This is a genomic window from Vibrio sp. NC2 (genome assembly GCF_025195005.1).
Lineage (GTDB): Bacteria > Pseudomonadota > Gammaproteobacteria > Enterobacterales > Vibrionaceae > Vibrio > Vibrio splendidus.
The window spans coordinates 149,972-207,642 of the sequence record NZ_JANVFC010000001.1 but is presented as its reverse complement, the minus strand read 5'-3'; the positions used below and the strand labels follow the sequence as shown (position 1 = coordinate 207,642).

General features: G+C 43.9%; 61 protein-coding genes and 1 pseudogene (1 of these 62 cut by a window edge). 24 read left to right on the top strand and 38 right to left on the bottom strand.

The genetic code is table 11. The annotated features are described in order from the left end of the window. Positions 1-158, bottom strand: the start of a protein-coding gene (locus NX845_RS00985) for a nucleotidyltransferase domain-containing protein (RefSeq protein ID WP_102446918.1). 604 nt of this gene lie to the left of the window's left edge; only the first 158 of its 762 coding nucleotides appear in the window; it begins with the start codon at positions 156-158; the stop codon falls past the left edge of the window. Positions 159-229: 71 nt separating this feature from the next. After that, the gene (locus tag NX845_RS00980) at positions 230-892 is read right to left on the bottom strand and encodes a DNA alkylation repair protein (RefSeq protein WP_017095882.1); all 663 of its coding nucleotides are present in this window, start codon (positions 890-892) and stop codon (positions 230-232) included. A gap of 204 nt (positions 893-1,096) precedes the next feature. Here NX845_RS00980 and NX845_RS00975 point away from each other — a divergent pair, with 204 nt between their 5' ends. Beyond that, positions 1,097-1,618, top strand: a complete 522-nt coding sequence (locus NX845_RS00975; protein ID WP_102446920.1) for a type II secretion system protein — start codon at positions 1,097-1,099, stop codon at positions 1,616-1,618. Positions 1,619-1,705: 87 nt separating this feature from the next. Here NX845_RS00975 and NX845_RS00970 read toward each other — a convergent pair whose 3' ends face one another. From NX845_RS00970 to NX845_RS00940, 7 genes are all read right to left on the bottom strand, one after another. After that, the gene (locus NX845_RS00970) at positions 1,706-2,239 is read right to left on the bottom strand and encodes a GNAT family N-acetyltransferase (protein WP_102446921.1); all 534 of its coding nucleotides are present in this window, start codon (positions 2,237-2,239) and stop codon (positions 1,706-1,708) included. 2 nt (positions 2,240-2,241) lie between these two features. After that, positions 2,242-2,778 (bottom strand): GNAT family N-acetyltransferase, encoded by a 537-nt coding sequence (locus NX845_RS00965; RefSeq protein WP_102446922.1) that lies wholly within the window; start codon positions 2,776-2,778, stop codon positions 2,242-2,244. A 50-nt stretch (positions 2,779-2,828) separates the two neighbouring features. Next, entirely contained in the window at positions 2,829-3,224 is a 396-nt protein-coding gene (locus NX845_RS00960) for a DUF3465 domain-containing protein (RefSeq protein WP_102446923.1), read from the bottom strand. Positions 3,225-3,282: 58 nt separating this feature from the next. Continuing rightward, complete coding sequence (locus NX845_RS00955) at positions 3,283-3,534, bottom strand: TIGR03643 family protein (RefSeq protein WP_017067224.1); 252 nt, start codon at positions 3,532-3,534, stop codon at positions 3,283-3,285. Between the two features lie 124 nt (positions 3,535-3,658). Further along, positions 3,659-4,180, bottom strand: a complete 522-nt coding sequence (locus NX845_RS00950) for a GNAT family N-acetyltransferase (protein ID WP_102446924.1) — start codon at positions 4,178-4,180, stop codon at positions 3,659-3,661. Positions 4,181-4,326: 146 nt separating this feature from the next. After that, entirely contained in the window at positions 4,327-5,139 is an 813-nt protein-coding gene (locus NX845_RS00945; protein ID WP_260256408.1) for a hypothetical protein, read from the bottom strand. Between the two features lie 203 nt (positions 5,140-5,342). Further along, positions 5,343-5,768: a hypothetical protein gene (locus NX845_RS00940; RefSeq protein WP_260256407.1), complete on the bottom strand. Its 426-nt coding sequence runs from the start codon at positions 5,766-5,768 to the stop codon at positions 5,343-5,345. Between the two features lie 527 nt (positions 5,769-6,295). Here NX845_RS00940 and NX845_RS00935 point away from each other — a divergent pair. Together NX845_RS00935 and NX845_RS00930 are read left to right on the top strand one after the other, a co-directional pair. Continuing rightward, on the top strand, positions 6,296-6,487 hold the full coding sequence (locus tag NX845_RS00935; protein WP_004734640.1) for a hypothetical protein: 192 nt from the start codon (positions 6,296-6,298) through the stop codon (positions 6,485-6,487). A gap of 205 nt (positions 6,488-6,692) precedes the next feature. Continuing rightward, positions 6,693-7,112, top strand: coding sequence for a BLUF domain-containing protein (locus tag NX845_RS00930; RefSeq protein ID WP_017079037.1), 420 nt, complete (start codon positions 6,693-6,695; stop codon positions 7,110-7,112). 192 nt (positions 7,113-7,304) lie between these two features. Here NX845_RS00930 and NX845_RS00925 read toward each other — a convergent pair. From NX845_RS00925 to NX845_RS00900, 6 genes and pseudogenes are all read right to left on the bottom strand, one after another. After that, positions 7,305-7,540 (bottom strand): annotated as a pseudogene (locus tag NX845_RS00925) (hypothetical protein). A gap of 120 nt (positions 7,541-7,660) precedes the next feature. Then, complete coding sequence (locus NX845_RS00920) at positions 7,661-8,164, bottom strand: membrane integrity-associated transporter subunit PqiC (protein WP_108214282.1); 504 nt, start codon at positions 8,162-8,164, stop codon at positions 7,661-7,663. Beyond that, positions 8,164-9,789: an intermembrane transport protein PqiB gene (gene pqiB, locus NX845_RS00915; protein WP_260256406.1), complete on the bottom strand. Its 1,626-nt coding sequence runs from the start codon at positions 9,787-9,789 to the stop codon at positions 8,164-8,166. The genes NX845_RS00920 and pqiB overlap by 1 nt, the downstream gene beginning before the upstream one ends. A gap of 24 nt (positions 9,790-9,813) precedes the next feature. Then, positions 9,814-11,061 (bottom strand): paraquat-inducible protein A, encoded by a 1,248-nt coding sequence (locus NX845_RS00910; RefSeq protein ID WP_240513388.1) that lies wholly within the window; start codon positions 11,059-11,061, stop codon positions 9,814-9,816. A gap of 231 nt (positions 11,062-11,292) precedes the next feature. Further along, complete coding sequence (locus tag NX845_RS00905; protein ID WP_065681228.1) at positions 11,293-12,687, bottom strand: polysaccharide lyase family 7 protein; 1,395 nt, start codon at positions 12,685-12,687, stop codon at positions 11,293-11,295. A 215-nt stretch (positions 12,688-12,902) separates the two neighbouring features. Then, positions 12,903-13,769 carry a LysR family transcriptional regulator gene (locus NX845_RS00900; RefSeq protein ID WP_102446929.1) on the bottom strand — a complete coding sequence of 289 codons (867 nt, stop codon included), beginning with the start codon at positions 13,767-13,769 and terminating at the stop codon, positions 12,903-12,905. A 141-nt stretch (positions 13,770-13,910) separates the two neighbouring features. On the opposite strand from NX845_RS00900, the gene NX845_RS00895 reads away from it, so the two are divergent. After that, on the top strand, positions 13,911-14,285 hold the full coding sequence (locus NX845_RS00895) for a nuclear transport factor 2 family protein (RefSeq protein ID WP_065681226.1): 375 nt from the start codon (positions 13,911-13,913) through the stop codon (positions 14,283-14,285). A gap of 211 nt (positions 14,286-14,496) precedes the next feature. Here the strand turns inward: NX845_RS00895 and proX are convergent, their stop codons facing one another. From proX to proV, 3 genes are read right to left on the bottom strand one after another with little or no spacing between them, the layout of a single operon-like run. Next, entirely contained in the window at positions 14,497-15,504 is a 1,008-nt protein-coding gene (proX, locus tag NX845_RS00890) for a glycine betaine/L-proline ABC transporter substrate-binding protein ProX (protein WP_004734648.1), read from the bottom strand. Next, entirely contained in the window at positions 15,497-16,591 is a 1,095-nt protein-coding gene (gene proW / locus NX845_RS00885; protein ID WP_004734649.1) for a glycine betaine/L-proline ABC transporter permease ProW, read from the bottom strand. Before proW ends, proX begins: the two co-directional genes overlap by 8 nt. A gap of 3 nt (positions 16,592-16,594) precedes the next feature. Continuing rightward, entirely contained in the window at positions 16,595-17,782 is a 1,188-nt protein-coding gene (gene proV, locus NX845_RS00880) for a glycine betaine/L-proline ABC transporter ATP-binding protein ProV (RefSeq protein ID WP_215515335.1), read from the bottom strand. Positions 17,783-18,525: 743 nt separating this feature from the next. Between proV and NX845_RS00875 the strand changes: the two genes are divergently transcribed. Beyond that, entirely contained in the window at positions 18,526-19,263 is a 738-nt protein-coding gene (locus NX845_RS00875; RefSeq protein WP_102575543.1) for an HAD-IIB family hydrolase, read from the top strand. Between the two features lie 39 nt (positions 19,264-19,302). Here the strand turns inward: NX845_RS00875 and NX845_RS00870 are convergent, their stop codons facing one another. Further along, positions 19,303-19,515 (bottom strand): TIGR02450 family Trp-rich protein, encoded by a 213-nt coding sequence (locus tag NX845_RS00870; protein ID WP_004734653.1) that lies wholly within the window; start codon positions 19,513-19,515, stop codon positions 19,303-19,305. 173 nt (positions 19,516-19,688) lie between these two features. Here NX845_RS00870 and NX845_RS00865 point away from each other — a divergent pair, with 173 nt between their 5' ends. Continuing rightward, positions 19,689-19,964: a nitrogenase-stabilizing/protective protein NifW gene (locus NX845_RS00865; protein WP_004734654.1), complete on the top strand. Its 276-nt coding sequence runs from the start codon at positions 19,689-19,691 to the stop codon at positions 19,962-19,964. Between the two features lie 137 nt (positions 19,965-20,101). Beyond that, complete coding sequence (locus NX845_RS00860; protein WP_004734655.1) at positions 20,102-21,226, top strand: M14-type cytosolic carboxypeptidase; 1,125 nt, start codon at positions 20,102-20,104, stop codon at positions 21,224-21,226. A 155-nt stretch (positions 21,227-21,381) separates the two neighbouring features. Here NX845_RS00860 and NX845_RS00855 read toward each other — a convergent pair whose 3' ends face one another. Together NX845_RS00855 and NX845_RS00850 are read right to left on the bottom strand one after the other, a co-directional pair. Continuing rightward, entirely contained in the window at positions 21,382-21,738 is a 357-nt protein-coding gene (locus tag NX845_RS00855; RefSeq protein ID WP_004734656.1) for a hypothetical protein, read from the bottom strand. A 218-nt stretch (positions 21,739-21,956) separates the two neighbouring features. After that, the gene (locus NX845_RS00850; protein WP_102567471.1) at positions 21,957-22,583 is read right to left on the bottom strand and encodes a LysE family translocator; all 627 of its coding nucleotides are present in this window, start codon (positions 22,581-22,583) and stop codon (positions 21,957-21,959) included. 258 nt (positions 22,584-22,841) lie between these two features. Between NX845_RS00850 and NX845_RS00845 the strand changes: the two genes are divergently transcribed. The 3 genes from NX845_RS00845 to NX845_RS00835 all read left to right on the top strand — a co-directional run bounded on the left by NX845_RS00845 (position 22,842) and on the right by NX845_RS00835 (position 25,014). Next, complete coding sequence (locus NX845_RS00845; RefSeq protein ID WP_102575542.1) at positions 22,842-24,080, top strand: DEAD/DEAH box helicase; 1,239 nt, start codon at positions 22,842-22,844, stop codon at positions 24,078-24,080. 267 nt (positions 24,081-24,347) lie between these two features. Then, positions 24,348-24,569, top strand: a complete 222-nt coding sequence (locus NX845_RS00840) for a hypothetical protein (RefSeq protein WP_004734659.1) — start codon at positions 24,348-24,350, stop codon at positions 24,567-24,569. A gap of 142 nt (positions 24,570-24,711) precedes the next feature. Beyond that, the gene (locus NX845_RS00835; protein WP_017065764.1) at positions 24,712-25,014 is read left to right on the top strand and encodes a thiamine-binding protein; all 303 of its coding nucleotides are present in this window, start codon (positions 24,712-24,714) and stop codon (positions 25,012-25,014) included. Between the two features lie 74 nt (positions 25,015-25,088). On the opposite strand, the gene NX845_RS00830 is transcribed toward NX845_RS00835, so the two are convergent. After that, a complete protein-coding gene (locus tag NX845_RS00830) occupies positions 25,089-25,256 on the bottom strand; it encodes a hypothetical protein (protein ID WP_198594775.1) in 168 nt (55 codons plus the stop codon). Between the two features lie 109 nt (positions 25,257-25,365). After that, the gene (locus tag NX845_RS00825; RefSeq protein ID WP_017079017.1) at positions 25,366-25,629 is read right to left on the bottom strand and encodes a DUF1289 domain-containing protein; all 264 of its coding nucleotides are present in this window, start codon (positions 25,627-25,629) and stop codon (positions 25,366-25,368) included. 187 nt (positions 25,630-25,816) lie between these two features. Between NX845_RS00825 and NX845_RS00820 the strand changes: the two genes are divergently transcribed. From NX845_RS00820 to NX845_RS00800, 5 genes are all read left to right on the top strand, one after another. Continuing rightward, entirely contained in the window at positions 25,817-26,263 is a 447-nt protein-coding gene (locus tag NX845_RS00820; protein WP_004734625.1) for an META domain-containing protein, read from the top strand. A 657-nt stretch (positions 26,264-26,920) separates the two neighbouring features. Beyond that, positions 26,921-28,087 (top strand): ABC transporter substrate-binding protein, encoded by a 1,167-nt coding sequence (locus NX845_RS00815; protein WP_065681222.1) that lies wholly within the window; start codon positions 26,921-26,923, stop codon positions 28,085-28,087. Positions 28,088-28,092: 5 nt separating this feature from the next. Beyond that, entirely contained in the window at positions 28,093-29,793 is a 1,701-nt protein-coding gene (locus tag NX845_RS00810; RefSeq protein WP_065681221.1) for an ABC transporter permease, read from the top strand. After that, complete coding sequence (locus NX845_RS00805) at positions 29,759-30,409, top strand: ATP-binding cassette domain-containing protein (protein ID WP_054541029.1); 651 nt, start codon at positions 29,759-29,761, stop codon at positions 30,407-30,409. The genes NX845_RS00810 and NX845_RS00805 overlap by 35 nt, the downstream gene beginning before the upstream one ends. Continuing rightward, on the top strand, positions 30,399-31,016 hold the full coding sequence (locus NX845_RS00800; protein WP_215515334.1) for a CDP-alcohol phosphatidyltransferase family protein: 618 nt from the start codon (positions 30,399-30,401) through the stop codon (positions 31,014-31,016). The genes NX845_RS00805 and NX845_RS00800 overlap by 11 nt, the downstream gene beginning before the upstream one ends. Positions 31,017-31,099: 83 nt before the next feature. Here NX845_RS00800 and NX845_RS00795 read toward each other — a convergent pair whose 3' ends face one another. From NX845_RS00795 to NX845_RS00780, 4 genes are all read right to left on the bottom strand, one after another. Next, positions 31,100-32,053: a class I SAM-dependent methyltransferase gene (locus NX845_RS00795; protein WP_029224502.1), complete on the bottom strand. Its 954-nt coding sequence runs from the start codon at positions 32,051-32,053 to the stop codon at positions 31,100-31,102. 8 nt (positions 32,054-32,061) lie between these two features. Further along, on the bottom strand, positions 32,062-32,760 hold the full coding sequence (locus NX845_RS00790) for a TIGR01621 family pseudouridine synthase (protein WP_065681218.1): 699 nt from the start codon (positions 32,758-32,760) through the stop codon (positions 32,062-32,064). A 179-nt stretch (positions 32,761-32,939) separates the two neighbouring features. Next, a complete protein-coding gene (locus NX845_RS00785; RefSeq protein WP_017094404.1) occupies positions 32,940-34,556 on the bottom strand; it encodes a methyl-accepting chemotaxis protein in 1,617 nt (538 codons plus the stop codon). A gap of 214 nt (positions 34,557-34,770) precedes the next feature. Then, complete coding sequence (locus NX845_RS00780; protein ID WP_012604350.1) at positions 34,771-36,204, bottom strand: sodium-dependent transporter; 1,434 nt, start codon at positions 36,202-36,204, stop codon at positions 34,771-34,773. Between the two features lie 367 nt (positions 36,205-36,571). Between NX845_RS00780 and cls the strand changes: the two genes are divergently transcribed. Together cls and NX845_RS00770 are read left to right on the top strand one after the other, a co-directional pair. After that, complete coding sequence (cls, locus tag NX845_RS00775; RefSeq protein WP_004734615.1) at positions 36,572-38,026, top strand: cardiolipin synthase; 1,455 nt, start codon at positions 36,572-36,574, stop codon at positions 38,024-38,026. A 183-nt stretch (positions 38,027-38,209) separates the two neighbouring features. Next, positions 38,210-39,394 carry a cystathionine beta-lyase gene (locus NX845_RS00770; protein ID WP_215515333.1) on the top strand — a complete coding sequence of 395 codons (1,185 nt, stop codon included), beginning with the start codon at positions 38,210-38,212 and terminating at the stop codon, positions 39,392-39,394. 86 nt (positions 39,395-39,480) lie between these two features. Here the strand turns inward: NX845_RS00770 and NX845_RS00765 are convergent, their stop codons facing one another. The 9 genes from NX845_RS00765 to pspA all read right to left on the bottom strand — a co-directional run bounded on the left by NX845_RS00765 (position 39,481) and on the right by pspA (position 48,355). Beyond that, positions 39,481-39,951, bottom strand: coding sequence for a hypothetical protein (locus tag NX845_RS00765; protein WP_017079009.1), 471 nt, complete (start codon positions 39,949-39,951; stop codon positions 39,481-39,483). Beyond that, positions 39,942-40,922, bottom strand: coding sequence for a winged helix-turn-helix domain-containing protein (locus NX845_RS00760; protein WP_215515332.1), 981 nt, complete (start codon positions 40,920-40,922; stop codon positions 39,942-39,944). The genes NX845_RS00765 and NX845_RS00760 overlap by 10 nt, the downstream gene beginning before the upstream one ends. Positions 40,923-41,031: 109 nt before the next feature. Continuing rightward, complete coding sequence (locus NX845_RS00755) at positions 41,032-41,598, bottom strand: DNA-3-methyladenine glycosylase I (protein WP_102488209.1); 567 nt, start codon at positions 41,596-41,598, stop codon at positions 41,032-41,034. A 76-nt stretch (positions 41,599-41,674) separates the two neighbouring features. Further along, positions 41,675-44,785, bottom strand: a complete 3,111-nt coding sequence (locus NX845_RS00750; RefSeq protein WP_017079006.1) for an efflux RND transporter permease subunit — start codon at positions 44,783-44,785, stop codon at positions 41,675-41,677. Continuing rightward, positions 44,778-45,863: an efflux RND transporter periplasmic adaptor subunit gene (locus NX845_RS00745; protein WP_215515331.1), complete on the bottom strand. Its 1,086-nt coding sequence runs from the start codon at positions 45,861-45,863 to the stop codon at positions 44,778-44,780. The genes NX845_RS00750 and NX845_RS00745 overlap by 8 nt, the downstream gene beginning before the upstream one ends. A 1-nt stretch (position 45,864) precedes the next feature. Beyond that, a complete protein-coding gene (locus NX845_RS00740; RefSeq protein ID WP_017086192.1) occupies positions 45,865-46,899 on the bottom strand; it encodes an efflux RND transporter periplasmic adaptor subunit in 1,035 nt (344 codons plus the stop codon). A gap of 157 nt (positions 46,900-47,056) precedes the next feature. Continuing rightward, complete coding sequence (gene pspC, locus NX845_RS00735) at positions 47,057-47,443, bottom strand: envelope stress response membrane protein PspC (RefSeq protein ID WP_102456047.1); 387 nt, start codon at positions 47,441-47,443, stop codon at positions 47,057-47,059. Further along, on the bottom strand, positions 47,436-47,669 hold the full coding sequence (pspB, locus tag NX845_RS00730; RefSeq protein WP_029222098.1) for an envelope stress response membrane protein PspB: 234 nt from the start codon (positions 47,667-47,669) through the stop codon (positions 47,436-47,438). Before pspB ends, pspC begins: the two co-directional genes overlap by 8 nt. A 14-nt stretch (positions 47,670-47,683) precedes the next feature. Continuing rightward, positions 47,684-48,355 (bottom strand): phage shock protein PspA, encoded by a 672-nt coding sequence (gene pspA / locus NX845_RS00725; protein ID WP_065605561.1) that lies wholly within the window; start codon positions 48,353-48,355, stop codon positions 47,684-47,686. A 316-nt stretch (positions 48,356-48,671) separates the two neighbouring features. Between pspA and pspF the strand changes: the two genes are divergently transcribed. The 7 genes from pspF (at position 48,672) to NX845_RS00690 (ending at position 55,851) form a co-directional block, all read left to right on the top strand. Continuing rightward, complete coding sequence (pspF, locus tag NX845_RS00720; RefSeq protein WP_004734603.1) at positions 48,672-49,694, top strand: phage shock protein operon transcriptional activator; 1,023 nt, start codon at positions 48,672-48,674, stop codon at positions 49,692-49,694. A gap of 102 nt (positions 49,695-49,796) precedes the next feature. After that, the gene (gene sapA, locus NX845_RS00715; protein WP_017083274.1) at positions 49,797-51,419 is read left to right on the top strand and encodes an ABC transporter substrate-binding protein SapA; all 1,623 of its coding nucleotides are present in this window, start codon (positions 49,797-49,799) and stop codon (positions 51,417-51,419) included. Then, positions 51,419-52,381 (top strand): ABC transporter permease subunit, encoded by a 963-nt coding sequence (locus NX845_RS00710; protein ID WP_004734601.1) that lies wholly within the window; start codon positions 51,419-51,421, stop codon positions 52,379-52,381. Before sapA ends, NX845_RS00710 begins: the two co-directional genes overlap by 1 nt. Continuing rightward, entirely contained in the window at positions 52,368-53,255 is an 888-nt protein-coding gene (sapC, locus tag NX845_RS00705; protein ID WP_017078998.1) for a putrescine export ABC transporter permease SapC, read from the top strand. Before NX845_RS00710 ends, sapC begins: the two co-directional genes overlap by 14 nt. Further along, the gene (locus NX845_RS00700; RefSeq protein WP_017078997.1) at positions 53,255-54,256 is read left to right on the top strand and encodes an oligopeptide/dipeptide ABC transporter ATP-binding protein; all 1,002 of its coding nucleotides are present in this window, start codon (positions 53,255-53,257) and stop codon (positions 54,254-54,256) included. Before sapC ends, NX845_RS00700 begins: the two co-directional genes overlap by 1 nt. Beyond that, positions 54,253-55,035 carry an ATP-binding cassette domain-containing protein gene (locus NX845_RS00695; protein WP_017086198.1) on the top strand — a complete coding sequence of 261 codons (783 nt, stop codon included), beginning with the start codon at positions 54,253-54,255 and terminating at the stop codon, positions 55,033-55,035. Before NX845_RS00700 ends, NX845_RS00695 begins: the two co-directional genes overlap by 4 nt. Before the next feature lie 36 nt (positions 55,036-55,071). Next, positions 55,072-55,851 (top strand): DUF2927 domain-containing protein, encoded by a 780-nt coding sequence (locus NX845_RS00690; protein WP_260256404.1) that lies wholly within the window; start codon positions 55,072-55,074, stop codon positions 55,849-55,851. A 240-nt stretch (positions 55,852-56,091) separates the two neighbouring features. Here NX845_RS00690 and NX845_RS00685 read toward each other — a convergent pair whose 3' ends face one another. Both NX845_RS00685 and NX845_RS00680 read right to left on the bottom strand, forming a co-directional pair. Continuing rightward, positions 56,092-56,481, bottom strand: coding sequence for a DUF2750 domain-containing protein (locus tag NX845_RS00685; protein ID WP_004734596.1), 390 nt, complete (start codon positions 56,479-56,481; stop codon positions 56,092-56,094). A gap of 148 nt (positions 56,482-56,629) precedes the next feature. Next, complete coding sequence (locus tag NX845_RS00680) at positions 56,630-57,535, bottom strand: manganese-dependent inorganic pyrophosphatase (RefSeq protein WP_065681213.1); 906 nt, start codon at positions 57,533-57,535, stop codon at positions 56,630-56,632. Positions 57,536-57,671 lie beyond the last annotated feature (136 nt).

The window sequence follows — 57,671 nt, the reverse complement described above, 5'->3', positions numbered from 1 at the left end:
CCATACAAGTAGATACCATCAACTTGACCTGGAAGTTCTCTTAGCAGCGAATCAACGACTGCTGACACCACGTCTTGAAATTCAGGCGCAATGTTCTTTGGCGAATAAAAATTTTGAATGAACCCTTCTCGATCGAGTCCTCTAGTTTGTTCTTGCACCTTGGGTTCCTATTTTAATCGTTATAATTAATCGCACCGGATTCTGATGATGATTTGAGGAGTGCCAGTGGTTAAAGTAACATTAACTCTCGCTTAGTTTTATCGTCCAACTTTTCAATCGCGTAGCGAAAAGCAACTCTCGGTATTGCGGTATGCTTAGCGTTTAAATAACCAGTAACCTGTTGAGGTTCCTTTTTACTGAGGACTTTAAGCATCCAACCATATCCTTTCTGCACGAGGTCATGTCCATCTTCTAGCAATAGGTCTGCTACACAAAGCGGAGCCAACGCTGAGTATCGATTCTGATTGATCGGATAAATTAAGATGACAGCAGCAGCTCTACGTACAGCAAAATTCGAATGTTCGACCCATTTGGTTGTGAGTTCGAACAACTCATTGTATTGAGACAGTAACTCACCAAACGCATGAGTGCAGAAGTCATCACAATCATTCCAGTCAGTGACATACTCCATTAACCAATGCTCAAAGATTGGAAACGTTTCTTTCGAATATTGTTTTCTTACTCTAAAAGCCCAGTCGTAAGCAATAACACCTAACGCCCAATCCCTTTCTTCAAGCAATTGAGTACACAGGGACAAAACATTTGAGATATCTTTGTTTTTGATGGTTTTAAAAACGAGCGCCGATATAGATCGAACCTGCCCTGTTTTAACACTAGCCTCTGGATAACCAACGTCTGAAAGATGAAGCTTTACCGTTTCAACGATATTCATTAATTGCCAAACCTTCATAGAACTAAAATTAATATCAAAGTGAGATACACAGCACTTAAACCATACGCATTGAATTTATAAAATATAAGTTACCTTAATCACAACATTCATTATTGAGCATTTAAATTACCACTAAAACAAGGATATTCCCTTTGGTAAGAGTAACTTATAATGCATACTAGCGGCCTTAAAAAGAGGTGCTAAATGAAAAAGAACGGTTTTACACTTATTGAGCTTGTTGTCGTTATTGTGATCCTTGGAATACTCGCCGTAACTGCTGCTCCAAGGTTCCTCAACGTAAGTACTGATTCTCATATTGCAGTTGTGAAAGGCACTGGCGCTTCTTTTAAAACAGGTGTCGATTTTGCCTATTCAAAAAATTTAACCTCAAACGGTGGCGGTGCATCTACGAATGTACCTATCTATGATGAATCTGCAACAGGTCAGCTCGATTTCAATGAATGGGGATATCCAGCCCAGCAATGGTACGCAGAAGAAGACTTTCCAAGACTGGACAATACCGAAGATTGCATTTCGGTGTGGGGCGCTCTACTTCTTGATCCCCCTAGTGTTTCTAGCTTTAATTCGCCTACAGATACAGACTACATCGCTGAATATATACAGACGGATCAGTGTATCTATCATTATCGAGTCGTACCGGGAATTTCCATTGACTACAACTCAATGAATGGTGACGTCACTGTAGACGATGAGCCAGATAACTAAGCGCTAAATGTTGGTCTTTCAGAGTACTTGGGAATTTACGGTTTCTCTCAATAAAAGTGCCACACATTAAGAATCAACAGCACACATTTAAGACTGGCTTATTTTGGCGTAAACGAGCGTGCTGTCCATATCTCCTGATGGCAAACGTCGATCATTGGCTAAGCGATCTTCAAGTTGATAGCCACATCGTTTGGCCACGGCCTGACTTTTAAGATTCGAGCCTGCCATCCTAATTTCGACTCTTTTCGCACCTTTTTGAGTGAATGCATATTCTTCGATAATTCGGACAGCTTCACTCACGTAACCCAAGCCCGTTTTTGATGTTTGCAACCAGTAGCCGATTTCAAAGTAAGGGACAGTATCGTCTCTGATCATAAAGCCAATAGCCCCGATAAATGCCCCTGTTTGCTTTTCAATAATATTGAACCAGAACTCGCCAGTAAAGTTGGCGAAATTATTGGTAGCATCTTGAATGTTAAGTTCTAGCTGCTCTTTAGTTAGAGAATCAGAAACCCAAGGTAAGAATGGGGAAAACTCGGCCTTGCACTCATTTATCACCTCACACATCTCTTCGCTGTATTTTAATGATGGAGGGGTTAATTTGAGCCTTTCACTTTCCATCACTAAGCCTTTCCCCAATCAGATCGAACAACCGCCAATACAACTGTATCCCACCATTGACCTTTGAAGAATCGATGATCTTTAAAACACGCTTCTTGTTTCATTCCCAGTGACTTACATAATTTAATCGCAGCCAAGTTCTTGCTGATGGTTTCAGCGTAGATACGGTGTATGCCTAACTCTGAGAAACCAAAATCAGCGAGGGCTTCAGAAGCTTCTATAGAAAGCCCTTTTCCCTGAATTTCCCTTGAGAAAGCACAGCCCATCGAAGCTTGTTTATCGCCCCCAAGGCGCAAACAAACGGTTCCAATAAACTTCCCCGAGTCTTTGCTTTCAACCGCTAGCTGATAGGACTGGCGAGGCACTTCCAAAGCCTGCGCAACAAACAACTGAGTTAGCTCTCGATATTTGTTAGGTTCGCAATCACTTTCATCATAGAAACGCTGATACTTTGCGTCTTGAGAGATCGCAACAAAGGCACACTCGTCTTCGATACTCATATCTCGAAGAATCAACCTGTCAGTTTCCAGCTTAAACATCAAAATTCCTTTTTATCTTATAGCCTTGAAGGGAAAAGTCTCGGAGGTGTTTACTCGTATACTTTCCCGTTATGCTTCAACCAACCATGAGTGTGATGATTACGAGGGTCTTTGTGCGTCCAGTGCATTACGCCACCTTTCTTGTTCCATTCATATTCACCATAAAATTCAACTCGATCGCCCTTTGCCAGTCCCTGAACACGAGGCGCTAAATCAATATTATGTGCGACTAACAAGGTTTGTCCGCTATCGAGTTGCAAAATGAATTTCTGATGTCGAGAGCCTTTATTATCATCTGGCAGTACTCGATACACCGTACCTGAGCCACGTACTTGAACATCACTTTGATGGTTTTCGTAAGCTTGCTTAAGCCGCGTATCATTCGCTTGAACATGACTGATGCCGAAACTAAGCAGCACTATAAGTAGAGCGAAAAATTGTTTCATTCCTTTCATTTCCCATATCTGTGTGTTGATTTGGGATACTGGTTGGGCATCCCCTCTTTTAACGATGCTTGTACTGAGTTGGACAATAACCTCTCGAAACGTCCGAACTGCGTAGTTTTACATGCTTGGTCGAGCGCCCAGAAACACGTGAGCGCCACAGCTTAAAACTGCCAAGCTTGAGATGGCTACGCATAAAACGAATCACTTGCGATTCATTTAAACCAAATTGGTGCTCTATTGCCTCAAATGGCGTTCGGTCTTCCCACGCCATTTCAATAATTCTTGATTCATTCTCTTTGGATAACATCATACATACTCTTCCTTAATAAACTGGGAGAAATACGCTCGTCTTAGATTTAAAGATCACAGGGTTACCACTTTGAACTCCACGCCTTATAAAGTTCAATAAAACAACAAACTAACTCGAATTATGGCTATTTGCTTTCCAGCCACTCAGAACGTAATAGGCCATACTTAATCGAGTCATAGTACTCGCCTTGGTAATAACGCACTTTTCTTAGCCTAGCTTCTTGCTGGAAGCCTAATTTGAGGGCTAGTGACATCATCCGCGGATTACCCGACCAAGTGGTTAAACCGACACGCTCTACCTGCTTGTTATCGAATAGGTAAGAGACCCAAAGAGGAAGAGCTAACGCAGCAATACTCTTCCCCCAATAGTCGGAGTTATAAATGACCACTCCGGCTTCAAGCCAACGTGTCTCTTCACACTCCCAATAACAACTGACAGTTCCTACAGGCACATCGTCTACAACCACCAACTGTAAGTCGGATCCATTGAGTAACCGTTGAAACGAACGGCTTTCAAACTCTTCTAGTGATGGGGGTGAGTATGGAAAATAAGGGCCGTTAAACTTCGTCCACTCATCATTTGAGATAACCAAAGCATAAATAGCGGCCAATTCGCTGGGCATGGCGGGCCTAATACTTACCTGCATTTTCTCTCCTTGGTTTGCTGCTTAGGTTTGGTTCTTGGTCTAATTTCTAGAGGGATTAGTCGCGACCACAGCAGTCATTAATCTCATAATAACCATTAATAATAAAGTAACTAAATCAGATGACTACCAATCTAGCAGCGAGGCAATCATGGGGTTAAATAAGCTTGTGCGAACTCTCTAAGCACTCTCGCATTATTGTGGTATTTGCTATCCCCGCACTTTATGTCATCCACTCTGATGTCCGGGCTGGAATAAGCAGGTATAACATCTCTCTCATAAGACATCACTGTCCCTCTGTCAGCACAAATTGCACCGAAGGAATATTGAGGAGCTCTTGGATACGTTCCAGAAATGTAACTTTCGATACTATCAAAATCTTTCAATAACGTTTTATAGTCATGATTAGCAGCACTTAAATGGCCAATTTCATGCTCCATTAAGTAATCAGGACAGTTTATCGCTAAAGAAAAAAAGTAGGATACCGAAGATGACATACCACAATAATCAGACTCAAAGCTAAAATTATAATTAGAAAATACTATCCCAGTAAAAATGGGGACGCCGTCTTCTGTTGTTTCTGGAATCGGTTCTTCCATCGATAATTTTAATAACCTCTCTGCTGCCCCCAAATCTTGAAACCAAAGGCTGTCGATTTCAGACGTATAAATCACCTTGGTGACTTTTCGCGTCATAGGAATGCAGGAGTTTTTCAACACCAGATTCGAATAGCTTTCCCATGTCGCTATTTTAGAGGCAACAAATGCTTTGGAATATTCGGCTAATACAGATTCATCAACATAAAGATGGATCTCTGTATTCAAAGCCTCGCTCTGTGCACAAGTAGGAAACTCTATGGTTTGAGCATTGGAAAATCGGCTAAAGCTCAACACCATAATCAGAACATAACCAACGACCCGGATGAGCCTTTTGAAGAAACTCTTATTTACTTGTGTATTCACCGCCACCGTCTCCCTAAGTTCAAAGTCCTAAAGACCATTATAAATGCCGTGACTTAAGATTCATAAAGATCACCATTACCAACATCGTCGTTGGCGTACAAAAGTAACCTGTTCTATCTATGTTTTTCAGAAAATAAAAAGCTCGCCAACGAGTGACGAGCCTTGTTTATTATTAAACCTAACTTATTACGACACCCTGCTTACTAAGAAACTTGGTCTCGTAACGTCAATTCAACGTTTTTCAACACTTTGAACTCTTCTCGAGTACAACCGCGCGCCACGGAAACCCAATGGTCGCCAGTTTCATCGGCTCCTTTAAACTCTGCACGCAACTCATATCTTCGCCATGTAACAAACGCCAAAATAAAGGTCAGTGCGAGCATCGGTAAACCGAACTGAGGCACGAATGCCCAAGTCGCAGCCGATAGGACTAAAGCCAACGAAACAATATTGATTGCGTTTTCTTTAAGACCCAATTGACGAATTTCTAACTGTTTGATTTTACGTAAGCTATACACATCTTTCTTAACTTGGAGTTCGTTAGAGCTCACCAGAAAATCTGATGCTTTGTATGACCTACGAAGTCGCACTAAATTCGCTAACCTGTTGCGTGTTTGATTCTTTTTCATCGCCTTTCTCCATGTTATTAGAGGTTAGTAAAAACTAATATAATCATGAAGTTAATGAACGAGAGCTTATTTTATAAATCAAACTAATATTAAAATCAAGCTTATGCAATTAATAACACTTATAACAACACCGTCTTACATTTTAAATTTCAATATAAAGAAGGCTCATTAAGGAATCTACTCATCATAAATCGGTGTACTTTAGTTAAGTTAGATATAGGCCGATAGTGATTCCGATAATCGACCGAACATACTAAACGGCGGGCATGGTTCACCTTGCTTTGTAACTACTTATTTCAAAGAGATTTTTGCAATGAATCTCACGCTCTAGGAATGCTGAACCACGGTCACATAACGCTCCATATTTCATAATCAGAACAACCACCACCCGCCTTGATCATTGATTTTCTGAATACCAAAATCATTCAATTGAACATATCATCATAGCTTATCAATTAAGCAATTGATCTCATAACAAAGAGACTGTACGCTTACGTTATGCACACGGTTACCTAATGGAGATCACGATGAATGAACTACTGACATGCGCTATGGAACAGAAACAACGAACAACAGTGACGAGTTTATTCGCAAGAAATGGATTCAAGATCGCGGCTACTGACTTTGATGATGTGACTTTCGAACGAGAGAGTGTGTTGGTCAATGTTCGTTTTGATGCGTCTTCAAACGTTGAATCGATTTCAATTCTAAACAACTAACGAGCTCACAAGCAGGTCGCTAAAATAATGAATGGCCAACATTCGAGTCATTTTAGCGTATCTTGCGACCTGCCCTTTTCTACTTCATCCCCATCCTCTTCTCTTCCAAAAGCCACCGAGTGACAATTAAATCAATAACTCGCAATTCCATGAGCTTGGCTTATATTTATCAATACCCTTTGAACAAAAATTCGAAATGATGCCTATGTTCCTAACTCGGTTAATTTATGTCAGTACGCTTTCCGAATGTTGTGATTCCAAAGCATTGGAGGAGATACTCGCTATCTCGCGAGATCATAATCGGCAGAGCCATTTAACGGGGCTTCTCAGCCATAATCAAAAGTACTTTCTTCAATGCATTGAAGGGTCTAGAGAGGCCGTTAACCACACGTACAATCATATTCTTAACGACGAGAGACACAATCACGTCGCAATACTTTATTTTAAAGAGATTGATAGCAGAGAATTTGGAGATTGGTCGATGGGAGACATTCCGCAGTCCAATTTAACCGAGCTGTTGAATTTACAGTTTTCAACATCTGATCAATTTAACCCGTACGAAATGTCTGGCGAAAGTGCTTATCGAATGCTTTTAGAGTTAAAGCAAAATTTGCCATCTGAGTGACAAAACTCAACTTGGAACGATTACTATAGAAGAACCTGCGACCAAATAAGGTTTGTCATTTTGAGTTTAATAAAAGGTTAGATGTGCATCTCACCTTTATTTTAGGACAAGAATTTAAACATAAAAGTCCGAGTTGAGCATTTTCAATATGCTCAACTCGGACCCTTAAACAATTAAGTTCTACGCTCTTAATTAATCTCGACGACCAGTCAACTCAATCGCTTGATCTTTTGTATCAATTTGGAATTTCAAACCACCAGAAGATGCTTCATTGCGACTTTGTAATACAGGTTCTGATTCAACACGCTCTACATTAGTCTTATTTGGCGCAGTTAGGTTCATGTCGATTGTACCTGTATAATTGCCGTCTGCCGCCAACGCAGTATTCATGGAAAAAGCCATAAGCCTAGTGCGATTAACTTGTTCATACGTCACCTCTGTATTTCATCATTCGTTTTTCTTTCGATAGAGTTACTTTAGCCATCAACAACCAAACAAATGAGGAAAACCGAGATTTACCAAATTGAAAACAGCCCTAAGAATTAGCTTTAAGGCAATTGCGTCTGTATCTCAGATAACACCTCATCTAACCCTTCACCTAGGGCTTCAACAAGTGCTTCATAACCTGCTTCTTTCAAGGGTACTTTTGATTCGAAGTCGGCACGCGCGAGCTCTGAGCCTTGCTCGCTCAATACCCAAGTTCCTTTCACTTCTGCGTTTCCGGTATAAGAACCATTGAACTGCTCAAAGGTTATCGTCAACTCTCTTTCAGGCTCTCCCGATGTATCAGAAGTATTGACTCGCTCTTCAAGCAACCCTTCAAGGTTTTCCGCCCAAACGTGTTTACGCGCAGACACCAATTCATTTTCAGACTTGCGATAAGCTATTCCTATCGTGTCGAGGTAATCCGGCAAATCAACACTAGTTTTGACCTTAAAGATGGGCTTATCCAATGTACTTTCAGGCAAGAGGTAGGCGTTAGTACCATCAGTAGGCGCTGCGCACCCCAAGAGCCCGACTGACACAACCAGTGATATAAATAGCTTTCTCATTATTCCACTCCCTTAACTGGAATCGGGTCTTCTTCTACTTCACTACCAAACACCAACGCATTCGGTTTGTCGTTCAGCACTTTAATCAGTGGGCGAAGCTCTTTTAACACATGTTCTAACTCTTCAGATGCACTGATCAATTGCTTGTAAGCGTCGGAGTCATCATCGTAACTTTCTAATGTCGCCTCAAGTTGCTTCATGGTGTCACTCAGATCTTGTGGTAACGCTTTTGCGCCCTCACTACCCATCAGTTGATCGACACTCTTCAAGGTAGTATCTAATGATGCAAGCGATCCGTTTAAATTGGCGATAGTCGCGTCTAACGGTAGCTCGTTAATCTTGGTTAGGAAATCGGTGAGCTGATTTTGAATTTCGGTTAGACCACCCGCGACGACTGGGAACACAGGGTAACCATCAAATTCTCTGGGTTCGTAAGTCTCCTCATCTTCATAAAAATTAATGTCGACAAACAGCGCTCCCGTGAGCAAGTTACCCGTTTTCAAGGTTGCTCTTAACCCTTCGCCCATTTGCAGCTTGACGCGTTCAGCAAAGGCTTCGGCATTCACGGCTCTAAAGACTTCAGAAACTCGTTCTATTTCCAGCTTGATTAAGATAGGAATACGGTTCGAGACCTTGCCATCTTTATCCATGCGAATTTGTAACGGCACCGTATCCACAGTGCCAATCCTAACACCACGATACTCCACTGGAGCCCCTTTCCTTAAACCTCGAACCGATTCTTCAAATAGCAACACATACTCGATCGATGTCGTGTACTTACCTTGTAAAACCGCGTCGTAATTGTCGTACAGTGTGTACTCTTGAAGGTTCTCTTTTATCTGCAATCCAGGCTTAATACTCTCGGCTACATCAAAGCTCACACCACCAGTCAGGATGCTTTCTATTGATGCAAAGTTGACGTCTAAACCATTCGCACCAAACTTCACATCTATTCCAGAAGATAGCCAAAACTGCGTTTTTTCGAAAATCAGACCATCATAAGGTGCAAAGATAAACAGTTGGTATTTACCCTCTTTCTTTTCATAGTCAAAGCTTGTTTTCTCAACCCGACCCACCACGAAGCCATGATGCAAGACAGGTTCTCCTACACGCAGTTGATTGGCCTTATTATGTGAAACCACCACACGAATTCCTTTGGTATCTGGTCCCGCGACGGGTGGTGTGTCTAATACATCGAACTTCAATTGAGACTCACTCGATTTACCCGGCTTCAACTCAATGTACGACCCCGACAAAATAGTCTCAAGCCCACTAATGCCATCGGTGCCGACATGGGGCTCAACCACCCAAAACTGGGTTTCTTTATTGATCATGCGTGAGGCTTTCTTGTCTATCTGAGCTTTGGCTATGATGTATTCGTAATTTTCACTCAGCGCGACATCCGTAATAGTGCCCACATGTACATTTTTAGACTTAATTGCTGTCTTTCCCGCTTCGATACCTGAAGCATCAGGCAAGATCAAAGTGATCTCTGGTCCGCGATTGTTGAAGTACTGAAACAACATCCAACAGCCGACCAGAACCGCGATAATGGGCACAATCCAGACCGGAGACAATTCATTTTTTTTTGATACTTTCGCATCTGACGCGCTTTGTTTTTCCATATACCCCACACCTCTACCGAGAGATTATTTCCATATAATTCGAGAATCAAAAATCATTGCCGACAACATAGTGAAAATGACGACGGCAGCAAAAGACAAAGCAGCAGGCCCAGGATAAATCGCCATCAACCCGTCTAATTGAACCAAGGCAACCAGAATGGCAACCACAAAAATATCTATCATTGACCACCGACCAATAAACTCAGTAACACGGTATATTTTGAGAAATCGAGTCGCTTCATCAACAGGTAAACCCTGAACCCTTTTTGCATTCCAATACAAGTATGCGAGCGCAATCATTTTTGCCATCGGTATAAACACACTGGCAAGCAAGATGATCAAAGCGACTGGGTATGACCCCATATTCCACAGAATGATGACACCTTCGATGATGGTTGAACCTTCACTCGTCCCGAATGCAGACGTATACATCATTGGGTATAGGTTTGCCGGGATGTAAAAAATAATGGATGTGAGTAATAGAGCCCACGCTATCTGAAGGTTTTTGGTTGGATTAAATCGGTGTAGGTGAACATGACAACGAGAGCATTGACTAAGTTGTTCATCGTACAAGTGAACCTGCCCACAAACATGACAAACCAAATGGTCGTGCTTTTGAAAAAGGCTACCCGTTACCGATTCATGCAACGGCTTAGGTGGGATCAATCGGTCCCAGATCCAATCAAAATCAACCAACGAAATGGTTTTGACCACCAGCATAGCGTAGATACCAAATGCCCAAAATGATATGCCCATAGAGACATCGGCTAGTGCTGCTATTTTAATCAAACTAACCAACACACCAATCAAAAATACATCCACCATGAGCCACGGTTTAACCCAGCTCAAAGTCTTTAAAATGAAGATCGCTAAACGGCTTAGGTTCGGCGAGTGGGTGCGCTTTTTTTCAGTCAACGAATAGAACCAGATCGCGCTAATCAGAAAATAAGCAGGTAAGAAAATAACGGCAAGAAATAAGAGTGCGGCAATCAGTGAATTATCTAACCTATTCATCATATCCACGGCTTGATAAAGGGTTATTTGTTGACTGATACCTTGGACGCTAAATGACATGTAGGGAAAAGTAAGACTCATCACGAGTGTGATCAAACTGGCCACTGCGTAGGCCATCACTCCTTGTCCCTTACTCGCACCGATGCTGCACAATGTATGATGACAACGAGGGCACGACGCCTCACTGCCCGAAGGTAATTCCCGGAACTGGCTGACTAACCCACATTCGATGCATGACTTGGTACAAAGATCAGACAATAACGGCACCTCTTAGCGGTTGATAAGCAACTAGACACTAAGACTAACTATAAGTAAGGGTTGGATTTTTTGCCAATATGCACCCAATTAAACAAATACAGTATGGTAGAAATGAGAGGTAGAAAGATAAAAGAAGAGATGACCAATTAGCCACCTCCTTTTAATCATTGAACGAATACAAACGGCAACGATTTAACTCGTTGCCGTAGTCACGCACTATTTACAGCGTGATCAGTTGTGATTGTTGTTTAACTGATAGAAAGTCACTTGCGCATAATCGCTGTCGTCACTTGAGTTATCTTGCAAATAGATACCTGCTTTGAAGTACATGTAGTTATCTGCATCGTCATAACCGCTGTTACTCATATCCACTTCTTTTGCCGCCAATTCCGAGCCATTTTGACTAATAGTAGTAATCAACTTGTCACCTTCGACAACAATGGAATACGAGAAAGTTTCATTGAGTGCAATACCGTCACTTGGGTTGTTAGTGCTGTTTAAGTCACCGTCAGACGTCACCATGTTACCTAATAGGTTATGCCAAGTTTCATCGCCACCGCTCAAGTTCGAGGTTTCATGAGCAAAGTAGATTGCGCCTTTGTCGTTACCTGGCAGTTTATGGTAGTACAGACGAATAGGTTCGTTTTTCTCAGCATGAATTTGGCCAATCACGATTCGGCCCACTTGTTCAGTGTTCGAAGTAGTTGTTGTCACGTGGTTGATGGCTAACGTTGCATTTAACGTCCCGTCGATACCACCAAAGTCCGACTGGTCACTCGATGGAATAGACGAAAACGCCCAGTTATTGTCTTTACCCGAAGTGGAGTAAGAGGTATCACCGCGACGAAGCATCTCTCTTAATTCGGTACGAACATATTTTGTTCCGCTAGATGTTGTCACACCTTCGACAGGTGTGTAGAACACCAAGCCACCATCACTACCGGTATAGAAGAATTGGTCTTCATAACCCGCATCAAGCGTGTTCTCTTTGATAGAAGTCGCGTAGCCATCACCTTCATCAACGGGAATGCTCACATACCAATCCAGTAAGTCGAAGTTGCCTGATGGCGGTAGGTTTGGATCGAGTCCGTAGTCAGGGCTATCGTTGCCACTGATTTCGACTTCAGTAATATTCGTCCAAACACTTTCCGCATTGTTTTCAAAGACTTTGATACGAACCCAACGAGCCTGAACATCCGTCACATCGTAGGTTTCAAAACCAGATGTGCTGCCACTACTATATCCATAATAAACCTTGTTCCAGCTGCTTGAACTTTCATCAGCTAACGCTCTGATCTCGAACTTATAAGTTTGCTCTTCGCCTTTACCCCAAGCTATCGCGACGTCTTGAACATTTTGTACCGAGCCAAGGTCGAGCACTAAATTGACGGGCGCATTCTGAGCGGCCCAACGTGATGACCAATCAGTGCTTCCATCAATCGTATTCGATGCTGGGTAAGAGCTGTGCGCTCCACCCCAGTCTGATGCGGATTGAATGTTCAGTGTTTCAGCCGATACGCCATAAGTAGCCATCGCTAAAAGAACCGCGCACGACAATTGTTTGTAAGGTTTAAATTGGTGAGTTCGAGGTTTGCAAGAAGTGAGTTTGCAAGGTTTAAAGGTCATACAAGTCTCCATGATATGTTTCACGTATATTATTTATTCCATATTTTGTAGGGTGTTACCGAAGTAACGAGAACCACTATAGGACAATATTTGTACGACAAGTTGAACAAGCATCACGATCATGAATTATTATATTACAAATAAATAACTATGTGACATGAACCATTCTTATACCAAACACATCATCTAATAAGACAGCATTATAACGAGAAGCTTTAAACCAAATTACACTTGAGCTTTTCTTCCAACGCTTGAATACAAAGTTTGATGGCGATAGGCGTGTTTGAAGCGAATGGGTTCAACGCATAAACCGTGTTAGTGGGTAATTGAAAGCTTGGTATCATGTCGACCACCTCACCGGATAGCTGATGAAGGTAAAAGTCTGGAATAGCGCCGATACCGACGCCAGATTTAATCAAAGCGAGACAACTGTGAAAGGAGTTCGTAATGCAGCTGGCTGGCTGTTGGTAAATAAAGTCTTGTTCATTTTGCGAACTAAAGTGATGAGTCACCTGTTTTCCCTGCCAAGAATTTGCGATGTAAGGAATAGATTCAAGCTCACGACTTCTCATGCTTTCAACACCACACAACACGTCTTTAAACTCACCCAAACGCTTTTGCTTTAGGTTGCTATCACGTGAACTGCCTACTCGAACTGCGAGATCAATATCGTGTTCCATAAAGTCTAGATGCTGATCGTCGCTTATCAGTTCTGGCTTTAACTTCGGATATTGCTTCATCAGTTCCGCAATAACAGGCGCAATCAACAAGTCCATCAACGCATTCGGTGCCGTGATACGAATCCGACCTTGGGGCTCTTCTAGCTCAGCTTTCGCCATATCCCAAGCCGATTCAGCGATCACGTTGATGTCTTTGCAACTCAAATAAAAACGCTCACCCATACTGGTCAGAGATTGCCTGCGTGTTGTGCGCTTAAGAAGAGAAGCGCCTAGCTCTTGTTCTAAGATTTTGAGATGTTGACTGACGACAGATTTAGACAACTCTAGCTTTTCAGCCGCAGCCGAGACTGAGCCCTGCTCTACGATATGAGCGAAAATCGACATCTGCTTTAGCTTACTCATCTTATTGTTCTCTTTTTACAAACAGTATTTTCTATTATCTCTGTTTTTCAAATCAATTTCCAAGACTAAACTCAATTCAACTTATCGAGATACCAAATCAAAAAGACAGTGCTTGAAACAAGACTGTTATGGAGAAAGACAATGTTAGACAACCAAATTTTAGAAGCATGTAAGCAAGGCATTAACGCGTGGCAGAAAGCATTCAACAGCCAAGATGCAAAAGGTTGTGCCGATCAATATACTGAAAGCTGTGTAATGGAAGCGCGTCCATTTGGTACTTTTGAAGGTCGTGAAGCGATTCAAGCATTTTGGCAAAACATCATCGACCAAGGCTTCAAAGACGTTGATTACACCGGTGTTAAGTGGGAAGAGCACCCAGAAGGCGGCTACATTCTTACCGCTAGCTGGACAATGAACAAGGCGTTTGGTGTTGTTCATCGTGAACACTGGGCACTTGAAGCCGATGGTTGCGCTCGCTTAGTAAGCGACGACTTCGAAGTTCAAGGCGAACGCTAGAGCTGTAATTAAAAGCTAGAAGCTCACAGCTCAAAAATAGAAACAGAAAACAAAAAGCCAGCAATCCAAATGGACTGCTGGCTTTTTAATGTTTGACTCTGTCGCCTTTTCACTTGATTTGAAGGTGATTCAGTGACTCTACACAATCACTCAACACGCTCATCATTTCAAATCAAAATGTCTGGTAAGACAGAGCAAATACAAGTCAAAGTTACAGTGCTGCTTTCTTCGCTTCTGTAATCCAACCATCGAACGTGCTTTGGTTTGCTTTGATCCAACCGTTTACGTGCGCTTCGATATCCGCAGAGCTATTCTTACCTTTACTCATCATCATGTTCTGAGCACTTACATCATTGATGTTAAGTTTGATGATTTCGAAAAGCTTCGCTGCTGATGGGTTGTTCTTAGCAAACTCTTTGTTCGCAATAATGCGCATTGAGTTCATTTCGAAGCCGTAGTTTTTGCCGTTAGATAACGTCGTGTCCACATTCGAACGCTCGCCAGGAAGTGCTGAGAAAGGAACTTCTAACCAAACTACATCTTCGTTAGGCACCAATACGCCACTTACCCAGTAAGGTGTCCACGTGTAGTAAAGAATTGATTCACCCTTTTGGTAACGAGAAATCGTATCTGCAATGATTGCAGCGTAGTTACCTTGGTTGTGAGTTACCGTATCGTCCAGTTTGAACGCTGAAAGTTGATGTTCAATCACCATCTCACAACCCCAACCTGGGTTACAGCCTGTAAGGTCTGCTTTGCCATCACCGTCAGCATCAAAAAGCTTCGCGATTTTCGGATCCGTCAGTTGACCAATGTTAGTAATGTTGTATTTCTCAGCCGTTTTCTTATCAATTAGGTAACCTTGAGCGGCACCGCTTACATATTGGCCTTCACGGTAGAATTTATCATCGCCGCCCGCCATTTTGTATTTATCAGCATGAAGCGGGAACCAACCTACGGTTAGGAACGTTGCATCACCTTTTGCAATTGAGGTGTAACCTACGTTGTAATCCACTTCTTGCGTAGATTTCACGTCGTAGCCAAGCTCTTCAAGGGCGCGGTTAACAATCAACGTTTGGAATGTTTCTTCCGCTACAGACGATTGAACTGGCTGAACTGATACACCTTCACCCGGTAAGCTTGCTGCCCACACGTTAGTTGATACTGCTAATGTAGAAACGATGCTAACTGCAAGTTTGCTCTTCCATGAATTATTCATTGGTGTTTTTCCTTAATTGTAGTTCTGATTTGTTACCGCGATTTATCGCATTGAGCACAAGAGAAACAGGGCCCATGTGGTACCAGCGTAATTTTGTATTACCTGCATTTACCCCAAGAACTTGGGTAATGCGGTCAAGCAGGATTGCTAGAATAACGATGCCGAGACCACCAACAGCGGCCAGTCCCATATCTAGACGGCCGATACCTCTCAGTACCATTTGACCTAAACCACCTACCGCGATCATTGATGCGATAACCACCATAGATAGCGACAACATCAGTGTTTGGTTCACGCCCGCCATAATGGTTGGTAATGCAAGTGGCAGTTGAATTCGGTAAAGCATCTGCTTTTTACTTGCACCGAATGAATGACCCGCTTCGATCAAATCTTCCGGTACTTGCTGAATACCTAGGATGGTTAAACGTACCACCGGTGGCAGTGCGAATATAATGGTCACTACCACACCTGGAACGTTACCGATACCAAACAACATTACGATGGGTACTAAGTAAACGAAGGCTGGCGTTGTTTGCATAGCATCCAAAATTGGGCGAACGAATTTAGCCGCCGTGTTACTTCGGGCGAGCCATATCCCCATAGGCAAACCTATCAACAGGCAGAAGAATACAGATGTCATCACCAGTGAAAGCGTAGTCATCGCTTCAGACCAAGCGCCAATCAAACCAATCATAGTAAGAGATACTGCCGTAGCAACACCCAGTTTCAGGTTTGAAAACTGCCATGCCACCAAGAACAAAATGATGAGCATAAATGGGGCTGGCGTAGACACCAATGCCGTTTCAAATGAACTTAGAATGAAATCGATAGGTACACGAATTGCTTGAAACAATGGTCGTCCGTGTTCAACTAGCCAATTCAATCCAGACTCAACCCAAGTATCAACAGGCAAAACTGCCTCTGCAAAAGGATTAAGAGGATCAAAAGGAATGGTTTCTACGGTTTCACTGCTTAGCCAATCTGCCGATGGTGAAGTGTCAGCGGCTTGACCCCAAGGATCACTTGATGGCTGAGCGGCAGGAGCAGACTGTGACCATGGGTCATTATTTGTTTGTTCAGACGACATGATCTACCCCTTATCCAATGTTTGTAGCAAACGTGACTTAGTTACCACGCCAAAGTAATTACCTTGCTCATCCACAACAGGAACTGAGTAAGGCACACCACCAACAAGGCCAAGCACGTCATTGATTGGTAAATCAGGGTTCAGCGTTAATCCATCATCGAGCTGCGCGCTCACTAATGATTTGTTCTCTTTGTGAGCTTTGCGAAGAGAGTCAATAGAAACAATGCCGGAGTAAAGGCTGCTCTTCTCAACAACGATGCCGTATTCACGGTCGTTATCCATTAGGATTTGCAGAGCGGAAGCTGGACCGTCGTGTTCTGACTTTTTAAATACCGCAGCCGGTTTCTTACGTGCAATGTCTTTCACAGTAAGTACGCTTGCGACATTCACACCACGGAAAAAGGCTTCGACATAGTCGTTCGCTGGGTTGTTAAGAATTTCGTCTGGTGTGCCCACTTGAACCACTTCACCGTTTTGCATAATAGCAATACGGTCACCGATTCTCATCGCTTCATCCAAATCATGGGAGATGAATACAATCGTTCGTTTATCGTCATTTTGAAGACGAATCAGTTCATCTTGCATTTCAGTACGAATCAAAGGATCGAGTGCCGAGAACGCTTCGTCCATTAACAGGATATCTGGGTCACATGCCAAGGCTCGCGCTAGACCAACACGTTGTTTCATACCGCCAGACAATTCATCTGGGTACGATTCTGAGTATGCGTCAAGGCCTACACGTTCTAATGCTTCAAATGCTGACTGTTTTCGTTTATCTACTTCAACACCTGCCAGCTCAAGGCCAAATGCAGCATTTTCGATAACGGTCATATGCGGCATCAGTGCGAAATTTTGGAAAACCATGGAGATGTTGTTGCGGCGGACTTCGCGCAGTTCATCTTCTGAGATGTGGGCAATGTCTTTGCCTCGAAGAAGCACATTACCTTTGGTAGGTTCGATTAGGCGGTTAAGAAGGCGTACTAGGGTTGATTTGCCAGATCCTGACAATCCCATAATCACGAAAATCTCGCCTTCTTGAATACTAAGAGAAACATCGTTAACACCGATCGTTAACCCTGTTTCTTCGAAAATTTTGTCTTTATCCGCGCCTTCATTAATCATCGAAAAAGCACGGTCGGTATCTTCACCAAACACCTTGTACAGTCCCTTAACTTCCAGTATGGGATCCATATAATCTAATCCTTTCTTAGCTATTTTAACTTAAAAATGGTTATTTAAGCTCGAAAAACGATTAGCACTCTAAGCAATGTAGAGCTGTAAATCAAGGGGTTGCGTTCGGTAACCCTTATCAAAAACAATCATTTCGCCAACCAAAATCAAGTTTCAACATCCAGACAAAAAACACCAAATCACTGATAATAAAGTACATTAAAGCAATATAAATGCGTTCGAGATTATCTATTACTTACTGATAGATTATTGAATATTTATTTCACATTAAAACAATTAATGGGTGAAACAGACTAGGATTCAATGCAAATACTTCGTGCACAAATAATTCGAATACAAACTACTTATTGCAGTTTTAACGATATCTAAAAACTGGACATTTGCGCTTTACGGAGAGCAAAACCTCCCCTTTTTCTCTATCGATGTAACAAGAAGATCGGTATAGCTTCGGCAAGAACGCAGAGGTATTCACAACCGCTCATTTAAACCAATAGAGGGCCAGAAGGTCACTATATAAAAATAGAATTAGCCGATGGAATAAACCAAGTTTGGCACTGGTCAAATTGATAGAATTATCTTCTATATCCAAAACATAACCCCAAGTGTGATACTTGCTGCAAACTAATGAATGTCGATTCTCTAAGCCGAACGACAACTTGTAGAGTCCTCATTGCTGAGCCATTATTTATAGAAGAAATCGACATGCTTTCCGCGATTATTAAAGAAAAGGACAAGGCGCTCGAATGATAAAAATGCTGGTGTGTGACTTTGACGGTACGCTTGATGGGGGTTCATCTCATGGGGTTAATCAGTTATTTGACTACTTAGCGGAGCAACCTGATATCCGCTTTATCATCGCGACGGGTAGAACACTGCCCTCAATTCGGGTGGGCTTGGCATCAGATAACTACCCGAAACCACACAGTATTATCAGCGATGTGGGCACCAGAATTCATCACGATCACTCCCAAAAGCCTGATCATATTTGGCACAACCAATTAGAAGCTTCTTGGAGCAAATCAAAGGTAGAGTCAGCACTGGCGCCACTCGATTTCATGGGCGAACGCATAGAGAGCCATCAGGGTGATTACAAAATCACTTTTGAAGGAAAGCTCTCAGAGCCTCAGCATGAACTGATCGAATCGAGCTTAGAATTGCACGGATTAGATGTACACCTCACCTACTCTCACGATTGGTACCTAGATATCACGCCTAAAGGTGTCAATAAGGCCACAGCGATTCATCATCTACTTAAACAACATGAGTTGAGCGTTGAAGAAGTGTGCGTTGCCGGTGACTCTGCCAACGACACCTCTATGCTGACAATAAAGGGCGTAAACTCAATATTGGTGGCTAACCATTATCCGGAGGTCGCTCACTTGTCTTATCGAGACAATGTGTACACTAGCAGAGCAACACACGCTGAAGGTGTCTTAGAAGGACTCAAATACTGGCAATTGCAAACGGTAGCGAGCAGTTAGAACGGGCCGGGGTGAGATACTCTTCGTTACTTCACGTTCTTACTGCCAACCTGGAAGCCAATGCTCTTTGTCGGTTAGATCTCGCCAATTAATGGCTTCCTCTCGTTTGGTCATCACTGCTTCTATCAAGCAACGAATCACCTCCCCTTCTTCAAACTCGACCTCAGTGACCATAAAGTGCTTTTCTTTCTTTATTGGGCTAACAGCAGTCCATTTACTACGAAGTAACTTCTTTGGGTTGATTCGATTCATGATTCTTTCCTGCACAGTTCATTGATGTTTTATCTATAAGCTTCAAAGAGTTAAAAAGATCATTTTAAGTTGAGAAAGCCCACGACTAAAATCCAGATAAGTCATAACTAAAGTCAATAAAACAAGTCGTAGACTCGGTACAATAGCTGCCACCAGTTCAAAGACTAATCCCCATGAACCAAACAGAATTCCAGCAAAAAATAGCGAGTTTCACCGCCATAGAACAAGCGCTTGATTACTTTGAGATTGGCTTTGATAGCAAGTTTATCGACCAAAATAGAATAGAGCTTGTGAAGCGCTTCAATGGTTACCTGATCCTGTCAAAACCGGATGATTGGTTTTCTGGAAGAAGAGCACTGAAAAACGCGTACTGTAAGGTTCAACGCAGTAAACTGGATCGCTACACACGCTCAGCCTGTCGTGGCTGTACGACTTGCCAACGCCGCTAGTTCAAAATCAGAAAGCTTAAACGTAGATAACAAAAAATAGAGAATTGAAATAACATCTCATTACGATTTAGTTAGTGGTTTGCTCGAAAAAAAGTGTGCTAGTCTTACGGCAACTCAACTACGAGATAAAAACTACAATGAAAATTTTCAGCAATTTCGAAAGCGGCAACATTCACGTCGTTTCAGCAGATTCACCACAAAACATTCAATTGACTATCCCAGCAGACAACCAGACTGAAATCTCTCAGTGGTTTCATTTCCGTTTAGAAAGTGAAGCTCAACAAGCTCACCACTTTGAAATCGGCCAATTGGCAACATCTGCTTACCCTGATGGGTGGAAAGATTATGATGTTGTAGCATCTTATGACCGTGAAGAGTGGTTCCGTATTCCATCTCAGTTCGATGGCGATACATTAAGTTTTGATATCATCCCTGAACACGATTCAATGTACTTCGCCTACTTTGCGCCGTACTCATACGATCGTCACCAAGATCTTCTGCACAGTGCTCAAACGCACCCGGCTTGTAAGCTTGAAACTCTAGGTCACACGCTAGACAACAACGACATCACCTTGCTAACCATTGGTGAGCCAAGTGAAGAGAAGAAAAACATCTGGGTTATTGGTCGCCAACACCCAGGCGAGACTATGGCTGAATGGCTAATCGAAGGTCTGCTGCAACGCCTGCTTGATGAGACAGACACAGTCGGTCGCTCTCTTCTAGACAGCGTTGTGTTCCGCGTTGTACCGAACATGAACCCAGATGGCAGCATCCGTGGTCACCTGCGCACTAACGCGATTGGCGTTAACCTTAACCGCGAATGGCAATCACCTTCTCTAGAACGCAGCCCTGAAGTTTTCCTTGTGCGCGAACGCATGCTAGAAACTGGCGTTGATCTGTGCCTAGACATTCATGGCGACGAAGCGATTCCATATAACTTTGTTGCAGGTAGCGAAGGCACACCTTCATACAACGAGCGCATTGCAAAATTGGAGAATCACTTCAAGCAAGCGCTTCTGACTATCACGCCAGAATTCCAAGATGAATTTGGTTACGATAAAGACGAACCGGGCAAAGCCAATATGACCGTCGGCACAAATTGGATCGGTGAGCAGTTCAAATGTCTGGCTTACACTGTCGAGATGCCGTTTAAAGATCACATCAGCCACGCTGACGAACTTTACGGCTGGTCTCCAGAGCGCAGTGTTGCATTTGGTCACGACATGCTAGCCGCGGTTTGGGCAACAGTAGACGAGCTATAAAACGAACCATAGACAGGCTAAGCGCCTTAGTTTGTCCGTATAGTTAGTTTGCTTACATATATAGCAAAGCCCAGCACTTGTGAAAGTGCTGGGCTTTTTAATATCGGATCTGAATGAGTGACTTGGGCTTTAAGGCATCTAACTTTAAAAGCTTTTTATGCCACTCTGAGGCTAGCAAAAAATACTGGGTATCTTTGCCTAATGTGTCTTTGTTCTGACACCATATCTTTGAAGCTTGGTCCTTCTAACAACTGAACGATCACTTCATCGCCTTCTTGTCGCAGCACTGCACCACTAATATCAATGGTGTTGTTATCGTGCAGTCTTAAACTGCCCGCCATTGAGAAGCCTCGATAAACAGGAATGATGTTACGCATCATCAAGCGCACACCCTTTTCAGACACTTCACTCACATGAAAAAGCTCATCCTTAATTCGCATCACTGGACGTGCCTTTTTTGGGTACTTCAAGCGGTAATATTTGCGTTTCTGGGTGAATAACTCTTCACTCATCGGTGACTCCCTGTCTCTGTTTATTCGGTAAAGCAATAGCCTTTAGCTTCAATTGGATTTCGAACGAACACATTCACCGAATTGATAGCTGACCATTATATCGACTTTACGAGCTAATGCTTTAGAGATTTATGCACAGAAACAAAGATTGCTGAGCATTCAGTAAAAAGTGAGATATGAGTCGTATATGCTAGGGGTTCGATTGTTAGCTATAAACCCTAAAGCTGAAACAGCGCCAACTGAATACTGAAGCCAACAAACAACAACCCGCACATAATGTTCATACATTGAGACGTGCGCTTTTTCGTCAATAATCTCTTAAACGTATCAGCCATCAAAATGACAACCAAAAACCAGGTAGCAACCACTGTCGCCTGTATCGCGCCCAGCATTAAACTGTCGGATACAATGTGATCCTTAGAAACAAACTGAGGGAATATCGAAAGGTAGAACAGAACGATTTTAGGGTTCAGTAGATTAGTGAGGAGTCCTTTGAAAAACTGATTGTAAAGCTTACTGCCCGATGCGCTCACTATAGCAAGCACACCCTCTTGAGCTCGCAGTGCCGCTCGAAAGTGATTATAACCAAGCCAGACTAAGTACAAGACACCCGCCCACTTCAGTCCCTCAAAGGCCTTTGGAGTCTGAGATAACAGTAAGCTCATGCCATTCGCAGAAACAAACGCATGAAACAAGAACCCGCATGACACACCCAACACGTTAATAAACGCAAACAACTTTCTTTGAGTTAAAGCCGTGCTCAATACCAACAAAGCATTTGGACCTGGAATGATGGCAATAAAAAACACGATAACAATAAACAGCCAGATACTTTCCCAACTCATTTCGCTCTCATTTCCTTAAAGCTTCCTAATCATACTTGATCGTTTTAGGGCGGGTATTGTACGTCCATTCAATACCATTACAATATGCCCAATGTTTAATTAGCTTGGCTTAGCTCGCTTGCCTTAGTTCAGTTGTATGGATAACGCTTAAATTTAACGTGTATAATTCACCGGTTTACCCTGTAACGCAGCAAAACTCATTCTCAAACATTTATAGCCCTGTTAGACTCCACCTCCATTTTGATACTTGGTTCATTTATGTCATTTGATAACCTCACCCTTAACGCAAAAACCGTCACAGCGATCCCTTCTCAATTCGACAAACCGACTGAGATACAACAAGCGGTAATTCCATCAATTACTGCGGGTAAAGACGTACTTGCGTTGGCTCAAACGGGTAGCGGAAAAACATTGGCGTTCGGCTTGCCCTTGCTGAACGACATCAACCATGATGTGAATGGACTGCAAGCGCTTATCATCGTCCCGACACGTGAACTCGCGTCTCAAGTGACTGAATCTTTAGAGCCGGTCGCGACAGCGCTCGATATCAAATTCGTAACCTTAACCGGTGGCGTGAATACTGATGATCAGCAGCAACAATTACTAACCCAACCGCAATTAGCAATCGCTACTCCGGGCCGTCTACTTGCTTTAATCAAAAGTAGCGAACTGGATGTAACTCAGTGCGTATCATTGGTTCTTGATGAAGCCGACCGCCTGATCGACATGGGTTTTTGGCCCGATATTCAAGCGATTACTGCAGCACTACCGAGCAAACGTCAGTCACTGTTGTTCTCTGCGACACTTCCGCCAGAGTTGGTTAGTCAGGCTGAGCTGCTTCTTTCAAACCCAATTAAAGTCACGACACACCAAGAAAACAGCGTGGTCGCGACTATTGAAGAAACTCTGTACTTAGTGAACAAAGGCAGTAAAGCTCAGGCGCTCATTGCCCTACTCAATCAACACACATGGCCGCAAGTATTGGTATTTATTGGTGCGAAAGACAATGCCGACGCATTAACCAAGCGACTGAATAAAGCCAAAATCAGTGTGAGTGCGTTACATGGAAATAAGAGCCAAGAAGAACGAGAGCAAGCATTAGAAAGTTTCAAAAATGGCGAGACTCGAGTGCTTATCGCGACAGACGTGATGGCTCGCGGCATCCATATTGATCAGCTGCCTGTCGTGATTAATTTTGATTTGCCGACACACTCCGCAACTTACGTACACCGGGTTGGTCGCACAGCAAGAGCAGGAAGCACTGGTTGCGCTATATCTCTGGTTAGTCACAGCGAAACTGATTACCTGAATGCGATTCGTACTCTGACCAATAAGCCTCTTGTGCTACAAGCATTAGAAGGTTTCCCTGTTACAGACAAACCTGCATCTGAAGCCACAGCTCGCAAACGTCCACCTAAAGACAAAATGGCTAACCGAAGAACCGCAAAGAAGAAAAGTGCTAAGCAATTTAAGAGCAAGCCAAGTTCTTCGAAATAGCCAGTTATTCAAAATAACCAGCTCTTCAAAATAACCATAGAAAATCGATTAGCCCAGTTTGTACTGGGCTTTTTATATGCAATCAGATGTAAAGTCACAACCTAACGACTCAGACAAAATGCCAATTTAAATGACACTTTTGTGAATTATGATGCCAAGGTATTGATTCTTGGTTGCTCAAAAAAAATACTTTCTGATCACGTTGACGCCCCTATATCTGGCAACTAGATTTTTCTATTAGTGTCTAAAAACCGGGAGGTCATTGAAATGAAACGTGCAAGCTCTACATATCGATTACAACTGATTAAGGAAGTGGCTACTCGCCGAGATCGTCAGAGTTCCAATGACCCAATGGCAAACTACATACAAAACCTAATCGACAACAAAGACGACTGTGATACCTCGGTGGAACGCAACCAGAGGTTCAGTGGTAGTCATTTTGATGAGCATATTGGTGGTTGGGTTAGCGACCACTGGGGTAGCAAGTAGTCCGATATCTCCAGTCACTCGTGTCTTAAATAAAGCAGCGTAACCACTGTAGAATTTATCTCCGCATTAACCTATCATCTGCAACAAATCCCTACCATTGAGTAAGCAGAAAGTGTCTGAGTTAAAAAGAGAAAAAGAAGTGATGGTTGCCTTCCAAGTGATCCCTCGCGTCAAAGAAGGCAACAACTTCGAAGTAGTTGATAAAGCCATTGAAGTTGTGAAAGCAGCCGATGTCCCTTTCCAAGTTGGTGCGATGGAAACCACAATGAAAGGTGAACTCAATCAATTACTCGATATCGTTAAAAAGGCAGAGCAAGCTTGTTACGATGCAGGGGCTGTAGAAGTGATAACCAACATAAAGATTCATAGTAAAACCACCGAGGCCGATGATACATTTTGTACATACCATCGTGGTGTAACGAAAGCGAATCACATGTTTGTTTAGCAATATGTTTATTTCAGAAAGCTGTTTATTTAAGAAAACAGCGGGTTAAGAAAGACTCTGAAGAACCAGTGATGTTATTGAAAAGGCATGTCTGAAAGGTGAGAAAGGATTTCCATTCGTTCTTCTTCTGACATCGAATGCCAATCACGCGGGCTCTCTTCAGGGTCATTTTTCGCCCCAATGTTTTTTCGATCCAGTGCTTTAACTGGTTCTTTTTTGAATTTTACGTTCTTTTTATTCATACCGACATCACTCCTTCTGGTACAAAGGTACCTACCTTAATATTACACCCCAACCATTATGTAAAGTAATAGTTACTTCGGAGTTAAATAAAATCTTGATACTTCCTCTTTAACCGAAAAGATCTCTTTGGGGACTTGTATTTCCCTCTTCGTCAACCGACTTACCAACCAAGTTTTTTTGCTTCATTATCTTCCTTCGATAGCGCTGACGACAAAGCTTAATCACGTGCAATTGTTCTGACGGAGTCATCGACATCCAATTAAAGCGCTCTTCTCTTTTGCGCATACAACCATTGCAATAGCCTTTATCATCGCTTGAGCAAACCCCAACGCAAGGGCTTGGAACCTGGAAAAACTCTAACTGCTCCACCATGCCTCCTTACACATCAAAATCGAGCTTACTAATTAAAAAATAAGCGATTAATTTGTCGCCCAGCTCGTGAAATTCATACTAAACTATGACCGTATACTGACACATATAGTGTTTTGTAAACTATACTTTGAACCCATCAAGTTACACTTATTCGGTAACTTCGTTCTTTCCTTTGGAGCCTTATAATATGAAGTTTAGTTCAAAAAAATTACTAGCAGTAGCCGCTTTACCTATGATGCTAGCAGCATGCACGACAACAGGTGACAACGCGATGCAAGTAACACCAACCGATCTACAGCACCATAATTGGGAACTTGCGCAAATTGATGGCAAGGACATTGTGAAAAGCGAAGACCAAGCAGCTCCTCGTCTAGAGATCGGCGAAAAGATGACTGCAAACGGCATGGCTGGTTGTAACAACTTCTTCGGTCAAGGCGAGCTGAAAGACGGTCAATTCCGTATCAAGCAAATGGGCATGACAATGAAAATGTGTCACGGCTCTGCGATGGAAATCGAACAGTCGGTTTCTGCTACTCTAAGCGAGTGGAGCGACGTAACCCTAACAAACGATACGCTAGTACTGAAAAACGATGTACACACGCTAACGTACACAATTCGTGATTGGGTAAACTAATCCGTTCTCGAAATAGATATTGATTAAAGGAGCCTTCATGGCTCCTTTTTTATTGCCTGCTTACCCTCACAACACCTTCAAAATTAACACTCATCGCCTACTTTTCGTACCAACCTCCAATAAACCTCAAATATCTCTCATTTAGATGCAATAAATTCACTAGTTTATCGGTCTATTGCTAGGATGGTAAGAGCCTAGAGTCTGTCGAGCTTTCGAGACGATCGCATATCGAACAAAGTTTAACCAAAAAAATCAACACGCCCTTCCTGCTTGTTCTCAAGTAATTGATTGAATTTACTGTTGAATTAGAATTTATTTCAGAAACAGATAGAATAATAGGGCGTGTTGATCTTTCGAGCTGATTTTTGCAGCGAGTTGCTGGGTATTTATACAAGGCAGAGGCGTCGATGTGTAGCTAGCCTACATGAGAAGCCGATAACGCAGTAGAAATGACCAGCAAACGCTGCCCGAAGGGTTCGGCTAAAAGCGTTTTACTCTTTGTTGAGGGAGATTTGCTTAGAGTGACTAGGCTACTTCCCCCTCGCCGCGATTATAACGCTTTTATCTCGAACAAAATTTAACCACGAAAGGTCAACACGCCCTAGGGAGTTTGAAAATACAATGCTCTTACCCGTTCACTACCAAATGGAAAAGTTTATGAACAAGATAGTAAGTACGTTAGGAATCATGGCAACCGTTGCATACAGCGCAACCATTTATGCTGATGAAGCAACATCAACCAATAACTGGAACCAAATCGAACAGCAGGCAGAGGGACAAACTGTCTACTTTCACGCTTGGGGCGGTAGCCAAGAAATCAATCGTTACCTACAGTGGGCGGGCAAGAAATTACAAAGTGAGTACGGTGTTACCTTAAAACATGTGAAAGTAACCGATATTGCAGAAACTACCACTCGCTTACTCGCAGAAAAGGCGGCAGGAAAGAACACTGAAGGCAGTGTCGATATCGTCTGGATTAACGGCGAGAATTTCCGTTCAATGAAAGAAAATGCCTTGTTGTTTGGACCATTCACTCAAACACTTCCAAACTGGCAGTACGTGGATAAGTCTTTGCCGATCGATGTCGATTTCTCTGAGCCAACAGAAGGCTTGGAGGCACCTTGGGGCGTTGGGCAACTTGTGTTCATCCACGACCAAGAAACACTGCACAATCCGCCACTATCGTTTTCAGAGATGTTGAGCTACGCTCAGGCTTTCCCGAATCGCTTAAGCTACCCGCGCCCACCAGAGTTTCACGGTACGAGCTTCATTAAGTCTCTACTGATTGAGCTAACAAACAACAGTCCTGCGCTTGCTAAACCCGTTTCAGAAGATACCTTCCAAGACGTTACGGAACCACTGTGGGCTTACTTAGATAAATTCCATAAAGTAGCATGGCGCGGTGGTAAACAATTCCCAGCAGGCACATCGGAAAGCATCCAACTTCTGGATGACGGACAGATCGATCTCGCGATTACGTTCAATCCAAACTCTGTTTATTCAGCACAAGCAAGTGGTCGCCTAGCCGAAACCACTAAGGCTTATGCTCTAGAAAGCGGCGCACTATCTAACATTCACTTCCTTGCGATTCCTTGGAATGCCAATGCAACCGCGGGTGCTCAAGTGACCATCAACTTCTTGTTGAGCCCAGAAGCACAATCTCGCAAAGGTGATCTCAATGTTTGGGGTGACCCTTCTGTATTGAGCAGTAAGTACTTAACCGGCAGCGCTAAAAATACTCAGCAATTTAAATCGATTGATGAACCGCATCCTAGTTGGCAAAATGCGCTCGAGAAAGAGTGGCTTAAGCGATACGGTAACTAACCTCCATGCTACGCGCTCTATATTTTGTTGTTATAGCGGTATGTATCATCCCAACCATTCCTGGGGTAGCGGGAGTCGTGGCTTCGTCACTGAGTTTCATCCCGCCCTTAGGTTTAGACGAGCCAACACTCAACGGTTTTAGCCAAGTCTTTCAATGGGAAGGGGCTTGGCACTCTATTGGCTTAAGCCTAGGTTCAGCAATTGCAAGCAGCTATATCGCCTGCTTCCTGACCTTTTGTATTCTTCAAGCCTCTTGGGGAAACAAGTTTTGGAGAAAGATTGAGTTAACGCTATCACCAATGCTTGCCATTCCACATGTGGCTTTCGCTATCGGCTTTGCATTTCTGTTTAGCCCAACGGGGCTTGGCGCAAGAGCCGTACATCACTTGCTCGGCGAATCGGCTACGAGCTCTGAATTGGCGTTATTGGTGAAAGACCCATACGCGTTCGGCTTAATCATTATGCTTGCACTTAAAGAAGTCCCCTTCTTGTTGCTGATGAGCATTTCGATACTTCAGCAAATTGATGTAGAACGTATCACCAAGGTGAGTGCATCTCTGGGTTATAGCCGTGCTCAGATCTGGTGGAAATGTATTTTCCCGCAATGGTTTACTAAGCTTCGCTTCCCTATGCTGGCGGTACTCGCTTACAGTGTCTCAGTTGTCGATATTGCTCTGATCATTGGCCCAACCAACCCGCCGACCTTTGCCGTTTTGGTATGGCAATGGTTCAACGATCCTGACCTAAACCTACTTCCTCGAGCTGCTGCTGGTGCGATCGTTTTGTTTGGCTTGGCTTCGTTGATCATCGCCTTGGCGCGATTAGTTGAATGGGCAATTCTTAAATATTTTCGGACGTGGCAGTATTCAGGAAGAACAGGGGCTAACTTACCGGGGAAAACCGTATTCACAGCTCTTGCAGCTTTGTCACTGATGATCATTCCTTTGATGATTATCTGGAGTTTTGCTCAGCGCTGGCGCTTCCCTGATTTACTGCCTAGCCGCTACAGCATGCGCTTCTGGGAATTCGAGTGGGATGGCATCATGAGCACCGTTGGTCAAAGTTTATGGATTGGTCTGATTGCTGCTTCAATCGCTTTGTTGCTTGCGTTGGTTGCTCACGAATACAGAATCAAATACAAGTGGCAAGTCCCAGGCTTTATTATCGCTATTCCAATGTTGATACCTCAACTGTCGGTGTTGTTCGGCATGCAAATCACCACTCTATACATTGGCAGTAGTGCCTATGAGCTTTGGGTTATTTGGGCGCATGTTTTCTTCGCCTTTCCATTTGTGTACTTGTCTTTGGACGGCCCATGGAAAAGCTTCAACGATGGGCTGATAAAAGCTTCACTGAGCTTGGGTAAATCGCCATTTCAAAGCTGGTATTCGATCAAGCTGCCTATATTACTGCCCGCCATCGCCTTCGCTTGGGCGGTTGGGATCAGTGTGAGCTTAGCTCAGTACTTACCGACATTGATGCTCGGTGCTGGTCGTATTAGCACCATCACCACAGAAGCCGTTGCCCTAACCAGTGGTTTCGACCGCAGGGTAACCGCAATTTATGCCATTTGGCAGGCCTTGTTGCCTCTGTTCTTTTTCTCTTTAGCGATATTAGTCAGCCGACTTCAACTTAGATATCGCCGTCTTACTTTTAAAGGTTTTCTTACTAATGAGTCTGCACCTCAACGACCTCGCCATCCATAAAAACGGTGGCGAATCGCTGTTTTCAGCGCTAAACGTAACATTAGAATCAGGCCAAATATTGGCGTTGATGGGGCCAAGCGGCTGCGGGAAATCGACTTTGTTAGATGCCATCGCGGGTCACCTGAATGACGAGTTCTCATACTCTGGCACCGTTATTTTGAACGATATTCAACTAGACGACCTCCCATCACATCAGCGTGAAGTTGGTATTCTGTTTCAAGATGACTTGTTGTTTCCACACCTAAAAGTATGGGAGAACTTGGCCTTTTCGTTACCAAACTCGGTTAAGGGTTCAGATCGCCAACAACAAGCAATGGAAGCGTTAAAAGACATTGAACTGACCCGCTTGGCTGAGTCATTTCCCGACCAAATATCTGGCGGCCAGCGAGCGAGAATTAGCTTAACTCGTATGCTATTGGCGAAACCGAAATTGGCGTTGCTTGATGAGCCGTTTAGTAAGCTCGACCAAGAACTCAGAGCCCAGTTTCGCGACTGGGTATTTGAGCAACTCACTAAAGCGAATATTCCGACATTAATGGTGACGCACGACCAAACCGATGTGCCTCAAGGGGCAAAAGTTCTGTCTTGGCCATGGAGAAGTAACCATGCTGGATAAGTACTCTATTAAGGTCATTAAGTGGCCATTAAATCAGTCGGCTAAGTTACTGAACCAATTGGGCATCACAGCCAACCAAACCACCCTGTTTGGGTTTCTGGTTGGATGTTTAGCGTTTCCAGCATTGGCATTTCAACAATACGAATGGGCGTTAGGGTTTATTGTATTTAACAGGGTTTGCGACGGGCTTGATGGAGCCTTGGCTCGAGTCCAAGGCATTAGTGATGCGGGCGGTTTCCTCGACATCAGCCTCGATTTTCTTTTCTACTCGTTAATCCCTTTTGGCTTTGTTATCGCCAATCCAGAACATAACGCCATTGCCGGTACATTTTTGATTTTCTCTTTTATCGGCACAGGCAGCAGCTTTTTAGCGTTTGCGGTTATGGCTGGTAAGCGAGGCATTGAAAACCCAGTCTATAAACATAAGTCTCTCTATTACATGTCTGGACTAACCGAAGGCACAGAAACCATCGCTTGTTTCATTGCTTTCTGTATTTGGCCTCAACACTTTGCAGTTATCGCTTATACCTTTGGCGCTGCGTGTTGGCTGACTACGTTTATGCGTATTTACTTTGGGTTTCAGACACTCAAGAATCAAACCAACTAGTGTGAATTTCCGCATCCCTCATAGACAAAAACGCCGCTCAATATGAGCGGCGTTTTTATATTCTAGCTAACACTTAAACCTAATTAGGCATCTGCAGAAGCGCTAATTTTAAATCTCAACACCTTCAAGCTTGAATCAAGGTCGACATCGACAAACTCAGGTGGGTTGTCCAGACGCTCAATGAATTCAACGCTTGGCGCTTCTTCTACCATCGTCTCAATTAGGAAGTTTGGCGATACTGCTGGTGAGTTAACACAAGCAATCACTTCTCCGCCTTCTGTTAGAAGATCAGGCAAGCGACGTAAGATCTTTTTGTAATCTTTAGTTAAAGCAAAGCTGCCTTTTTGGAACGAAGGCGGGTCGATGATAACCAACTCGTAAGGGCCACCCTTTTTGATTTTCCCCCACGACTTAAAGATATCGTAACCAAGGAAGTTAACCGAGCGCATGTCGTGATCATTCAAGCGGTGGTTATCACGGCCTTTATTTAACGAGCCGCGCGACATATCTACGTTCATGCATTGGCGAGCGCCACCAGCGATAGCCGCTACTGAGAAACCACAAGTGTATGCGAACAGGTTAAGGACATTCTTATCCTTAGCATTGTCTTGTACCCACTGGCGACCATTACGCATGTCGAGGAACAAACCAAAGTTCTGATTACGGCCAATGTCTAACTGGTACTTAAGGCCGTGCTCAACTACAACGGGTGAGTCATTAAGTTCGCCCCATAAAACTTCTGACGGCGCACCATCGGCATAACGATGTTGCAGAACAATACTGGTGCCCTGCTTTGCTTGCCAGATGTCTTTATTAGTCAGATCAACCAATCCGGCTTTGAGAGATGATAAGAATTCGTCATCCACCTCTTTGAATACGTTAACCAATAACTGCCCATCAACCCAATCACATGTCAGTTGATCTAGGCCTGGCCAAAACTTACCACGACCGTGAAAAATACGGCGTAGTTCATTCGGCACTTCATTAAGTTGCTGTTCAATATGACTAAAAAACAGAGGTAAAGCTGATGCTTCCATTATTTCACTCACTTAGTGTTTAGCTTTGGCCAAGTTAATGACCAAGGTTCAAGCCAGTTGTCTAAACCATTAGACACGATCTCTTGATGCCACTTCTCGCCCAAGGAATTTAGGCTTCTTGGATCGCAGACATGTTCGTAGGCTTGTGATTGATAGGTAAATCGAATCGCGAAGGCATGCAGATAACCTCTGTCGGCCTCACTCGATGGATTATAAATAGGGTCACCAACAATGGCTGAGCCGATCGACTTCATCGCGACACGGATCTGGTGAGTTCGTCCCGTATAGGGTTTACATAAAAATAAACGCTCACCGGGTTCAGCCGTTGCAGATAAAAACTGGGTAATCGCTGGGTTTTCTTTGCTTGTCAGTAACTTCCAGCTCGAGCGTCGTGAACGCTCCATATCTCCTGAAATCAGCCCCTGCTTTTTCTTAGGCTTCTTCGAACCAATCGCAAGGTAGTACTTCTCGACTTCACGCTTTGCGAACAGCTGTGAAAGCTCACTTGCTGCCGAAGCATTTTTTGCCAGCAGTAGAATACCTGACGTCATTTTATCGAGACGATGGACTAGGTATAGCTTCGGCTCGTTGATTGCTTTAGCAACTTCTTGCAACAACATGGTATCGCCATCGTCTTTATGGACGCTGACGCCAGGATGTTTGTTTATGAGTAAAAAATCAGAGTGGTTCAGAAGAATGTCGAACATTTAAAGGCTAGCTCCATTGTAGAACGTGGAGTATACCGTGTCTGAACCCAGATTCCAGCTACGAAAAAGCCCAACTCACTCAATAAATATTGAATCATTGGGCTTCTTTTCAGCAAGTAGCAATTAGTGCTTGGTCTTTACTCGATTAGCATTCGGAAAATAGAACAAAGCCACCCGCCCTACGCGAGTTTGAACTTACCGACTAATGCTTCTAGCTCAGCAACTTTAGCGTTCAAGCCTGAGGTATTTTCAGAGCTGCGAGTCGCTAATTGCAAAGACTGCTCAGAAATATCACTGATCGCCGTAATATCCGCTGCAATTTCTTTGGTCACCGCTGTCTGTTCTTCTGCCGCGGTAGCGATAGAGTTGACCATGCTTTGTACATTGCCAGCACCACTTACAATCGCTTCTAGCGCCGAAACTGCGCCAGAGCTTTGCTCAACACCAATCTCAACTAGACGACAGTTATCTTGAGTGTAAGTCACCGCTTCTTGCGTACCAGATTGAATCGACTGAATGATACCAGACACTTCTTGAGTCGCTTTGGTCGTTCTCTCTGCCAGTGCTCGTACTTCATCAGCAACCACTGCAAATCCACGTCCAAACTCGCCAGCACGTGCCGCTTCAATCGCGGCATTCAGCGCCAGTAGATTGGTTTGCCCAGCGATGTCTTCGATTACCTTAATAACGCTGCCAATCTGTTCGCCATGTGAACCTAGCGTATTCATTTGTACCGACATGTCGCTCATTTGAGTCGACACTTGTTGGATACTTGCCACCATTTCAACAATCACGTTACGGCCATCTTCTGCTGACGTTTCTGAGCGACGCGCCTCTTCATAAGTAGAAGTACCTTGCTGAGCGACTTCAGAAATGGTCAAGCTTAGCTCTTCTGCGGCAGTCGCAATCAGGTTAGCTTTATCAGCTTGCGCAGAGGCACCAGAAACGATGTCTTGACTGATTGATGATAGCTCGCCTGTCACCGATTGAACTTGGTTCGTCACAGAAGAGATTGAACCCAATAGGTCGACCAAAGATTTCTGCATTTGGTTAATCGACGTAGCCAGTTCAGCCAATTCGTCACCAGAATCATCAATAATGTCGCCTGCCGTTAGGTCACCATTTGCTACACGTCGTGCTACTTGTTCAACACGAGTCAGGCGGTTGGTAATAGAGCTAGATAATACAAACGCAATCACACAACCAAACACAATCGCAATGGCAGACAACACCATGATGGTGCGTTCGATGGTGGTAAACGAATCGGTTAATACAAGCAGCGATTGTTCTGTATCGGCACGCTCACTTGCAGACGCTTGGTCCAGTAAGTTTTCAACCGGGATTAGATTGCTCTCATATAAGGAGCGAAGCTGCTGGATATTCGATAACAGCGCAGACTCATCGTTGATCATAGGTACAAGCTTAGATTCAAACTCTTGAGTAAAGCGCCCCATCAGGTCTTCAATTCGCTCAATACGGCGATGGTCTTCTGAACCTCGACTCTCTAAACGTTTTGCTTCTTTAATAGCCTGAGCAAATTCATTCTTGTTGGTTCGATAATCATTAAGCGCATTGTCGGCCTGAGTAATCGCACCAAGTGCATCGCGATAAACATCCCCGGCTTCATCTATCAATACAAGGTAGGTCACCGTTCCCGGTACATCATCCATCCTAATTTCATCAGCGCTCTTGTGAGCTCCAATGACTTCTATCCATACAATACCGACTAACGTGACAAGCACCGCCAATATAGAGCCAAATCCGGCGTACAACTTCTTCCTAACTGACAATTTCACACAACACCTACTTAAATAAAATACAGCTCAATCAGCTATTACTTTTCATTATATCGGCTACCAGACCAATAACTTTAAGTATTTATTTTTCTTTGATAATTAAGTTAGTAGCATAAAAAAACGGGAGCCAATGGCTCCCGTTTCTTAACTTACTTTAACTCGCGGATTGTAGCTTCTAAGAGCTATGGTTTCTTAGAGCTATAGCTTCTCAGAACTATAACTTCTTAGAGATAAGCGCAGAGCCAGCAATGATACCAATACCTAGTAGCATGATTGCACCTTTACCGCTGTCGAAGCCAGAAGAGATACCCATGAACGCTACGATAGCGATAGCTACTGGGATGATGTACTTAACAAGTGTGTACCATAGACCGAATAGTGGGAAAGATACTTCACCGTCGTTAGTGATTTCTTTCTCTAGGTCAGCACGGTTTAGTCTCCAACCAGCGAAGATACATACCAACATACCGCCAACTGCTAGGAAGATTTTATCCGTTAGTAAGTCGAAGATATCGAATGCACCAGTACCAAACAGTGTTGGACCGAAGCCGCCAAGTGATAGAGAAGCGAAGATACATAGAATCGCCATTACTACACTTGCAGACAGTACTGCAGTCACACGCTTCATGCCTTTCTCATCGATTAGGTAAGAAACCACAACTTCAAGTAGAGATACTGAAGAAGTCAGTGCCGCAACACTTAGACCAACGAAGAACATTAGAGCAAATAGAAGACCAACTACGCCGCCCATTTCAGCGAATAGCTGAGGAACAACAACGAATACTAGACCAGGGCCCGCCGCAGGTTCCATACCAAATGCGAACATTGCAGGGAACATTGCAACACCAGCTAGGATAGCAACGCCTGTATCCATCGCCGTAACCATAGCTGTAGTTTGAACTAGGTTCTCTTTCTTCTTAAGGTAAGAACCGTAAGTCAACATACAACCCATACCAAGAGATAATGAGAAGAATGCTTGACCTAGTGCAGCTAGAATTACACCGCTGTCTACTTTAGAGAAATCAGGGCTGAATAGGAATTCAAGACCAGCCATCGCGCCCGGAAGCATTAGGCCTTTGATTGATACCACGATAAGGATGATGAAAAGAAGTGGCATCAGAATCTTACCCGCTTTCTCAATACCGCCAGAAATACCTTTCATAACGATGACAACGTTAAGTAGTAGGTATAGGCCCATCCACATAAGTGGTTGAACTGGGTTTGAGATAAAGCCACCGAAGCTGTCACCAATTGCTTCAGGTGCGTCTAGTAGACCACCAGCAATCTTACCGATGTATGCGATAGACCAGCCACCTACTACAGGGTAGAAACCCATGATTAGTAGACCACTGACTACGCCGATAACACCAGCGAACGTCCAACGACGGTCAGTTGATTTAAATGCACCTACTGCTGATTTTTGCGTATGACGGCCAATCGCAAATTCAGTCAGCATGACACTGAAACCGATGAAGATTACAAAAAACAGGTAAATTGCAACGAATGCACCGCCGCCACTTTCGCCTGCTGTGTAAGGGAATTTCCAGATGTTACCTAGACCAACAGCAGAACCTGCTGCAGCCATTACGAATCCTAACTTCGAACCCCAGGTATCGCGGGGTGTTGTGGTTGTATTACTAGTAGCCACGTGTACTCCAAACTTTTGTGTTGTGTGATGTTGTGTTTTGCTTTGGGTGGCGTCTTTAAAAGATAAGGTGTATAAAAAAATTTACACACTTAAAAGATTTGATTGACGCTCGTTGTATGGCAAGTAAACCAGTTTAAGAATAAAATTGGAAGTCCGAACCGTACATATTTCGTTACCAATGTAAATTTTTATGGTTAAATGCCGTCTTTTTATACAAAACAATCGTTTTCTTCTTAAGTTAACCAAAACTTAACAACTATAACCTGTTTACAGCTTTTGCTCTATTTTGTAAATAGTTGATTCCTTAAATTCCCATATCCTCAAAATAGCATTACTATCTAAGTGTCTCTTTTTTCGAGTATTCAATGTGGAAAAGCTCTACCATTTTTTAACTTTAGCTTCCGTTGCTTTGTACTGGGTTCTCGTCGCCGGTGTGACCTTTCGTGTCGTACTAAAACGACGCTCTGTCAGCGTTTCTCTCGCGTGGTTGATGGTTATCTACATTATCCCGATTGTTGGCGTGGCCTGTTACTTCCTTTTCGGCGAGCTAAACCTAGGTAGAAAGCGGGCTGAGCGCGCACATCGCATGTTTACTCCGTTCGGTGATTGGTTCCGCCAATTAAATGATTGTCAGGTTCACCTTCCAGGTAAAGTTGGCTCCCCAATCCACAAGATTGATGAGCTTTGTAATAATCGAATGGGTATTCCTGCACTTAGTGGAAACACACTTTCACTGCAAGCTTCACCCAATGAGATCCTGCACGCAATTATCGAAGATATAGAAAACGCACAAACCAGTATCAAAATGGTTTTCTACATTTGGCATCCTGGTGGCCTAACCGACTCCGTAGCCTCTGCACTGATTCGAGCGGCCAAGCGTGGCGTAGATGTTAAGGTTTTACTCGATTCAGCAGGTAGTCCACGCTTTTTCAAAAGCCATTGGCGTTCAATGATGAAAGACGCTGGTGTGCAAGTTGTGCAAGCATTAGAAGTAAGCCCATGGCGTATTTTCTTACGTCGCCTTGATTTAAGACAGCACCGTAAGATCATCGTGATTGATGAATCCATCGCCTATACCGGTTCAATGAATATGGTGGATCCGGCGCATTTCAAGCAGAGTTCAGGCGTTGGTCAATGGATCGACGTAATGGTCCGAGTCACGGGGCCAACCGTTAACGTACTTTCGGCTATTCATGGTTGGGATTGGGAAGTAGAAACAGGCGAACGCATTCTTCCTGATTTACCTGAATGCCCGATTGAAGAAATAATGACGCACCATCCGGTTCAGGTCGTTCCGTCTGGTCCTGGTATGCCGGAATATTTGATCCTACAAGTTCTGACTATTGCCATTAATCAAGCCAATCGTTCTGTGCGCATCACTACCCCTTATTTTGTACCGAGTGCCGACTTGTTAGAAACGCTGAAAATGACAGCGCAAAGGGGCGTAAACGTCGAACTGATCATTCCACACAACAACGATTCATTGATGGTTAAATGGGCTTCTCGTGCTTTCTATACAGAGTTACTTGAAGCTGGCGTTAAGATTTACGAATTTTACGGTGGCCTTCTTCACACCAAATCGGTAGTGATTGATGAAGAGTTTTGCTTAATCGGAACGGTCAATATTGACATGCGCAGCCTTTGGCTAAACTTCGAAGTGACGCTAGCCGTTGATGACGTACACTTCACCAAGCAACTGTTTGATTTGCAGCAATCCTATATTGAATCATCTCATCCAGTGGAATTGGAGCAATGGGAGCAGAGAAATTTACGTAACCGCTTCTTCGAACGATTGTTCTATTTGTTCAATCCCCTGCTGTAATCCAATCAATGGACCCACTGCGACTCATATCTCTCTGATTATCAGATTTTTGACCTTTCACAATAAACGACGTGAAAGGTTAAAAAGCGAAAGAAAAGCATAAAAACTCCCCCTCTGCTCTTGCTTTGAATGCTATTGGCATGTTTTAAATAGGACATAACCGATTGATAAGGAATTCACAGCATGTCCGAGAACAAAACCACTAAACTGATCACTGCAGGTCGTGATAAGAAGTGGACCAATGGTGTCGTTAACCCACCAGTACAGCGCGCTTCTACTGTCGTGTTCAACTCAGTAGAAGAAAAGCGTAAAGCTACGATTAATCGCGCTAATAAAACGCTTTTTTACGGACGCCGTGGAACCAACACTCACTTCGCTTTCCAAGATGCCATGGTTGAAGTCGAGGGCGGCGCAGGCTGTGCACTTTACCCTTGTGGTACTGCAGCCATTTCAAATGCCATTCTTTCTTTTGTAGAAACAGGCGATCATATTCTGATGGTCGACACCTGCTACGAACCGACGCGTGATTTCTGTGACACTATCATGAAGAAGATGGGTGTAGAGACGACCTACTACGAGCCAACGATCGGTGAAGGCATCCAAGACCTTATTAAGCCAAACACTAAGGTGCTGTTTACCGAATCTCCGGGCTCAGTCACCATGGAAGTGCAAGACATTCCAACGCTAGCGCGTATTGCTCATGAACACGACATCATCGTGATGCTCGATAACACATGGGCTGCTGGTGTGAACTTCTCACCGTTTGATTTTGGCGTTGATATCTCGATTCAAGCTGCGACCAAATACATTGTTGGTCACTCTGATGTGATGTTGGGTACGGCTGTTGCCAACGAGAAGTGTTGGGATCAACTAAGAGAACAGAGCTATTTGATGGGGCAATGTGTATCACCAGATGACGCTTACCTTGCCCTTCGTGGTATTCGTACTCTTGACGTTCGACTACGCCAACATGCAGAGAGCAGCTTGAAAGTCGCAAAATGGTTGGAGACTCGACCTGAGGTTGATCATGTTCGTCACCCTGCCCTTGAGTCTTGCCCAGGCCATGAATTCTTCAAACGAGATTTCACTGGCGGTAATGGTTTGTTCTCTTTCGTGCTGAAGAACTCAAATACAAAAGCGACCACAGCGCTGCTTGATGGTATGACGCACTTTAGTATGGGTTACTCATGGGGTGGCTTTGAAAGCTTAATTCTAGCGAACGAACCGAACAGCTTCGATAGCCTAAGAACAGTAGCGAACCCTAACTTCACAGGAACCTTGGTACGTGTTCATATCGGCTTAGAAGATGTCGATGACCTGATTGCAGACCTAGAAGCAGGATTGGAGCGTTACAACGCGTTCGTTTAATTTAAAGCGTTAGTAGACTCAGACCAAAAAGGCAGGATATTCCTGCCTTTTTTAGATTAGCGCATTAGACACATCGCTTTAAAAAGCTACTGAACGTCAAAGCACGCCCAATTGAAAATTTCAGAGCGGTGTTCATTGAACAAATACAAAGACTGATCCTTGACTGCAATAGCGTAATCAATCGTTACCCCTTTATACTCACTATATTCATTGTTAATAATTGGATCATGGAAAGGGGTCGCCGTTCTCACATCTATAATGCTCATCGACAAATTATTCCCATCAAGCTCATAGTGTCCGAAATACAGATTTTCCATAGTACTCTCCTTACCGTCTTGCTCTGTAATCGTCACAAACTCTCTCATGCTAAAGGTATGGTCAGATTGAAAAGTAAGGCTTATACGCTCATAAAGCGATTGATATGGTTGGAATGCCTGAGATAAAAAATCAGTTTTAATCGTTTTGCAATGCCATCGAGTGCCCGCTAATACGTTCTGTTCTGGCAAAAAACTTGCAGCAGCAATTACCACTAAAATGAGTAAACCAATTAGTCGCAAAAGTAACTCCTCTTCTTCATATACTGAGCAAAGGAATCAAAAGACGATTCTACATTGAAAACCGAAGCACTATAATTCAGAGCCTCACCATCTTTCCTTTGAATCAACATGTATAACGCGTCATCTTCGGGTTGGTCAACTGATGGGTAAATACGGACAAAGACATCAACGTTACAGTGGCTCGGTATCACCGCTGTAATCTTTTGAGTGACCGCAGGCAACGAATAGGAGTCATTATGAGCAATATGGAAGAAGTAGTGGTTGGTATTGTCGGTGTAACTGTCACGATATTCCGCTTTATCAATAAAATAAGGCAGGGGCGTATAGTAGGTTTGGAAAAGATTGAACGCCGTTACTGCGACACAAACCAAAGCGAGTAAATAACCGGCTTTAGCGAGGTGTCTATTAGACACAACATTTGCCTGTTCTTGCTTAACTGCACTCTGATCTAGGTGTGACTCACTAGGTAGCTCGGAAGAAACAACTTTCGCAGAATCTGCATCAATCAATGCTTCATTTATTGTTAACGGGTCTTGGGATATTTCTTGGGGCAAAGGTACGTTTTGCTTCAACGTAGAATCGGCAAGCGAGACACCGAGTTCGCAGACTTCTTTACTCGCTTGAGAAGGCACCTCTTCAGTTACTGTGGACCGGCTCAACTCGTCGATTTCAAGAGAATACCCTGTCTTACTAACGGTACGAATCGTCGCGCAACCACAAGTTACCCTAGACAGTGTTTTTCGAATCTTTGAGATAACGTTAGTCAGCGCTTGCTCTGAAACAATTACATTACCCCAACACCTATCAAATATCAGACCTCGCTCGATGCACTCACCAGCATTTTCAAGCAAGAATAGAAACACCTTACCTTCTAACGGCGCGATAGTTTCTACGTGGCCATCTTCACGCACAAACTGCCTAAGCAAGGGATCATAACGAGCATCACATATTTGGTAGATTTGTTGTTTCACTATCGTCTTCTAGGTTTGAATTCGGTCGCATATGATATTAAATAGTTTACAAATGACCAGTAAATTTTCCAATTTTCACGCAATTATTTCGCGACGAGAAATAACACTTTTATTTGTGTGGACAACCTTCTAAATGATCATTAACCATACCTGTCGCTTGCATAAACGCGTAACAGATTGTTTCCCCTACAAACTTAAAGCCTCTCTTCTTCAAAAACTTACTCATTGCCTTAGACCGCTCAGTAGAAGCAGGAACTTGAGACATCTCAGTCCAGTTGTTCTCTATCACTTTGTTATCGACAAATTGCCATAAAGCATTTGATAAAGAGCCAAACTCTTTCTGGAGTTCAAGTGTTGCTCGAGCATTACCGTATACAGAGGCGATCTTGCCCTTATGCTTAACCACATCGAAGTTTTCAATGATATGAGGCACGTTGTCTTCATTCAACTCAGCTAGCTTGTTGAGATCGTAATTATCAAATGCAGCACGATAGCCTTCACGCTTTTTAAGGATCGTAATCCAACTCAGGCCCGCCTGAGCGCCTTCTAAAGTAATGAACTCAAACAGAACTTGGTCATCATAAACAGGCACGCCCCACTCTGCATCGTGGTACTCCCTTTCTAATTCGTGCTTAAGTGCCCATGCACACGTTCTATCCACTGTATTCGCTTCCATTTCGATAGTCTCTTTTAGTAATCGTACATAAAAATAATGCCCCAAATAGGGGCATTATTTCAAAGGTTAGTTGACGTTAAGCCACTTCAATTTTATGGAATAAACGATACAGCACAGGTACTACGATTAGCGTGAGTACAGTCGCAAAGCCTAAACCAAACATAATGGTTACTGCCATCGGCTTGAAGAAGATATCCGGTAGTAGGGGGATCATACCAAGAATCGTTGTAATCGCTGCCATACATACCGGACGAACACGACTCAGTGCCGCATCAACAACCGCTACATACGGATCTTTACCGGACTTCATCTCAATCTCAATTTGATCAAGCAGTACGATACCGTTCTTAAGTAGCATCCCGGATAAACTCAAGAAGCCTAGCAATGCCATAAAGCCAAATGGTGTATTCAAGGCTAATAAGCCTGTCGTTACCCCGATTAGCGCTAATGGAACCGTTAGCCAAACAATCAGCGGTTCTTTGACCGAGTTGAACAAGAACACGGTAATCAAGAACATGAACAGGTAACCCATCGGCATAGTGGTAAACAGAGACGCTTGTGCATCAGCAGATGACTCATATTCACCACCCCACTCCAACGAATAACCCGGTGGCATCTCAATCGCTTCAATTTGTGGCTGTAAGCGTTTCTGTAACGTCGAAGCCGTTTCTTCACCCAATAGGTCGTTGTCGGCCATTACCGTCAGCATACGCTTACGGTTCTTACGGATGATAAGTGGATCTTCCCATTCCAATTCGTAGCCAAGCGTCACTTGCTGCAACGGAATATATTCGCTTAATGCCGGGCTCCAAATCTTCATACCTTCGATGTTGCGAATATCAACTCGCTCATCTTCAGGTAAACGAGCCACAATAGGCATCAACGTAGTACCATCACGATACACACCAATCGACTTACCAGAGAAAGACATCGCTAGGAAATCATCAACGTCAGACTTGGTAATACCATAACGACGCGCTTGGCTTTCATTGAACTGAGGCTCTAAGACCTTAGTTCTTTCACGCCAATCATGACGAACGTTAAACGCTCCGTCATCGGCACGCATGATGTCCATAACTTGAGCTGCGATTGAACGTAGCACGGTTGGGTCTGAACCGACGATTCGAGCCTCAATTTTCGCACCGCCACCAGGGCCTAATTCAATTTGCTTAAGTTTGTAATCAATTTCAGGGAACTGGCTGTCAACGTGTTCACGGAAGCGACGCATCAGCCCCTCAAGTACCTGATAATCTTTCACACGAACCGTGATTTCGCCATACGCGCTATAACTCTTCTCGGGTGAGTAGGTCAACATGAAACGCTGCAGACCTTTACCGGCCGTGGTCGTGATATGTTCAACTTCACTTTGTTCCGACAGCCAACTCTCAAGCACTCTCAACTTGGTATTAGTTGCTCGAATATCCGTACCTTCCGGCATCCAAACATCCACTTGGAACATCGGAGTAGTTGAAGATGGGAAGAATGCTTGTTTCACAAAGCCAAAACCGTACACACTAGCACCTAAACCAATCACCAGAACGATCATGGTTAGCCACGCGCGTTTCATACAGAACTCAAGGAAGTTTTTATAGATAACAAAAACCATCCCGTTGTATGGATCTTTGCCTTCGTTATCGGGATCAACCTTCTGTCCTCTGAAGAAGATATCGGCAAAAAACGGCGTGATCGAGATGGCAGTAAACCAACTCAGCATCAATGAAATCAATAGCACCGTGAACAAGGTGCCACAGTATTCGCCCGTTGAATCTTCAGACAAACCAATTGGAGCAAACGCAGTGACCGCAATCACCGTTGCGCCAAGCAGTGGCCATTTGGTTTGGGTCACGATATCAGTGGCGGCCTGCATCCGGGTTCGCCCCTTCTGCGTGCCGATCAATATCCCCTCCACCACCACAATGGCATTATCCACCAGCATCCCCAAGGCAATAACCAACGCGCCCAGTGAAATACGTTGAAGGTCGATTTTGAAGTACTGCATGAAAATAAAGGTGCCGAATACGGTCAATAGCAGTATCAAACCAATCAACAGACCCGATCGTACTCCCATGAAGAACAGTAACACCACGATTACGATCGCAACCGCCTGCCCTAAACTCACCACAAATCCGCTTACCGACTTGTTCACCTCTTTAGGTTGGTTATAAACCTCGGAGATGTCGATACCGACGGGTTGTTGATATTTAAGCTCGGCGAGTCTTCGATCAAAGTCTTCACCCACTGCGACCACGTTCACGCCTTGCGCAAAAGAGACACCCAGGTTAAGCGCGAGTTCGCCGTTATAACCAATGATGTTACTCGGTACCTCAACGTAACCACGAGTTACATTCGCCACATCTTTTAGATAGATAAGCCCTTGAGCGCCACCTTCCGTAAGAATCAAATCTCCAAGCTGTTCAACGTTTTGGAACTCACCGGTTGGATGGATTCGAATATATTCATCACCAATCCTTACTGCTCCTGCACTTGATACAATATTTTGAGTCGATAAAAGGTTAAATACCGTGCTTGGAGACAGACCCAGAGAGCTTATCCGTTTCATCGATATCTCAATGAACACTTGCTCTTGTTGTTGGCCGGAAACGGAGACTTTACTTACGCCATCAACCAACTCTAGCTCTCGCCTTAGGTAATCAATGTAATCCAGCAACTCTTTGTAGCTATAGCCATCCCCCGTCACCGCCAGCAAAATACCGTAAACATCACCGAAGTCATCGATGACTTGAGGATCATTGACGCCGGGTGGCAGTTCAACCTTGAGATCATTCACTTTTCGGCGAAGTTCATCCCATATTTGCGGAAGATCATCTGGGCCGTAGTTGTTCTTCATCGTCACCGTTACCTGTGATAGGCCGCGGCTAGAGATAGAGTTCACTTCGTCCACATAGGTAAGTTGTTGAATCGCTTTTTCTAGTGGGTAAGTAACTTCTTCTTCAACTTGTTGAGGTGTGGCCCCTGGATAAGAGGTCACAACCATCGCATCTTTGATGGTAAAGGCAGGATCTTCTAAACGACCCAAGCCGAAAAAGGCAGAGACACCACCAATAAGAAAGATCAGAGATAGCATCCAGCTAATGACTTTGTTACGTATAAAGTAAGAAGCAACACCTGTGATCTGATCATCACCCTGTTGATCGTCATTTTGGGGCTTGTTGTTTACTTCACTCATTGTTCGTCTCCTGAGACAATACTTCCACTGTCATCCCATCTCGCAATCGCGATACGCCTGCAACAACGACATGCTGCCCCATTTCTAATCCTTTCATGATCTGCAATGTTTTCTGATTGGCTTTTCCTATTACGACTTGCTGTTTCAAGACGGTACTGTCGTCATTAAGCACCCATACATAAGAGTTCTGGCGCGTTAAATCATCGCCATCCGCATTAAACACAGCTTCGATTGGGATAAGTACCCCAGCTTTTAACTCCAAGCCGATATCTCGCCCATTTGACGTCACCTCAACGGCCATACCATCCAGAATTAAATCATCTTCCGGCATAGGTAGAGCAAGCGTCACCGTGAACGTGCCCGTGCTTGGGTCAGGTTCAGTGGTGAACTCCTTAATAGCCGCCGTGTATTCATTGCCACTGGGCACTCTTACCACAGCCTCAACATTCGATAACAGCTGTTCGCTAGGCTGATTCACGTAAATCTGGTCAGGCAGTTGGATAACAACCTCAACATCTTCGACACTGTGAATGTTCACCACCTGCTGGCCTACCTGAATATTTTCATATTGATCGACACTGACACGAGAAATGATCCCATCAACAGGGGCACGAAGCTTAGTGAACGACAAGCGCAGTTTTGCGAGTTCCAGCTCGGCATAAGCGATCTGGCGTTGAGCAGCAATTTCATCAAACTGTGACTTCGCCAATAAACCTTTCTTCACTAGCGGACTTGAACGTCTGTATTGACTGTTAATTACCGTGTAACGCGCCTGAGCATTGTCGACATCCAGTTGATAATCGGTAGGGTCAAGCTCTGCAATGATGTCTCCTTGTGAAACACGCTCACCTTCTTTCACATCAAGCTTATTGATTTCTCCAGCGACTCGAAAGCTGAGATGAGCCTTCTCGGCAGCGTTTGCAACCGCAGGGAAATAGAGTTTGTCGCTAAAGTCGATGACTGAAATCTCGATAGCTTTAACCAAGGGCGTGTTATTCACTTCTACAACTTGTTTATCTTCACAAGCCGTAAGTAAAACCAAACACGACAGTCCAGCGGCCACTTTAAGTGTTTTCATGTTATAGCCCCCTTTCCTTGATCCACTCTCGAACTTTAACGCCCGGTTCAAGACCATTAACACCAGAAGTTACGATGCGATCACCATCGTTCAACCCTGAAACAATATGGCGCTTTTCATCGATGATGATTGCGACATTTTCAACAATACCGTCGCTATTCACGCGCCACACAGAAACATCATCTCCATCAGTCATCATTGCTGATGTGGGAATTTTTGTGGCGGCCGCTAACGCTGAAACTAAATGAACCGTGCCTGACATACCCGGCAAAATACCAACATCGGTGGGTCTTTCCATTACCATGGTGACTTTGTACGACCCGGTTTTGGGATCCGCTTCAGTATCAACCTCTTGGAATGCTAAAGCGTAGGAGCTACCCGGGAAAGCATCAAAAACCATGGTTGCATCCGTCTCAAACCCTGAAGAAAAGCGCGTGATAAGTTGGTCGGGTAATAAGAATACGACTTTGAGGATTTGATTCGTTTGAATATTCATCACGCCTTGTTTGGCAGCGATATATTCATGATTTTCAGCAGGAATGATGGAGATAGTACCATCGTAAGGCGCAACCAAAGTGGTATAACGTAGGTTGGCTTTTGCTTGGTTAAGCACCGCTTTAGCAGAATTATGATTGGCCTTCGCTTGGTCGAAGTCTTGCTCAGATACGACGCGATCTTTGCGCAACTTAATGGAACGTTGGTATTGAACATCGGCAAGCTTAAAGTTGGCTCTCGCTTGCTTCTCTAACAACTGATATTCGTCAGGGTTAAGCGTTGCAAGCCCATCACCTTTGGTAACCTGTTGACCAGATGTAACATCGATAGTCTGAAGTAATCCTGGAACACGAAATGCCAGTACTGCTTTGTCACCAGCTTCTGTGGTGGCTGGAAAGCTACGTTCAAAGGCATTACTACCGACGGAGACAGTGAAGAGTTTGGCGGGTCTAGAATCAGGTTCAGGTACGGGAGGAAGCTCCTTACCACACCCAGACAACCCAGCTAAGGCTGTCAATAGGACAACGGAGGCTCTATACATTAGTGATCATCCATAACTATAAATATTTTTATAACATAGATTAATCACATGTAACTTACCAGTTATCGTAAGATTTATTGAGACAAAATTATTAAAAAAAATAACGGCTTGGAATAAATTTTCCTAAACCGTTATCTAATGTTTTTCAGGTTTACCACTACATGTTCTTAAATGCGCGATCGACTTTGAAAGTATCCGAAGTCACATAAGCTTCCATATTGCGGACACTGGTCTCTAATTTCTGGAAATCACCCTCTAAAGTGCCCAGTAACGACTCTGCGGTTTGCCCTTTTTCCCAAGGTTTTTGCTTGAGCGTGTGCTCTTGTTTGGCCTTCATCTGATCGACATACTGAGGTGGTTGTTTTTCAAGCATAAATGTCAAAGCTACATACGCTAATAACACCAAAAAGCTACCACCAAGCAGTGCCGCCGAGATAACCAAGATGCGAACCAACCACACTTCAAGGCCAAAGTAGTTCGCTAACCCTGCGCTCACTCCAGATAACTTACCGTTAATTGGGTCGCGATACAGTTCTCTACTCATAGTTTCGTCTCCAGCTTGGCGACTCCGCATCCAGTATTTTTTCTAGTGTTTTCACTCGGTCTTGCATCGATTCAGCTTGAGCAGAAAGCTTGTGCAAACGCTGAAGATCCGTTTCTGAAAGACCATTACTGGATTTCTTCTTGCTGCGGTAATGTAAGAACAACCATAGCGGTGCCACGAAGATTAAAAAGACAATCAGTGGGCCTGCAATTAGAAATGTTGACATAGACAACTCCTAAATTATTTATCGCGGTTTTCAACTTGTTGCTTCAGTTTCGCCAGCTCTTTTTCAATTTCATCTTGAGCTTGTAACTCTGCAAACTCTTGGTCTAAAGATTTTGCGTTACCTGTTTTCGCGTAAACGTCCGCTTCGGCTTCTAATTCATCCACTTTACGCGAGAATTGCTCAAACTTCGCCATTGCTTCGTGGGTTTTGCTTGAATGCAGATGCTTTTGAACATCACGACGATTGCTTGCCGCATTATTACGAATCATTAATGCTTGCTGCTTCGCACGTGTTTCTGCGATTTTGGTTTCAAGCTTGCCAATCTCACTGGTCAGCTTTTCGATGGTTTCGTGAACCAAGGTTTGCTCTGTGTGAAGGCTTTTGATTATATCTTCAAGTTTTTGCTTTTCGATTAGCGCCGCTCTAGCTAAGTCTTCACGTTGTTTAGTCAGTGCTAGTGTCGCTTTGTTTTGCCAATCTAGAATCTGAGTTTCGATAGCTTCAACTTTACGTGCTAACTCTTTTTTATCTGCGATAGCTTTAGCGGAGTTAGTGCGAACCTCAACCAGCGTATCTTCCATTTCTTGGATAATCAGGCGAATCATCTTTTCAGGATCTTCAGCCTTGTCTAAAAGTGCACTGATGTTCGAATTTACAATGTCTGCAAAGCGAGAAAAAATACCCATGAGGAACTCCTTAATTACAATGATGGCAAATGTGCTTTAAAGCGTTATTCGATTTCTCAATCCACTTGCTCAAAAATTTACGTTTGTTGTTAAACCTACCATAAGTAATCCAAGTAGCGTGCCAACTTTTAAGCCATTTATTATCAGACACTTACAATAAAATGGTGATTAACCCGAACCATGCTATGATGAATTTAGCCAAGTATTGGTATTTTTCACCACTACGACTCTTATACTTAAGCTATTTACATGACGTGGTTTAAATAAGGCTTTCTAAATCACATCCATCGGCGCTCAAATCGCACAAGGACCCGCTATGCAGCAGAACCTCATTGGTGAATCACCCAGTTTTCTCTCCGTTTTAGATAAAGTGTCTCAACTCGCACCAATCGAAAGACCGATCCTGATCATTGGAGAGCGTGGAACGGGTAAAGAGCTCATAGCTCAAAGGCTGCATTACCTTTCAAGACGTTGGGATCAGCCGTTGATCTCACTTAATTGCTCAACGCTCAGTGAAGGTTTGATTGATTCTGAGTTGTTTGGTCATGAGTCTGGTTCCTTTACTGGTTCAAAAGGTCGTCATCAGGGTCGATTTGAAAGAGCGGAAGGTGGAACACTGTTTCTTGATGAGCTCGCGACCACGCCCCTAGCCGTTCAAGAGAAGCTATTGCGCGTTATTGAATACGGGCAGTATGAACGTGTCGGCGGACAAAAAGCTTTAAGTGCCAACGTAAGACTGGTTTGCGCGACCAACGCTGACTTGCCAGACATGGCATTAAGGGGCGAATTCAGAGCCGACTTATTGGACAGGCTCGCGTTTGACGTGATTACTATCCCCCCTCTTCGAGAGCGAAAAGAAGACATCACGCTGCTGGCAGAATACTACGCCATTAAGATGTGCCGTGAATTAGAATTGGAGTTGTTTGTTGGCTTTGCTCCGTCTGCCGTTGAGGCGCTGCTGGATTATTCATGGCCAGGGAATGTGCGAGAACTCAAGAACGTTATTGAGCGCGCAGTCTACCAGCACGGTAAAGACCCATATCCTATTGAATCTTTGGTGTTTAACCCATTCAAACCCGCATGGAAAATAGATCAAGATTCCACGCATGAAATTGGCAATGCGCCCTCCAACAGCCATACTTCATCAGAGAGCTCGTTTTCTTTGCCACTTGATTACAAAGCATGGCAAGAACAACAAGACATTAAGCTGCTCAATCAAGCCCTAAAACAGAGCAAGTACAACCAGAAACAAGCAGCAGAATTACTTGGATTAACCTACAACCAATTACGTGGAATGGTGAGGAAGTACGCGATTGTCGGACAAGCTAACGATAAATAGCTGTCAGCACTTGATTATTATTTGGAGCCGAATAAATAAAATGTTAAATTATCCGGATCTTGAGGCTCCTCTAACGCCTCGTTTCGAAAAGTATTTCTTTTTATGAAAGCACTAATAAGACTATCACTGAGCATCTGCACGCTGAGCTTTTTAGCTGGATGTGGTGAGAGTGTGAATCACGAGCAAATCCGTGAAAAAGGCTTCATTTATTGCGGCCAAGGTAACCCTAGTACTTTCAACCCACAACTGGTTGATAGTGGCATTACCTCAGAATCGCTGAGCCCTCAAATTTTCGATACACTGCTCACTCTTGATCCAATGACTTATCGACCAAAACAGAACTTGGCAACAAGCTGGTCTGTCGATGAATCGGGTACAGAGTACACTTTCAAACTGCGCCCTAATGTTGCGTTTCAAACCACAGACTGGTTTACCCCAACTCGCAGTATGAATGCACAAGATGTGGTCTTTAGTTTTGAGCGAATCATTGACAGTTCAAACCCATTTCATTATGTGGGCGGCGGCCTATACCCATGGTTTGCCGGTATCGACTTCCAAAACCTGATCATTGATATCACTGCGGTTGATGACCTGACGGTGAAATTCCAATTAAGTCGCCCAGACAATTCATTCCTCAACAATATCGCCACCAGCTATGCGGTCATTCATTCTAAAGAATATGCCAATAAACTCATTGCTACGGATGAAAAGAATGAAATAGACTCCAAGCCCGTTGGCACAGGTCCTTTCTACTTGGATGAATACCAAATCAATGATCTAGTTCGCTTGAAAAAGAACAAGCACTATTGGAAGGGTGACGTAGAAATGGACCAAGTTGTGTTTGATACTTCACAACGTGGGACAGGGACTCTTGCCAAGCTACTTCGTAGTGAGTGTGATGTATTGAACTCACCGATTTCTAGTCAGATTCCTATTATTCAAGCTCATGAAGAGTTGAAGATTTCCGCCACGCCTGCGGTTAATGTCTCTTTCATCGCCCTGAACACCGAGCACCCTGCACTGCGTGACTCACGAGTGCGCAAAGCGCTGAACTTGGCTATCAATCGTCAGAACATTCTTGATTCTGTTTATTACGGTACGGGCACGAAAGCCTACACTCTCTTGCCACCGACCTCTTGGGCTTACCAAAAAGACAGCGTTCAAGTTCGCTATGACCGCAACTACGCAGTTGCGCTTCTTAAAGAAGCCGGGGTAGAACCTGGGCTAGAACTTTCAATGTGGGTGCCATTAGAGCCAAGAGCCTACAACCCAAGCCCAAGGAAAACGGCAGAATTAATCCAAGCAAATTTAGCTGATATTGGTATCGAACTTAAGCTCTATACCGACGACCGATTTGATCGTACACAGCTATCATCCATTTCCTCAACAGACTTGTTGCTCACAGGTTGGATCGGCAATACGGGCGACCCAGACAACTTCTTGCGTCCGCTTCTTTCATGTAGCTCAGAGCGCGCAGGATTAAACGTCTCTATGTGGTGTAACTCTGACTTTGATTTCCTTCTCGACTTAGCATTAGAGATCAATCAACAAAGGCACCGTGTGAACTTGTATCGACAAGCCCAAAACATTCTCAATGAAGAAGTTCCTGTGATTCCTCTCGCTCATGGCGTGCAATTCCGCGTGCACGATCGTTCGCTAAGTGGCTTTAAGCAGAGCCCGTTCAATGCTCAACCTTTTGATCAAGTCAGAAGAGAGGTGCAGTGATGTTTTGGTATACATTAAGACGTGTAAACTTATTCATTATCACACTGGGCATCCTGACGTTAGTGGGGTTCGCTCTGCTTCGACTAGACCAAACCTCACCTTGGGCGATTCAAGATTTTTGGCCCGGTTGGCTTAGCTACATCACAGAATTATCGACACTGAACTTTGGCTTGAGCAAGCACGGAGCGCCTATCATCGATGAGCTTGTCGTGGTATTCCCTGCAACGTTAGAGCTGTGTTTCTTTGCTTTTGTGCTTGCGCTGTTTATCGGCATCCCTTTCGGCACTATTGCTGGCATGAGACAGGGTAAGTTTGTCGATACCACCATATCGTTTACTTCAATGGCCGGTTACTCTGCACCTATATTTTGGGTCGCACTACTGATGATCATGGTGTTTTCGTTGCACTTTGAGATGTTCCCAGTTGGTGGGCGATACGACCTGCTTTACGAAATTGAACACGTCACTGGCTTCGCTATAATTGATGCCTTTTTTGCTGAAGGTCGTTATCGAGCACACGCACTGCAAAGTGTTATCGAACATATGGCATTGCCTTGTCTGGTTTTGGCATTAGCGCCAACCACTCAGGTAATTCGACTGATGAGAGCGTCAGTGGCTGAAGTGATGACTCAAAACTACATCCGCGCCGCACGAATTAAAGGTCTTTCAACAAGAGAGATCGTCACGCAGCACGTGTTAAGAAATGCGATACCACCGATTATTCCTAAGGTCGGCGTTCAACTATCAAGTATGTTAACGCTCGCTATTATTACCGAGTCTATCTTTAACTGGCCGGGTATTGGCCGCTGGTTATTGGATGCTTTATCTAATCAAGATTACGTTTCAATTCAAGCTGGCGTAATAGTGGTAGCAACCTTGGTTTTGACCGCAAACATTCTGTCCGATCTACTGGGCGCGATGGTCAATCCACTGGTAAGGAAGGAATGGTATGCTAACAAATAACGTCTACCAAGAAGAGCAGATTCCAACCCAGTTCGAGCGTTTCTGGCGCAGCTTCCGTGGCAATAATCTCGCTATGTTTGGACTGTGGTGTTTGGCCTTGATCATTCTAATCACCGTCACTTCACCATGGCTAGCTCCGCATGATGCTCAAGAACAAACGGGACACCTGTTAACCCCACCCTCTTGGGATCCCTCAGGAACTGTTGAGTATTTCTTAGGTACCGATGACTTAGGCCGAGATATTCTTTCTCGTCTGATTATCGGCTCTCAGCTGACGTTTGGTGCCGCGGTTGTGATTACCTTTATCGCAGCAGTCATTGGTTGCCTGATTGGCGTACTTGCGGGGATGACTCGTGGATTATTATCAAGCACGCTAAACCACCTGCTTGATACCGTTATGTCGATTCCGTCTCTGTTACTGGCAATTATCTTCGTGGCGTTTCTTGGGTTTGGCGAGTTTAATATCTTGCTTGCCTTATGTTTAGCATTGATTCCACGCTTTATTCGTTCGGTATATATTGCCGTGCACGCTGAAGTAGAAAAAGACTATATTTTGGCTTCTCGCCTCGATGGTGCGAACGACTTCTACCTGTTATGGAATTCAATCCTTCCTAATATTCTTACCGTGGTGGCACTTGAAATTACGCTGGCATTGTCAGTCGCCATTCTTGATATCACGGCTTTGGGTTTCTTAGGGCTTGGCGCTCAAGCACCAAGTACCGAATGGGGCTCAATCTTGGGTGACTCTGTAGAGCTGATTTACCTCGCACCATGGACAGTAACCCTACCCGGTTTAGCCATTATGTTTACAGTGATTGTGATTAACCTCGTCGGTGAAGGTGTTCGCCAAGCGCTAAATGCAGGAATCGAATAATGCCTTTACTTGATATTCGACATCTAACCATCGAGATTGAGACCCCTCAAGGGATGGTTAAAGCCGTTGATAGAATGAGTCTTACCCTCAATGAAGGGGAAATTCGCGGCTTAGTAGGTGAATCAGGCTCAGGCAAGAGCTTAGTTGCAAAAGCGATCGTCGGAGTATGTAAAGAAAACTGGAAGGTTTCTGCAGACCGAATGCGCCTTGGCAATATCGACCTCCTGCAACTGACACCCAAAGAACGACGCCGAGTTATTGCTCGTGATATCGCGATGATCTTTCAAGAGCCATCCTCCTGCCTTGACCCATCTGAAAAAGTGGGCCATCAACTGATTGAAGCGATTCCTTCCTATTCGTTTGAAGGTCGGTGGTGGCAGAGATTCAAATGGCGTAAGAAGCAGGCCATCGCTCTACTGCACAAAGTCGGTATTAAAGATCACTCTCGTCTTATGGACAGTTACTCTTATGAGTTGACCGATGGTGAGTGTCAAAAAGTCATGATCGCCATGGCTATCGCAGCCAAACCAAAAGTCTTGATCGCTGATGAACCAACCAACGATCTAGATCCGATTACACAGTCTCAAATATTGCGTCTGTTGAGTCGTATGAATCAGATCAATAACACGACCATCGTGCTGATCGGCCATGACTTAACCACCATTACCCAATGGGCAACTCGCATTACCGTTATGTATTGTGGTCAGTCTGTGGAATCAGCGGATACGCAGAAGCTGTTAGATGCACCGAAACACCCATATACCGTCGCGCTACTGAAAGCGATGCCTGACTTTAACGACTGGATTCCTCATAAAGAGAAGCTACAGTCTTTGCCAGGTTCAATCCCTCCATTGCAGCACCTTCCTATTGGTTGTCGACTAGGACCACGTTGCCCGTATGCGCAAAGGCAATGTGTTGAGATTCCTTATACCAAACGAATCAAAAACCATAAGTTTAATTGTCACTTCCCTCTTAATATGGAGAAGAAAAAGAAATCATGAGTGCATTATTAGAAGTCATTGATTTATCTAAAGACTTTACGACTCGCTCTGGTCTTTTCCGTAAAAAGATTCATCAGGCAGTGAAACCAGTAAGCTTTTCGCTTGAGGCGGGACAGACGATTGGTTTTATTGGTCAGAATGGTTCAGGAAAGTCGACATTAGCAAGAATGCTAGCAGGCATGGTAGAGCCAACTGCAGGCGAGATTCGTGTGAACGGTGAAAGGCTAGAGCACAAGGACTACTCGACTCGCTGTAAGCTGATTCGAATGATCTTCCAAGATCCGAACACCTCGCTTAACCCGCGCATTCAGATTGGTCGAATTCTTGAAGGTCCATTAAAGCGAAACACCAATATGCCACCAGAAGCCCGTATGCGTCGTGTGAAAGACACCCTGTTGCGTGTGGGCCTTCTACCGGAACATGCTTACTTCTACCCGCAGATGCTGGCTGCAGGCCAAAAACAAAGGGTTTGTTTGGCTCGTGCGTTAATCCTTCAACCATCAATCATTGTTGCAGACGAAGCGTTGAATGGTTTGGACATGGCAATGCGCTCGCAAATCATCAACCTGTTCTTAGAGTTACAAGAAGAGATGGGCGTATCGTTCGTTTATGTATCTCAACACCTCGGTATTGTTAAACACATTACCGACAAAATCATCGTCATGCACGAAGGCAATGTGGTTGAGAGTGGGGAAACAGATCAAGTGTTAACCAATCCAACTCACCAAATCACCCAAAGATTGGTTGAGAGCCATTTCTCCAAAGCGCCGAACCACTAATCTCGAATCACGCTACGTTCAACAAAGGGGAAAGGTATGTTTTTAAGAGCTTCAATGCTTCCCCTTTTGTTGGCGCTGTTTTCCTTTAACGCAGCAAGCACACCCCTCACCTGGCTAGATAGAAGCTTCGTCGAAACTGCCTTTTATAACGTCGCACTTCAACACGAATATTCCCAAGGCAACAAGCCACTCGCTAAATGGAAACAACCGATCAAGATATGGGTTGATCATCGAGTGGGCGATGAAGAATTGCATCAAGAGCTCACAGAGCTTCATATCCGACACTTATCCGAAGTCACTCAGCACCCGATAACAATCGTCAACAAAGAGTCTGAAGCGAACGTAAAATGGATATACACGAGGCAAAGTCAGTGGGTATCTGAGTCGAAATCAGTACTCAAACTCAAATCAACTGAGCATTTAAACAACGCTATTTGCACGGCGGGTTATCGAACAAATTCTAAAGGTGAGATTGTTTACGCTGGGATTGTTATTCCCGTTGATCAAGCAAGATCGCGAGGTAAGCTCGTCGCCTGTATCGTGGAAGAAATCACACAGGTTTTAGGCCTGCCGAATGATTCAGATAGAGCCTACCCTTCTATTTTTAATGACCATACGCCAGAAGACTTATTGTCACCCTTAGATGTGGTGCTACTAAAACTACTGTATGAGCCTGAATTGAAAGCTGGAATGACAAAACCTGAAGTAAAACCTATTGTTCGAAAGATACTAAAGCAATACAGCGAAACTGGCGTGCTCCAACAAGCTTCAAAAGCCGCGCAGCAAGCACCGTTGTATCAGTTAATTGGGTACTAATGGAATAACCGGCTACAAACAGAAATATTGAATACTAACGGAATGATCGAGTACTAACGGAATAACTAGCCACGAACAGGAATATTGAGGGCTAACGGAAGAATTGAGTACTACCAGAAATAGACAGGGACGTTACTTTGTTTTTCTGAACAGCTTAGATGGGAAAATAGAATGATAGCGCTGCCTAAGAAAAGGCAACGCTGACTTACCATGTAACCGTGTAACCGTGTTACGAAAGCACTAACGCTTAGCAGCCTGCTTTTTCAATTCGAAGTCGAATTCATCCGGGAACAAGATAACACCTTCTTCCTGTTCGTTCGGGAACACAACCACTGCAAGCTCGTCATCTTCTAGACCGTTAGTCCAACGGCTGTGCCATTTGTTCAACGAGATAGACTCAGCTTTACACTCAGACCAATCACCCGTAGCCCAAGATTCAGCAAACTCTTGATTTGGCCATACTGGAACACAATCTTCATCTTCTGTGTTAAGCATTACACAACCGTGTTCATCGGTTAAGATCCATACTTCACGGTTCGCTACGATTTCTTTCACACAGTACTTTAGGCGTTGCTCACCCGTATACTTATTGATTTCAGCGATTTTTTTATCGTCTAGCTGTGTAGTCATCTTAATTTCCTACTTTAGTCAGTAACTTTGCTCTTAAAGCTATTTTATGCCGAGAGCTTTTAACTTCAAACATTTTGATGAAGAAGAAAATCCACTTCAAAGAAAAACGCCTGCTAAATTAGCAGGCGTTTATAATTAAGCGACTTGATTAAACAAGCTCACCCTGTAACCAAGGCCAGCCTTGCTTCTTACGGCTTAATGTATTTTCCATCATTAATACGCCGTCTTTCTCGTGCTTAACCAGTTTATCAGCCCACTCACCTTTGTATAGAAGGTGAGTTTGCGCAGTAGTGATGTCTGTTAGCATTACCGCAGCAAATGCTAGACCGTCTTTCTCACAACGTTCTTCAAGATCCGCTTCTAGCGCTTCAATCATGCCATCTACTTGGTCAAGAGTCGCAAGCTCAACTTGACCAACAACAACATCACGACCGTTGAATGGGTAGCCTTTAAGGTCTTTTTCTACTAGTTGTGCAGCAGATAGGCCTTCGATGTTTGTCTTAGCGATTAGAAGCGCTTTGATGAATGCATCAACGTCAGTCACGCCAGCGATTTCAGCAAGCTCAGCAACCGCGTCTTTGTCTTTTTGAGTACATGTTGGAGAAGCAAAACCAACCGTGTCTGAAAGAATTGCAGACATCATCAGTTTAGCGATTTGTTGAGAGATAGAGTGACCTTCAATCTTGAACATGTTGAAAAGTACAGTATTTGTACAACCAACAGGCCAGATCCAAGCTTCCATAGGGTTAACTGTCATCGCGTCACCTAAACGGTGGTGATCGACAATACCTACGATCTCAGCTTCAGCAACATCGTCCGGTGCTTGTGCTAGATCTGAGTAGTCTACTAGCCAGATTTTTTCACCAGCAACAGAAGTACGAAGTTCTGGTTTTTCAGCACCAGCGACTTCTAGAATGTGTTGAGTTTCGCGGTTGATCTCGCCTTGGCGAATTGGTGTCGCTTCCTCGCCACGAGCTTTAAGAAGCTCTGTTGCAACTAACGCACTACAAATACTGTCACTATCAGGGTTTTTGTGACCAACAACTAAAATCATGTTTCTTCCTATTACACTAACAATTATGACTCTACCTTTAGAGCCTCTCTTTATTAGCCATACTTTACCTCATTTTTTCAGGTTGGTCATGTTTCGTAGGTTTAGCCAATGGTAACAATAGATAAAAAAACAACAA

Coding starts and splice junctions, on each gene's coding strand:
- NX845_RS00980 (WP_017095882.1), bottom strand. CDS start 892: ATGAATATCGTTGAAACGGTAAAGCTTCATCTTTCAGACGTTGGTTAT.
- NX845_RS00975 (WP_102446920.1), top strand. CDS start 1,097: ATGAAAAAGAACGGTTTTACACTTATTGAGCTTGTTGTCGTTATTGTG.
- NX845_RS00970 (WP_102446921.1), bottom strand. CDS start 2,239: ATGGAAAGTGAAAGGCTCAAATTAACCCCTCCATCATTAAAATACAGC.
- NX845_RS00965 (WP_102446922.1), bottom strand. CDS start 2,778: ATGTTTAAGCTGGAAACTGACAGGTTGATTCTTCGAGATATGAGTATC.
- NX845_RS00960 (WP_102446923.1), bottom strand. CDS start 3,224: ATGAAACAATTTTTCGCTCTACTTATAGTGCTGCTTAGTTTCGGCATC.
- NX845_RS00955 (WP_017067224.1), bottom strand. CDS start 3,534: ATGATGTTATCCAAAGAGAATGAATCAAGAATTATTGAAATGGCGTGG.
- NX845_RS00950 (WP_102446924.1), bottom strand. CDS start 4,180: ATGCAGGTAAGTATTAGGCCCGCCATGCCCAGCGAATTGGCCGCTATT.
- NX845_RS00940 (WP_260256407.1), bottom strand. CDS start 5,768: ATGAAAAAGAATCAAACACGCAACAGGTTAGCGAATTTAGTGCGACTT.
- NX845_RS00935 (WP_004734640.1), top strand. CDS start 6,296: ATGAATGAACTACTGACATGCGCTATGGAACAGAAACAACGAACAACA.
- NX845_RS00930 (WP_017079037.1), top strand. CDS start 6,693: ATGTTCCTAACTCGGTTAATTTATGTCAGTACGCTTTCCGAATGTTGT.
- NX845_RS00920 (WP_108214282.1), bottom strand. CDS start 8,164: ATGAGAAAGCTATTTATATCACTGGTTGTGTCAGTCGGGCTCTTGGGG.
- pqiB (WP_260256406.1), bottom strand. CDS start 9,789: ATGGAAAAACAAAGCGCGTCAGATGCGAAAGTATCAAAAAAAAATGAA.
- NX845_RS00905 (WP_065681228.1), bottom strand. CDS start 12,687: ATGACCTTTAAACCTTGCAAACTCACTTCTTGCAAACCTCGAACTCAC.
- NX845_RS00900 (WP_102446929.1), bottom strand. CDS start 13,769: ATGAGTAAGCTAAAGCAGATGTCGATTTTCGCTCATATCGTAGAGCAG.
- NX845_RS00895 (WP_065681226.1), top strand. CDS start 13,911: ATGTTAGACAACCAAATTTTAGAAGCATGTAAGCAAGGCATTAACGCG.
- proX (WP_004734648.1), bottom strand. CDS start 15,504: ATGAATAATTCATGGAAGAGCAAACTTGCAGTTAGCATCGTTTCTACA.
- proW (WP_004734649.1), bottom strand. CDS start 16,591: ATGTCGTCTGAACAAACAAATAATGACCCATGGTCACAGTCTGCTCCT.
- proV (WP_215515335.1), bottom strand. CDS start 17,782: ATGGATCCCATACTGGAAGTTAAGGGACTGTACAAGGTGTTTGGTGAA.
- NX845_RS00875 (WP_102575543.1), top strand. CDS start 18,526: ATGATAAAAATGCTGGTGTGTGACTTTGACGGTACGCTTGATGGGGGT.
- NX845_RS00870 (WP_004734653.1), bottom strand. CDS start 19,515: ATGAATCGAATCAACCCAAAGAAGTTACTTCGTAGTAAATGGACTGCT.
- NX845_RS00865 (WP_004734654.1), top strand. CDS start 19,689: ATGAACCAAACAGAATTCCAGCAAAAAATAGCGAGTTTCACCGCCATA.
- NX845_RS00860 (WP_004734655.1), top strand. CDS start 20,102: ATGAAAATTTTCAGCAATTTCGAAAGCGGCAACATTCACGTCGTTTCA.
- NX845_RS00855 (WP_004734656.1), bottom strand. CDS start 21,738: ATGAGTGAAGAGTTATTCACCCAGAAACGCAAATATTACCGCTTGAAG.
- NX845_RS00850 (WP_102567471.1), bottom strand. CDS start 22,583: ATGAGTTGGGAAAGTATCTGGCTGTTTATTGTTATCGTGTTTTTTATT.
- NX845_RS00845 (WP_102575542.1), top strand. CDS start 22,842: ATGTCATTTGATAACCTCACCCTTAACGCAAAAACCGTCACAGCGATC.
- NX845_RS00840 (WP_004734659.1), top strand. CDS start 24,348: ATGAAACGTGCAAGCTCTACATATCGATTACAACTGATTAAGGAAGTG.
- NX845_RS00835 (WP_017065764.1), top strand. CDS start 24,712: ATGGTTGCCTTCCAAGTGATCCCTCGCGTCAAAGAAGGCAACAACTTC.
- NX845_RS00830 (WP_198594775.1), bottom strand. CDS start 25,256: ATGAATAAAAAGAACGTAAAATTCAAAAAAGAACCAGTTAAAGCACTG.
- NX845_RS00825 (WP_017079017.1), bottom strand. CDS start 25,629: ATGGTGGAGCAGTTAGAGTTTTTCCAGGTTCCAAGCCCTTGCGTTGGG.
- NX845_RS00820 (WP_004734625.1), top strand. CDS start 25,817: ATGAAGTTTAGTTCAAAAAAATTACTAGCAGTAGCCGCTTTACCTATG.
- NX845_RS00815 (WP_065681222.1), top strand. CDS start 26,921: ATGAACAAGATAGTAAGTACGTTAGGAATCATGGCAACCGTTGCATAC.
- NX845_RS00810 (WP_065681221.1), top strand. CDS start 28,093: ATGCTACGCGCTCTATATTTTGTTGTTATAGCGGTATGTATCATCCCA.
- NX845_RS00805 (WP_054541029.1), top strand. CDS start 29,759: ATGAGTCTGCACCTCAACGACCTCGCCATCCATAAAAACGGTGGCGAA.
- NX845_RS00800 (WP_215515334.1), top strand. CDS start 30,399: ATGCTGGATAAGTACTCTATTAAGGTCATTAAGTGGCCATTAAATCAG.
- NX845_RS00795 (WP_029224502.1), bottom strand. CDS start 32,053: ATGGAAGCATCAGCTTTACCTCTGTTTTTTAGTCATATTGAACAGCAA.
- NX845_RS00790 (WP_065681218.1), bottom strand. CDS start 32,760: ATGTTCGACATTCTTCTGAACCACTCTGATTTTTTACTCATAAACAAA.
- NX845_RS00770 (WP_215515333.1), top strand. CDS start 38,210: ATGTCCGAGAACAAAACCACTAAACTGATCACTGCAGGTCGTGATAAG.
- NX845_RS00755 (WP_102488209.1), bottom strand. CDS start 41,598: ATGGAAGCGAATACAGTGGATAGAACGTGTGCATGGGCACTTAAGCAC.
- NX845_RS00750 (WP_017079006.1), bottom strand. CDS start 44,785: ATGAGTGAAGTAAACAACAAGCCCCAAAATGACGATCAACAGGGTGAT.
- NX845_RS00745 (WP_215515331.1), bottom strand. CDS start 45,863: ATGAAAACACTTAAAGTGGCCGCTGGACTGTCGTGTTTGGTTTTACTT.
- NX845_RS00740 (WP_017086192.1), bottom strand. CDS start 46,899: ATGTATAGAGCCTCCGTTGTCCTATTGACAGCCTTAGCTGGGTTGTCT.
- pspC (WP_102456047.1), bottom strand. CDS start 47,443: ATGAGTAGAGAACTGTATCGCGACCCAATTAACGGTAAGTTATCTGGA.
- pspB (WP_029222098.1), bottom strand. CDS start 47,669: ATGTCAACATTTCTAATTGCAGGCCCACTGATTGTCTTTTTAATCTTC.
- pspA (WP_065605561.1), bottom strand. CDS start 48,355: ATGGGTATTTTTTCTCGCTTTGCAGACATTGTAAATTCGAACATCAGT.
- pspF (WP_004734603.1), top strand. CDS start 48,672: ATGCAGCAGAACCTCATTGGTGAATCACCCAGTTTTCTCTCCGTTTTA.
- sapA (WP_017083274.1), top strand. CDS start 49,797: ATGAAAGCACTAATAAGACTATCACTGAGCATCTGCACGCTGAGCTTT.
- NX845_RS00710 (WP_004734601.1), top strand. CDS start 51,419: ATGTTTTGGTATACATTAAGACGTGTAAACTTATTCATTATCACACTG.
- sapC (WP_017078998.1), top strand. CDS start 52,368: ATGCTAACAAATAACGTCTACCAAGAAGAGCAGATTCCAACCCAGTTC.
- NX845_RS00700 (WP_017078997.1), top strand. CDS start 53,255: ATGCCTTTACTTGATATTCGACATCTAACCATCGAGATTGAGACCCCT.
- NX845_RS00695 (WP_017086198.1), top strand. CDS start 54,253: ATGAGTGCATTATTAGAAGTCATTGATTTATCTAAAGACTTTACGACT.
- NX845_RS00690 (WP_260256404.1), top strand. CDS start 55,072: ATGTTTTTAAGAGCTTCAATGCTTCCCCTTTTGTTGGCGCTGTTTTCC.
- NX845_RS00685 (WP_004734596.1), bottom strand. CDS start 56,481: ATGACTACACAGCTAGACGATAAAAAAATCGCTGAAATCAATAAGTAT.
- NX845_RS00680 (WP_065681213.1), bottom strand. CDS start 57,535: ATGATTTTAGTTGTTGGTCACAAAAACCCTGATAGTGACAGTATTTGT.